Raw genomic sequence first — 57671 nt, 5'->3', positions numbered from 1 at the left:
CAAACCCTGTACTGTCTGGATGAATACACTCAGTGTGAGATTTTTGTAGGTGAAGGTATTTGTCAAACCACCAATCCACTTTGGAGTAGTCTGGCCTTGAATCTTCTTGTCGCCTTCTGGTGTGATCTTGCCATCACCATCGAGGTCGGCCAGTTTCACGTCACCTGCCTGAGCCTGTGGATCCTGCTTCAGATGGTCGCCACGCTCAATTTCGTCTTTCTGCCAGATGCCTTCCATAACATAATCGTAGATCACGCTGATAGGCTCGCCGATGAACCAACGGTTACCCAGGTCATCCTGCTTGTCACCATAGAGGTCCTTGATTTCGTTTTTATTCCATGACCATACAAGTGAGGTGCCCCATGTAAAGTCCTTGGTTACAATATTCTTAGAGTTGATGGTAACCTCAAGACCCTTGTTGGCAGTCTTACCCATGTTCATATATACATTAGAGTAACCAGAAACCTTTGGCAGGTTGCGCTGCAAAAGCAGGTCAGAGGTAGAAGATGTGTAGAAGTCGATGTTACCATTGATGCGGTTGTTCAGGAATCCGAAGTCAAGACCGATGTTGAAGGTCTTGGTAGTCTCCCAACCCAGACCGCTGTTACCCATGCGGCTGCTTGGATACAGAGCTGTAGCCGACTGGCCGTCCATGGTCAGAGCATTGTTCGACATCTTGGCAAGTGTCTCGTACACGCCGATAGCCTCATTACCAGCCTTACCGTAAGAGAGGCGCAACTTCAGGTTGTTCAGCCAGTTCTGTGTTTTCTCCATGAATTTCTCGTTGGCAATGTTCCAACCAAGAGCTACTGATGGGAATACACCATACTTATTGTCGTTACCGAATACAGAAGAACCGTCGCGACGTACTGTGAAGGTGAAAAGGTAGCGGCTGTCATAAGAGTAGTTCAGACGTCCCATCTGAGAAACAGTCTTATACAGGTCGGTATATGACTTTGCTGTCTGTGTGCCACCACCACCAAGGTTGTGCCAAGAGAGCTCGTCGTTGATGAACTTAGCACCAGTTGCTGTGTTGTCGTGATACTTTTTGCGAGAAGATGCATATAGCAAAGTAATGTCGAAGTGATGCTTCTGGATATCCTTAGCGTATGTAAGAATGTTCTCTACAGTGCGGCTCTGAGTTTCTGCATTGAAGATATAGCCGTAACCATTCTGGTCGTTCTGCTCAGCACCATTGTAATAGTTCTCACGGCGTGGAACAAATGAATAACCGAAGTTGAATTTGTAACGCAAACCTGCCAGAGGAGCCCAAATCTTACCAAAGTCCATTTCGGCATAAGAGTTCAGGTTGATATTCCACTGGCGGCGCTCATGATCCTGGTTTACATCACGCATTGGGTTGAAGAACAGACTCTCGGTGTACATTGGATAGATGCAGTAGCTGCCATCCTCGTTGTAAACCTGTCCGTAAGGTGACATAGCCTCGGCCATCAGGAAGTTTACACGACCTCCGTCGCGGTTGTGTGATACGATATAGCTGTTAGTACCAATCTTCAAGTAGTCTGTTACATCAGCATCAATATTCATACGCATAGAATAGCGCTTGTAGTTGAAGCCTTTCAGCACACCCTTCTGGTTCATATAGTCGCCTGAGATGAAGTACTTGATTTTTTCAGCACCTCCATTCACGGTTACGTTATGATCCTGAATGATACCTGTTTGCGAAACCATATCGTAAATCCAGTCAGTCTCTTGACCAGCAGCCTGAGCTGCAGCCTCGTTCTGGTTCTTTACGAAGTCATTATACATGGTCTCTCCTGGGTTCTGTGCTACATAGTCTTTATAGCGCTGAGTAATCTGGGCACCGTTACAGAAGTCCATCTTCTTAGCAAAATCCTCAATACCGATGTAGCCATTGTAGCTCACTGTAGGTTTACCATCCTTACCATGCTTAGTAGTAATCAGGATAACACCATTAGCACCATTGGTACCATAGATAGCTGTAGCTGAAGCGTCCTTCAAGATTTCCATTGACTCGATATCAGCTGGGTTGATATCGTTGAGTGAACCGCCACTTTTTGAGATGGGGATACCGTCCACTACAATGTATGGACCAGTACCTGCATTGATTGAGTTACGTCCACGTATAAGTGCAGAAGGTGCATCACCAGGGATAGATGAACCCTGAGAAATGGTTACGCCAGCTGCAGCACCCTGAACGGCTTGCAGAACGTTGGTTACAGGCAGCTTGCTCAGGCGATCTTTATTAATAGAGGTAACAGAACCTGTTACATCTGATTTCTTCTGAACACCATAACCTACTACAACAACTTCGTCGAGTGCAGTAGCATCTTCTTCAATGGAGATGTTTAATGTTTGACCGATGGTAAAGGGGATTTCCTTTGTCAGGTAGCCGATATAGGTCACAACCAGCGTACCAGAGTTTTGTACATTAAGAACAAAGTTTCCATCGTAATCAGTTACTGTTCCTGCTTTAGCATTTTTGACTTTTACGGTGGCACCGATGACGGGTTCACCATACTTGTCAGTCACTTGACCTTTCACAACACCATTTTGCTGGATGTTCTGAACAATTTGTTCTGCCATTGTTGGCATTGGGAACGATACCATTCCGGCTGCCAACGCCATCACAAAGCACAGCTTCTTTGATGGAAGATTTAGTTTAGCATACTTCATTTGTTACTGTTTTAAGTTTATTGTATAATTGTTAATGATAAGTATTTTCTCTTCGAAATCTGGTTGCAAAGATACGTTGATTGATATAAATCAAGGGTAACAATCAGTGAATTTTGGGGAACAAATCGTTATTTCTTCCCCAATTCACCGAGATTCCACGCATCGCGCCACCTGATTACAGGTTTGCCACCCTCAAATTCTATGGGCAACCAAATATAACGGGCGTCGCTTGGGTGCTTAGGGCGCCAGATATCTGCCATAAAAATGAAGTTGTCACCATAAGGCAGGATGAAAGTTGACTGTCCTTCGAACGTGATCTCCGACTTAGGTCCTACACATGGTGTGGGATGCTGGGTCCAAGGTCCCCAGATACTTGGAGCGGAGAACATACGTGCCTCGTTTGGTGCCCAGCCTGTGCATCCTGAGGTAATCATCCAGTATGTGCCGTCTTTTTTGAAGATGGCTGGTGCCTCATTCTGTCCGCCAGGAGCCACACGGGTGTAACGACCAGAGTGATGCAGGTAGTCGTTGGTCAGCTCTGCAATGTGCAGTGTCAGGTTGTCTTCTGACGAGAATATATGATAAGCTTTGCCGTCATCATCTACATAAAGCGTCATGTCGCGTGCCATCTGTCCAGTACCGAAATCGCGTTTCAAGAAGAGACCCTTTTTGATAGCTTCGCGCCATGTAGGTGTCCACCATTCTTTGAAGTTGTCGTTGTTCAGTGTGTCGAGAGTGGCTAATTCTTCTTTTCCGAACTCAACTGGATAAGTGCCTGCATTGGCACGCTGAGAATAGAGAAACTTATAAGGTCCTTCTGGCTTATCGCTTACTGCTACACCATAGCGGGCTGCACTGTAACCTTTGCCTTTCAGCTCCAGATGAAACCACATGCAGAATTTCTTTGTTACCTTATTATATATAACTTTTGGGCGTTCCAGCACGCAGCCGCGTGTGATATCGCTACGTCGGTCATCGCTCACGTAGAGGGCTACACCACGGTTCTGCCAGTTCATCAAGTCTTTCGATGAATAGCATTGTACGCCAATCATAGCCGATGAGGTGGTGTCGCATTTGTTCTCGCCAAACCAGTAGTAGGTGTCGCCATACTTCATGATGCCACCTCCATGGGCATTGATATGGCGCCCGCTCACATCTGGCCAAATCTCACCAGAACGGATCATCTTGACTTTCTTCTGCTGGTTGTTCCAATAGTTCTCAATACGTTTAGCCTCGGCTTTGGTGATATGAATCACGCTTCCGTGTTTGGGCGAAGAGAAATTTGTGGCTTTCATCACACCTTCGTTGAAACGGCCCAATGGCTTGAATGTCTTGAAGTCGCTTGTCTCCACAAAACCGAAGTTATGAGGATTTACACTATAAATGTCGTACATCAGCACCCATTTCTTCTGACCAATGCGTTTCCATACGTTTGGAGCCTCGCAGCCACAATTTTCACTATCTATCTGTTCAGCATGATAGTCGTTGAAATGGTTGATTTTATCGCTAATCATATATTTGATGCCGCCAGGATTCTCCTGTGCCACATAACTCATGAAATAACGTCCGTCAGGCATGCGGCAGATGTCAGCATCAAGCACCTGTATCTTCTCGTCAGGATATTCAAACAATAGCTGAGGCTCTGTTTCCAATGTGGTAAATGCTTCGTCGGCATAGCTGTAATACAACTTGGTTCTGCCACCGGCCTGCTGGCGGATGGTGAAGTAAACCATTGGTTTGCCCACTGCTGGGTCCCAAATAGTTTGTGGAGCCCAAGCGCAACCAATCTTGCCGAATTTTTCTGGGAAGAGCTGGTCAATATGTGCCTCGTGGTGAGTCCAATGAATCAGGTCGTCACTGGCCATCAGTACCAATCCGCGGTTGTTCCCCCAGCCATACTCGTCGGGACGCTCCCATTGTGTGGCACGCAATCCCATTTCTCGACCAAATACATGCAGATCGGTCATGGCGATGTAGAACTTGCCATTAGGTGCACGATAGATGTGTGGGTCGCGGATACCATGTTGGTCTGCGATGGAATCGCCGGAAATGATGGGCTCACCATTGTTAACTGCAGTAAACGTATAGCCGTCATAGCTGATGGCCATGAACAACGAGTGGGTGGGGTCGTTGAAATACGTAAACAGATAGGCACCCATGTCCTTTTCTGTAAGTGTCTTTTTTGTTTTTGCATCGGTCTGGACAGTTAAGGCCAGAAGCATTGATGCGATGAATAGAATCTTCTTCATTTTTCTTGAGTTAGTATTTGGAATTATCAGGTGCAAAGGTACGATTATTGATTTATATCAACGTCCCATCATCATTATTTGTCGGGAACAAAATGTTATTTTTGCGATTTTTTTGGATGATTAATAAAAGTTTCGTATCTTTGCAGGCATAAAATACCTAACTAATGAAACGTGTACTTTTACTACCAATAGTATTCTTAGCATTCTGTCAGATGGTCTGGGGTAGGCATGTGTCACTCAGAATCATGTCGCAGACCCCTGTTCAGGGCATCGAGGAGGCGCGAAAACTGGTGTTCGATCACTATGGTATGATGTGGGTGGGCACCGATCAAGGGCTTCGTTCGTTTGATGGATACAAGTTCCAGACCTATCGTAATAATGCCTATATGCCAGGCATCCTTCCAAATAATTATGTTCGTTCAATAACTGAGGATAAGCATGATGGTCTTTGGATAGGAACCCGCGACGGACTGACTCACTACAACAGGAAATATGGCACGTTTAAGACTTATCACCTGCGTGGCGATAATGCAGGATTGGTCAATACACTTTTCACCGATCAGTCGGGCACTGTATGGGCAGGAACCAATGCAGGCGTGTCGCGTTATGATTCTGAAAAAGACGATTTCATCGATATAAATCTGTCCGTAGGTGTTATCTCGCTTACTGGCGACGCTCAAGGCAATCTTTATATAGGCACGTGGGAAGGCGGATTGCTGCGCCTCAATAAGAAGACGGGTAAGATGGTTAGCTATCCGCCTCTTAGTGCGCGTAATACAGCCCAGGCGATGCTGATGGACAGACGAGGCCGCTTGTGGGTTGGTACTTGGGAGCACGGTATTGTGCGCTTGGATCATCCAGAGAATGTTGCCAATCCCGGCATGCATAAGATGAATGATGGTAGAACCGACTTCCGAACATTCCACTGCTTGGTAGAAGATTCGATTAGTCATTCGGTTTGGGGCTGTTGTATAGAAGGTCTTACACGTGTAGATTTAGATGATGAGACAGATGTAGAGAACTATCCCATACTAACTTTTTGTTACGATATGGTGACCGATGGAATGGGTAATCTTTGGGCTCTGACGCGAAATAATGGTATTGTCCACTTGAGTACAAAACCCTCGCCTTTTCATTTCTATCATCTCGATCCTGCAGGCCTTGAGCTACCAGTAAATCGCATCCAGAAGGTGTTTACGATTGATGGCAACCGTTTCTGGTTAGGCTTGCAACCCTATGGCTTAGCGTTTTACGATAGGCGCACTAATCAGGTTCTCTATAACAATATGATTCCTGGATTTGAGAACGAGACTGGGTTGCAAGGTATTTATGTGCAGATTATCTCAGATATGCTGGGGCGTCCCGACGGATCGCTTTGGCTAGCCAGTTCGCGTGGTGTTCTGATTTGGAAAGAAGGTGAAACCACTCGTTTGCTACTTCGTGGTAGCACGCCCTTTATTAGTGATAGTGACGTGAGTGCCCTTCATGCCTTGTCCAATGGTGCCATACTGGTTGGTTCGCATAATGGTATTGGTATTGCCTTTTCTGAAACAAAAGGTCGGATGCTTAGGATGAGCGAAGACAAGCGTGATTTCAGTAATAGTCATGTTCTGTCCATATTCGAAGATCATCAGCACCGCTTGTGGGTTGCCACAGAGGGGCATGGAATCATCCGTGTTACAGGCAATCCCGACAAGCCTCAGTCGTTTGTTTATCATCAATATGCTCCTGTTTCCAATAACTATCCGCTTGATGAGGCCATTGCTATTTACGAAAATTCTGCCCATCAGTTATGGGCCATTTCTAACAGCGGTGACATCTTTCAGTATGATAGCGAATCGGATGCATTCATTCCTGTGAATCATCATTATTCTTTCGGGGTGGGTAGTATTTACTCTATCCAAGGTGATGGTAATGGAAAGGTGTGGTTATCTACCGACAAAGGTTTGGTGTGCTTTTCGTCATCCAGCCAGCAAGTAACACCTACTTATTATAATATGGAGGATGGTATAGAGGCCATCAGTTTCTCTTCTAATGGCGCCTTCAGATATGGCAAGGAGTTGTTTTATGGTAGTGCCAAGGGCTTTTTCTCATTTGATGCTGCCGAGATAGAACGCTGGCAACAGGGAGCTTCTCCGTCGTTGGTGGTTACCGATCTGCTTTTGGATGATCAGTCTTATCAATGGAGCGACTCTTTGCAGCGTCGTGTCATCTCACGCGAGCAGCCTTTCTATACACGTAAGATTACGATACCAGCAGATACAAGGAAATTCTCTGTAGAGTTTGCGTTGTTGGCCTATCAGAGTCAAGAGCAGTGTCAGTATTCTTATTTCCTTGAAGGATATGATCTGGATTGGCATCATACTGATGCCCAGAATCGTCTGGCCACTTATCAGAATCTTCCTGCAGGCACTTATCAGCTGAACCTCCGTGCCGTTGATAGCTATGGCCGTCTTGTTGAGATGCCATATTCCATCGAGGTGTGTGTGCTGCCACCATGGTATCTTACATGGTGGGCCTATCTTATCTATGTGATACTTATGGCAGCAGCAGCTTATGGTGTGAAAGAGTGGTATAAGGCGCGTGTCAACCGCAAAGCTCGGTTGCAGCAGCGTGTGAATGAACTGCTGCATTATCGTGAGATGATGGTGATGAAGCAGTTTGAGGGAGCCCGCAAAGTTCTTGAGGTAGAGGAGCAACAGCATTCGTCGCCAGATGAGTTGTTCCTGCAGAAAGCTATCGATTGTGTGAAACAGCATCTGGATGATGCTGATTATGATCGCGAGCAGTTTGCCTCCGACATGTGTGTGTCTTCTTCAACTCTGTATAACAAGTTGCGTGCGCTCACAGGCGAGAATGTAACAGCATTTATCAACAGTATCCGTTTGAAGGAGGCATGTAGCATACTTAGGCAGAAACCCAATATTAAAATGACAGAGCTCTCAATGGCAGTGGGATTCAATACGCCTAAGTATTTCACAAAATGCTTTAAGAAAGAGTTCGGCATGTTGCCCAGTGAATACCTGATGCAAGATGCCGAACTGTAGTCACTTAATATTGCCGGATGATCAGTCTTCGGCAGTGATATCCTCGATAGTATCTATAATCTCCTGATACTCTCGCTGTGTTTTGATGTGTATGCGCACCCCCATGATGGATCCGATTATACCGCCGATGCAGCCACCCCAGAAGATGCCTTCGTGCAGTGCGTCGTTGTTGACTACATACATGTTGTACATGAACCAGCTGAACCACAGAATGACTGCCGGGATTCCGAAGAAAAGCCAGTTGGCCTCGAACTTCTTGGCACGGGCCATTTTCCGGCTTGCCTCAACTAGGTTGCTACGCATCAGGTTAGTATCGTTCACGTTGCGGCTGTTGTAGTAGGTAGCTCCACCGCATATTAGCATAAAGATGCTGGTGATAATCCAAAAGGCGAGTGAAAAACCGCACATCTTGTAGAACACCCAGTAGCCATAGGGTACCATTAGCACGCTCAGCGCCATAATCACATAGTATCTGCGGCTGATAGAACTTGCAGTTTTGTTCATCGATTGGCGGATGAAGCGCTCGTTCACAATCGTCTGCTTGTCAAGCTTACTCTTCAGCGTGTTCATCTGCTCACGCATATTCTCTAATTCAAAATTCTCGTTGTTCATAATGGGATCATTTTAATCGTTCGACATTTGTTTTAACTGTTCACGGATTCTAAACAGACGTACACTGACGTTTTTGGTCGTGATGCCTACTATCTGTCCGATCTCCTCATAGCTGAGGTTTTCGAGCCAGAGCAGGACGATGGCGCGGTCGAAAGGCTGGAGCTTGGCAATACGCTTGTGGAGCATGTCCACCTGGCGTGTGTCCTCGTCGCGATCTTCAAACAGGTTGATGTCCATGGTTAGGCGTTCGGTGGCCTGGCGGCGCTTCCTCCTATCGATCGATATACAGGTGTTCAGCGCCACGCGGTAAATCCACGTTTTGATATCACTCCGATGCTCAAAGTTCTCGTATCCTTTCCACAGATTCACTAGTACTTCCTGGAACAGGTCGTTCACCTCGTCGGCATCTTGCGAGAACATGTAGCACACGGTGTAGATGGTGCTTTTGTGTTCTGCTGCGGTTTGCGCAAATTGCTTTTCTAATGCGTTCATTGTTTCGTCTGTTAATTGAATCTTTTTGCCCATTAGACGCAGCAAAGATATGAAAAACTACACGAAAATGGGATTGATTTACTAAAAAAACGCACTTTTTCCCAAAAACACTTGCTGAAATCGCAATTTTTGACTAACTTTGTCCCCTAATCGAGTGAGCAGGTACTAACAAGTAAGTATATAACATTCAATAATTCATTAAAAACTCAACAACTTATGTGGTTATTCAATTCATCAATTGGTAGAAAAGTTGTAATGTCTGTAACGGGCATTGCGCTGATCTTGTTCTTGACATTCCATTGCTGCATGAACCTGGTCGCGCTGTTCTCTGAAGAGGGTTACAACATGATTTGCGAATTCCTGGGTGCCAACTGGTATGCTGTTGTAGCAACACTTGGTTTGGCTGCCTTGGCAGTGATTCACATTGTCTATGCCTTCATTCTGACAGCTCAGAACCGCAAGGCACGTGGCGAAAATCGTTATGAGGTGTCAACAACGACCAACAACAACGGTCTGTTTGATGTAGCCGAGCGATGGGCTTCAAGCAACATGCTTGTGCTGGGTCTTATCATCCTTTTCGGTTTGATTATGCACCTGAAGGATTTCTGGTACAACATGATGTTTGCCGAGATTTTCGGTATTCTTGGAACTCACCATCCTGCCGACGGTTTTGCTTACATCGTTGACACATTTTCAAATCCAGTCATCTCAATCCTGTATCTGGTATGGTTCTGCGCCATTTGGTTCCATATTGCTCATGGATTCTGGTCGGCTATGCACACACTGGGTGCCAGTGGTAAGATTTGGCAGAAGCGCATGCAGTGCATCGGTCTTATCTATGTAAGCTTGCTTATGCTTGGCTTTGCCGTTGTAGTTCTCGCTTTCTGGTTTGGATGTGCTCCTTCACTGGGTTGCTGCTAATTATGAACATTTAAATTGAAAAACATTATGGCTAAAGTATTAGATTCAAAGATTCCTGCAGGTCCAGTACCTGAGAAATGGAAGGAATATAAGGCTCATCAGCGACTGGTTAATCCAAAGAATAAGCTGAAGCTCGATGTGATTGTTGTAGGTACCGGTTTGGCTGGTGCTTCTGCAGCTGCTTCACTCGGTGAGATGGGCTTCAACGTTATCAACCTGTGTATTCAGGACTCTCCTCGTCGTGCTCACTCTATCGCTGCTCAGGGTGGTATCAACGCCGCTAAGTGCTATCAGAACGATGGTGACTCTGTTTATCGTCTGTTCTACGATACCGTAAAGGGTGGTGACTATCGTGCTCGCGAGGCTAACGTATATCGTCTGGCTGAGGTATCAAACAATATTATCGACCAGTGCGTAGCTCAGGGTGTTCCCTTTGCTCGTGAGTATGGTGGTATGCTGGCCAACCGTTCGTTCGGTGGTGCTCAGGTAAGCCGTACATTCTACGCTAAGGGTCAGACCGGTCAGCAGCTGCTGCTGGGTGCTTACTCTTCACTGAGCTGCCAGGTAAATGCTGGTAAGGTAAAGCTTTACACTCGTTATGAGATGGAGGATGTGGTTATCGTTGATGGCCGCGCTCGTGGTATCATTGCCAAGAACCTCGTAACAGGTAAACTGGAGCGTTTCTCTGCCAATGCAGTAGTAATCGCTACTGGTGGTTATGGAAACACTTATTTCCTCTCTACCAACGCTATGGGATGTAACTGTACAGCCGCTGTTCAGTGCTACCGTAAGGGTGCTTTCTTTGCTAACCCTTCTTACGTTCAGATTCACCCCACCTGTATCCCAGTTCATGGCGACAAGCAGTCTAAGCTGACACTGATGTCAGAGTCTCTGCGTAACGATGGTCGTATCTGGGTTCCAAAGAAGATCGAGGATGCCAAGGCTCTTCAGGCTGGTACCAAGCAGGGTTGGGAGATTCCCGAGGAGGATCGCGACTACTATTTGGAGCGTCGCTATCCTGCATTCGGTAACCTCGTACCACGTGACGTTGCCTCTCGTGCCGCTAAGGAGCGTTGCGACAAGGGCTTCGGCGTAAACAACACTGGTCTGGCTGTATTCTTGGATTTCTCTGAGTCTATCAACCGTCTGGGGCTGGATGTTATCATGCAGCGTTATGGTAACCTGTTCGAGATGTACGAGGAGATTACCGACGTATTCCCTGGCGATGTTGCTAACGAGATCAATGGCGTGAAGTACTACAAGCCAATGATGATCTATCCTGCTATCCACTACACTATGGGTGGTATCTGGGTTGACTACGAGCTGCAGACTACTATTCCTGGTCTGTTCGCTATCGGTGAGTGTAACTTCTCTGACCACGGTGCTAACCGTCTGGGTGCTTCTGCTCTGATGCAGGGTCTGGCCGATGGTTACTTCGTTCTGCCTTACACTATCCAGAACTATCTGGCCGACCAGTCTATCTGGGGTAAGGTTTCTACCGATCGTCCTGAGTTCGACGAGGCTGAGAAGGCTGTTGACGCTGAGCTGACACGTCTGCTCAACATCAAGGGTAAGCGCTCTGTTGACTCTATCCACAAGGAGCTGGGTCACATCATGTGGGAGTATGTAGGTATGGGTCGCACCGCTGAGGGCCTGAAGGAAGGTCTGAAGAAGATGCACGAGCTCGAGAAGGAGTTCGACACCAACCTCTTCGTTCCTGGCACTAAGGAGGGGCTCAATGTGGAGCTCGACAAGGCTATCCACCTGCGTGACTTCTTCACCATGGGTCAGCTCGTTGCCTTCGACGCTCTCTCTCGTAATGAGTCTTGCGGTGGTCACTTCCGCGAGGAGTATCAGACCGAGGAAGGCGAGGCAAAGCGCGACGATGAGAACTACTTCTATGTAGGTTGCTGGGAGTACAAGGGTAAGGGCGTAGAGCCTGAGCTCTCAAAGGAGCCACTGGAGTACGAGGCAATCAAGGTACAGACACGTAACTATAAAAATTAATTAGGTATGGCTAAGAATATTTCATTTACTATAAAGTTCTGGCGCCAGAACGGCCCCAAGGACGCAGGTCATTTCGACACCCACGAGATGCACGATATTCCCGATGATACCTCGTTCCTCGAGATGCTCGACATCCTGAACGAGGAGCTCATCAACGAAGGCAAGGAGCCATTCGTATTCGACCACGACTGCCGCGAGGGTATCTGCGGTATGTGCTCACTCTATATCAATGGTACACCTCACGGTCTTACCGAGCGTGGCGCTACCACTTGTCAGCTCTACATGCGTCGCTTTAACGATGGTGACGTGATTACCGTAGAGCCTTGGCGTTCAGCTGCTTTCCCTGTAATCAAGGACTGCATGGTTGACCGTACTGCTTTCGATAAGATTATCCAGGCAGGTGGTTATACCACTATCCGCACAGGTCAGGCTCAGGATGCCAACGCTATCCTCATTCCAAAGGAGGATGCCGACGAGGCTATGGACTGCGCTTCTTGCATCGGCTGTGGCGCTTGCGTAGCAGCTTGTAAGAATGGTTCTGCCATGCTGTTCGTTTCATCTAAGGTAAGCCAGCTGGCTCTGCTCCCACAGGGTAAGGTTGAGGCTGCCCGCCGTGTGAAGAACATGGTTGCCAAGATGGATGAGCTTGGTTTCGGTAACTGTACCAACACCCGCGCTTGCGAGGCTGTATGTCCTAAGAACGAGACTATCGCTAACATCGCTCGCCTGAACCGTGAGCTGATTAAGGCTAAACTCGCCGACTAAGGAATTCACCTTATATATAATAGGAGCGCCGCAGATGCTATGTCTGCGGCGCTCTTTTTTTCTATCAATGTTTAATCAGTCCTTCAGCGAATAGACCAGTGTGGTCACTACGCGTAGTTTCTTGATATAGGGGGTGTTCTGGTCGCGGTCTTCTATTTCAAACTGTCCTTGGCCTGCAGTTTGTATCTGTCCCAGTTCTGATTTGCTGGCTTCAGCAAACTGTTCGGCAGTTTTTTGGGCATTCTTGATAGCCTCGGCCATCATCTCTGGTTTCATCTGTTGGAACGATGCATATTCATAGTCAGCATTACTGTTCTCTATGGCTACACCCTGTTTCAGCAGTTCAGCCTGTTTGAAGATGGCTTTGTTCACCTCTGTCACTTTGTTGGTGGCCACCGTGATGGTGGTGGTGACGATATAGCGGAAGTTCTTCTGGTTGTCGCCCCATTCGCGTGCCTCCAGGTCGCTGATTGATGGTGGGTTCACCGTTATCTCCTTCTCCTCAAGTCCGTTCTGTTTTAAGAACAGCTTAATCTTGTCCGTCTGCTTGTTAATACTCTCGTAGAGCAGGGGCAGGTCGTTGCCAGTCACCTTGGTGCCAATGCTCCATGTCACCTTATCGGCAGGCACTTCGCGCTCAGCCAATCCCTTTACTGTTACTTTGCGGTCTTTGCTTGCAAAATTGTCTATTCCTGCTTTGATAAACCCTCCCATGCAGAGGATTCCCAGTGCTATAAGGGCCGATGCAATAATACGATTCTCTTTCATACGTTTATCTATTTTAATTGTTCAACGTTGCAAAGATGAGAATAAAAATTCAGATAGCAATGGGGAAAATCCCTATTTTTGCGGATTTTTTCCCTAACTTTTAAGTTTTTACTTGCCGTTCTTCTCGGTCATGTACTTCCAGTAGCGGCGGGGCATGTCGTTCAGCTGCTTGCGTGGATTCATGCGCTCCTTGATGCAGATGGCTTTGAAGTAGGTGCGCCAGAGGTCCTGCAGCAGTTGGTCATCGTTGCTGATGACATCGTCGTTAAGCTTGCCGTTGCTTAAATCGAATGGTAGGGCAGTTTCGTTCTCGAAAGTGATACGAATGGCATCGTTACTACCATCGTAGAAGTAGCCATAATGCCGTTTGGCATCATAGATGAGCCAAGGCTGATCATTAAATCGGTCCTGAAAATGGTCGGTGATGATGGGTAGCACATTATGGTCGGGGGCTATCACTGCCAGATAGGTTCCATCTTTGGCTTTCTGGAATCGGATGAATTGCTTCATGCGCAGTTGCTCATGCAGCACCCGGCGGGCGATATTGGTTACCGACAGCACATCTTGGTCGGCAAAGTTTCTCGAGATGTCGCCCTGCCTAAACACTTTACATATATATGAGAACAACGGATTGTTGAGTTCTCTGAGCTCCGACAGCCAGCTGACGGATATCAGTTTCATGGCTTCACGAGACAGTTTTTTCTCCAGCCCAGCCCACACGCGGCGAGCTTTCTCCTCGTCGGTTGATACCTGATAGGTGTGGTCGCAAAAGAGGGGTAGCGCGTCTCCCTCAGCCAGAAGCTCCTCTGGTTGGTCTTTCAGACTGAAGGCGTCAAACACCGCTGTCAGCAGTCCGTCCATGGTTCCATCAAATGTGTAAACTGTCACTCTCCAAAATCCAGTTTCAGTTGTCTTTCGTCTGCTGCCCGTTTCTGTTGGGCCTTTGATATAAGCAATGGGCGCAGGCGCTCAGGATGCAGCTCGTTGATACCCACAATGGGCTGCGAGAACTGAGAGGAGAGCTCGTTGCAGGTGATAAAATACTTGGCCTTCTTCATCACAACACCCATCTTCTTCAGATCGAACGAGGTGAGGCGGTTGAACCGGCGCGAATTGACGATGAGCCAAGCCGACTTTGTGCCCAGTCCCGGCACGCGCAGTAGCTGCTCGTAGTCTGCAGTATTGATATCCACAGGGAAAGCCTCTGGGTGCCTCAAGGCCCAAGCCAACTTGGGGTCAACCTCCAGGTCGAGGTTAGTATGCATATCGTCCACGATTTCTTCTACTTTGAAGTGATAGAATCGCAACAGCCAGTCTGCCTGATATAGTCGGTTCTCACGCACCAATGGAGGCTGTTTCAGGATGGGCAGTCGGGGGTCGTAGGTGTTTACACTTACGTAGCCAGAATAATACACACGGCGCATGGTGGGCTGACCATAGAGCTTAGACGACATCTGCAAAATGTCGCGGTCGGTCTCCTTGGTGGCGCCCACTATCATCTGTGTGGATTGGCCAGCCGGTACAAATCGTGGTGTATGGCGATACTTCTTGCGGTCTTCCTTATTCTCCAGTACACCCAGCTGTATCATCTGCATGGGCTGGAACACGCTTTTATGGTCCTTCTCGGGTGCCAAGAGTTTCAACGACTCTTCTTTGGGAATCTCGATGTTCACACTCATGCGGTCGGCATAGCGGCCTGCCTCGTTCAGTAGCTCCTGCGAACAACCAGGAATACTCTTCAGGTGAATATAGCCATTGAAACGGTGAACCAGTCGCAAATCGCGTGCAATGGCCGTGAGGCGCTCCATCGTATAATCCGGATTGCGCACTACGCCACTGCTGAGAAACAATCCTTCGATATAGTTGCGACGGTAGAACTCCATCACAATCTCCTCGAGCTCAGAAACAGAGAGTGTGGCGCGTTTGATATCGTTAGAGCGGCGGTTGATGCAGTAGGCACAATCGTACATGCAGTAGTTGGTGAGCATCACTTTGAGTAAAGAGATGCATCGACCATCATCGGCAAACGAGTGGCAGATGCCAACACCGCCAACAGTAGAGCCTACCATGCCTTGCTTGCCTTTGCGCACAGTGCCGCTCGACGAGCATGATACATCATACTTAGCCGACTCTGCGAGGATTCGCAGCTTCTCCATGGTCTTCTCTGTCAACATATAGGTTACTCCTTTTTACGCAGTTTCTCAACTATACCCATACCTGATAGAATGAGTATGGTGCCCAGTATAAACCATATTGTGATATGCTCTGAGAGTATCATCCAGGCAAAGAATATGGTGGTGACGGGGTTTAGATAAGCATAGTTGGTGGCTACAATAGAGCCAATGCGCTTGAGAGCCCAGTTCCAGGCCACGAAGCAGAGCATTGAGGCTATGCAGCCCAAGAACAGCAGATTCCATACCAATTCGGGATGGCCTTCCAGCAGATGGATGTTTAACTCGGGGTGTACTATCAGATAGGGAATCATAGATAGCAATCCGTAGAAAAACACTTTTCGGGTGATAAACACAATGTTGTAGCGGTCCTTGACAGAAGTGATAAACAGACTGTAGAATGCCCAGCATAGGCAGGCACAGAAAGCCAGCGAGTCGCCCAAAGGTGAGAGATGCAGCACAAAATGACCGTTCATAATCACAGCGATAGTGCCTGATGCAGCCATTAGCGTACCTACTGTCTGCCATCGGTTCAGTCTTTCCGACTTATAGAATAAGCCGATGAAGGCTGATGTGAAGAGTGGACACATGCTCACGATGATACTGGTGTTGGTGGTTGTGGTGTAGTTCATGGCAGTATTCTCTGTCAGGAAGTATAGCGAGCCACCAAATATGCCTAATGCAACCATTACCAATTCGTCGCGCCAGGAATCAGCCCTCCAGCGTATGCCTTTAGCAATGCAATAGCCCAGTAGCAGCACATAGGCAATGGCAAAGCGCAGCATGAATATCTGGGCTGCAGTAAAACCAGCCAGCAGTAGTAGCTTGGTATAAACAAATGTGGTTCCCCAAATGCAGACTACCAAAAACGCAACGATATGTGGTAATAATCGTTTCATAATGCTATTGAATTCATTATTTTTGCTGCAAAGGTAGTATTTTTATCCGAAAATTAGTAACTTTGCGCCCAAAATAGTATTTTTTTATGAACGAATTGATAACTCAGATAAACGATGCTGTGTGGGGCTATGTGCTGATAGCTGCTCTTGTGGGTTGTGGACTGTGGTTTACGATCAAGACGCGCTTCGTACAGTTTCGTATGGTGGGAGAGATGGTGCGCCTGTTGACTGATTCGGCTGTTGATACCGTGGGCGACCAGGTGAAGAACAAAGATGGCGAACCCAAACGAAAGCATATATCTTCGTTTCAGGCCTTTGCTGTGAGTGTGGCCACTCGCGTTGGCACGGGCAATTTGGCTGGTGTGGCATCAGCTATCGCCGTAGGTGGCCCTGGTGCAGTGTTCTGGATGTGGCTGATAGCCATCATCGGTTCGGCTACAGCGTTTGTAGAATCAACATTGGCCCAGCTGTTCAAACTGAAGCATAAGGACTCTTTTATTGGTGGTCCGGCCTACTATATTCAGCGTGGTTTGCATCAGCGGTGGATGGCAGTTACCTTTGCTATTCTCATTACCTGCCAGTTCGGTCTTTCCAACAATTCTATTCAGTCTAACACCATTTGTGGTGCCCTGCAGGAAGCCTTCGGATGGTCGCCTGTCTGGGTGGGCGTGGCATTGGCAGTCTTGGCGCTTTTCATCGCCTTTGGCGGTATACAGCGTATTGCTCATGTAAGTGCGGTGCTGGTGCCTGTGATGGCTATTGGCTACGTTGGTCTGGCCATTGTGATTATTGCACTTAACATAGAGCATATCCCTCATGTGTTTAAGGTGATTGTTGACGATGCATTCGGCATCCACCAAATAGCGGGTGGTGGCATAGGTGCAACTATCATGAACGGTGTGAAGCGTGGTTTATTCTCGAACGAGGCTGGTGAGGGTAGTGCGCCCAATGTGGCTGCAACGGCTGCTGTGTCGCACCCCGTGAAGCAGGGATTGATTCAGGCCTTAGGCGTTTTCACCGATACCTTGCTAGTTTGTTCTTGCACCGCATTCATCATCCTGATCAGTGGTCTTTACTCTGTTCCCGAGCTCAATGGTATCGCACTCACTCAGTCGGCTCTGCAGAGTGAGGTAGGTTCTGCAGGACCTGTGTTTGTGGCTATTGCCATCTTCCTGTTCGCTTTCTCGAGTATCATCGGTAACTATTACTATGGCGAGGCTAACGTTCGATTCATCACCTCTAATCCCCGTGTAATGACCACCTATCGCATCTGCTCGGCTGGGGTGATGGTGATGTTTGGCGCGCTGGCTAGTTTTGAGTTGGTGTGGAATATTGTGGATTTCTTCATGGCATTCCTGACAGCTTGCAACCTGATAGCCATCGTGTTACTGGGCCGCTACGCGTTCCGCTTGCTCGATGACTATCGCCAGCAGAAACGTGCAGGCATCAAGGAACCCGTGTTCCATCGCAGTCAGTTCCCTGAAATACAGAACGAATTAGAGTGCTGGGAGTGATGGACGAGACTAAACGTGGATTTGTGCAGCTGCACCTGAGTGTGCTGTTGGCTGGTTTTACAGGCTTGTTCGGACGTCTGATAACCCTGAATGAGGTGGACATCGTGTGGTATCGCATGCTGTTTACAAGTGCTATACTGCTGGTTTTTACCGGTCTGCCTCGTGTAGGATGGCGCAAGTTCTTGCAACTGTGCGGTTGTGGTGCACTCTTGGGACTGCACTGGATACTGTTCTATAGCAGCATTAAAGCCTCAAACGTGTCTATCGGTGTGATTTGTTTTTCGCTGGTTGGTTTCTTTACGGCCATCTTCGAACCGCTTATCTACCACCGCCGCCTGTCGTGGACAGAGCTGCTATTCTCGCTCATTACCGTGCTGGGAGTGCTGTGTATCTTCTCGCTTGATGCCCGCTATCGCTATGGTATCGGTATTGGCGTGGTGTCATCGGCCGTGTGTGCACTCTATGCTATCTGCAACAAGAAAGCCAGTGTGGATGTGCGTAGTCGTACTGTATTGATGTATCAGATGTCTGGTGGCATCGTTCTGGTGTCGATGATAATTCCTGTGTATCTGACATTCTTCCCCAGTCAGCAGCCTGTAGTGGTTATTCCTGAAGGCACAAATCTGTGGTTGATGCTCTGTCATGCCCTGTTTTGTACGGTAGGCATGTATCTCCTGCAGATTCAGGCGCTCAAACGCTTATCGGCTTTTACCGTCAATCTGACGTACAACCTTGAGCCTTGCTATACCATTATGCTGGCCTTTCTGATTTTCGGCGAGGCTCGTGAGATTAATTTTTCTTTTTATATTGGCATTGCCCTCATTCTGCTCAGTGTGCTCCTGCAAACTCACCGGGCGTTAAGGGCTAAAAAGTGATAACAAAGCAATGGAAACAAATACTAATTACGCATTATTTTTTGATATCGACGGCACATTGGTGAGTTTTGAAACGCACCAGATTCCAGCATCTACTATTCTGGCTCTCACACAGGCCAAGGCCAACGGGCATAAGGTATTTATTGCTACAGGGCGTCCACCTATTATTATTACTAACCTTAGTGCTATCGATCATCTGATAGATGGTTATGTGACTACAAATGGCGCTTACTGCTTTGTGGGCGACGAGGTGGTGGCTTGTAAATGTATCCCCGCTAACGAGGCCCGCTTTTTGGTTGATGATGCCATTGAGAAGCAGTATGGTATCATTGTGGTAGGCGAACGGGATGTGGCTGTGCTCGACCCTCATGGACAGGTGGATGAGATATTCCGTCAGCATCTAGCTGTAGAGAATCTGGATAAAGCCAAACCTATAGAGCATGTTCTGCAGCAGCGAATCATGCAGATAACACCATTTTTCAGTAAAGACTACGAAGCGCAGATGATGCAGCAGTTGCCTGGCTGTACCTCCGGGCGATGGCATCCGGCCTTTACCGATGTGACTGCACTGGGTGCCGATAAGGGTGAGGGTGTGTTGGCTATGGCGCAGCATCTGGGGCTGAATGCGAAACACACCATGGCTTTTGGTGATGGTGGAAATGATACCACGATGATACGTATAGCAGGAATAGGTGTGGCTATGGGCAACGCGATAGAAGAGCTGAAGCAAGAGGCCGACTACATTACTACCAGTGTTGATGACGAAGGTGTTCGCAAAGCATTGCAGCACTTCGGACTCATCTGAAAAAATCAGTTCAGCGGTAGCAACATCACAAAGCGTGCACCATCTTTGTAAGAGGTGTCGAGTATCACGTCGCCACCCAATCGGCGTGCCAATGAGCGTGCCACTGTGAGACCGATGCCTGTGCCGTCGTAGTGTTCATCCAACTGTACAAACTCGTCAAAGATACGGTCTGCTGCTTCCGCAGGGATGCCAATGCCTGTATCCTCTACAGTAAACAGCATGTTGCCTTCGTTGAGACTTATGCTGAGCGTTACGTGCTGCTGTTGGCTGACTACGTCAGTATCTGTTTCAGCTGGGCGGGTAAACTTACATGCATTGTCGAGTAGCATCGTGAGTGCCCGGGTGGCTGCCTTATCGTCGGTGGAAAGTATGGTTTGACTCTCTTTGTCGTCAGCCTGCATGTCGAACACCAGATGTGGTGCCTGGCAAACACAACTGGCATCAATGGCTTGCGCTGCAATCTGAACGGCAGGAATTTTATCCTGGCGTTCTATGACTGTCTGGCTGTTGGCATCGCTCAATTCCAGCATCTTATTTACCAGTCCGGTGATACGATTGGTGTTATCCACTATCTTCTGATTGATGTCTCTGCGTGTGGCTTCATTGATAGCCATGTCGGGTGTGGTGATAATTTGTGTAAAGCCGCTCAGGATATTCAGTGGTGTACGTATCTCATGCGAAATCTGTCGGATGAAATTGGTTTTCATCTTTGATGATTCCTCTGCCTTTGCGTTGGCTATCACCAGTTTATTATAGCTCACCTCCAGCAAGGCATGGGCGCGGCGTAGACGGCGGTAGAACTCAAACAATATGCCTAAGAAGATGACGAGTAGTAATACGATGATAGCGGTGCCTATCATTCGTTGTCTGTTCATCGAGGCTTGTTGCGCTGCTATCTGCTGCTCTTTCTGTTCTGTCTCATAGATAACAGCCAGTTCTTCTGCATCGTTGCGATGCTGGTATTCTTTTACCGAGTCGAGTAGATTGATAATTTCTTCGGCTTTGGCCAGTGCCTCTTCTTTGCGACCTGTCTTCAGCATTGCCTTAAAAATGGTTGCCGGACTGTCTATGAGATAGTCGAGGGTAGGGGGTACACCGGCCGCAACTTCGGCTGAGTCTATGCGTAGTGTGATATTGAGTAGTTTATCCCATTGCTCGGTTGTTTGCAGGAAATAGGCCTGAGAATACACGCCGCGTAGGGTCTTGGCATAGTCGGTTGCCAGATAATTCTGGTAGGCAGCTTCGGCTTCTTCCGGATGGCCGGTTTTTATCCACATGATGGCTTTATTGCAAGTAAGCATGGCTAGATAGGTGGCATAGTCTTTCATAGACACATTGTTGGCGCCATATTGCTGTAGGGCGCGCTCCATCATGTTGATCCATGGTTCTATGTGGTCAAACATGTTGAGATTCATGTAGTAGTTGGCAATATTCAAGGCTATCAGGAAGCTGCTTTGCTGGCAACTTGCATTATAGGGGAAGCTATGTGCTAGCTCTTCAGCACCTTTTCGAGCCTGCTCAAAAGTTTTCGTTGCTTCGTCGATATGGCTAAGTCTTAATTGGCATAAACCTATATTCAAGAGAAAATTATTGGTGTTGTCGCGTCCGATAATGGTGGTGTCTTTGCTAGCCACTTCATAGCCTCTTTTGGCAGATTCAAGTGCCATGTCGATGTTATTGTTATTCAAGTAGGCTGTGCTCATGGCCTTGAAAGCGTAATAGTATTGCGCCTTGTCTATTCGCATCAATTTATCGGTATCAGTAGCCTTCTTATAAAACATGAGGGCCGAACGAGCCTGCTCCATGTCGTCGTAATGGCGTGCACGGAGATAGTCGGCCTGGCAGGTAGCTACTGCGCCGGCATCTTCTAAACTGTCAAGAACTTGGAACCAGCGTTCGCCCTCGTAGTTAGCTAATATATTGGTTACTTTACTTGTTGCCTGTTCTTGTGGTTCCGATGCCTGTGCCGAGGTTTGTGGTTGTCGCTTTTGGCACGAAGTACTGGTTAATACGAGCAGTGTCAGGAAAACGGCTGCAAAGTGTCGGCGGCGGTATAAGCTGCGCCAGATGGGCATGAGTATAAGCATAATGGATATAAATAGAAGTGGCAATACGAAATAGAATAACGTGTAGTAATTGCTTAGAATCACCTCGTCGGGGCAAACCAGAGCTATGCTCCATCCTGTTTGGCGGAAGGGCATATAGAATACATGGCTCTGAATGCTGTCGAGCATGAGCGACTTATAGCCTGTTTCGCCATTAGTCATAGCCCGTCCCAGAGAGGTGAGTGCTGTGTCGGGATGTTCGAGTGTAGAAGTGAAGATGGTTTCGTATAGCAGTCGGGTGCTGTCGGGGTGAACGATATATGTGCCGCCTAATCCCAGTAGCATGCAGTAAGATTTCGGCATGGGATGATAGTTGGAAATCTGGTCGGTAAACCATTGTAACGGCATATCAACAGAGAGTACGCCAACGGTGTGGTCGGGGCTGCCCTGTATGGGTTGGCAGTATGAAGTCATGATATCACTCACTATGATTCCACCTGTATTCTGCTCTACAAAGGGCTCAACCCAGTATGAATGGTATAACAGGCGTGGTATCAGATACCAGTCCATACAGTAATACTGATAGCGGTCGCTACCTTCTTGTTCGGTGGCTATACTGTCGCCGTTATCATACGAGTAGGCTGAGAAATATTGGCCCTGGTTTTTAAAAAAATGAGGGTCGAATGCTATGCTGCAGCCTTTTATATCGGGGTTTTCTTTAACAAATTGGCGGCTATAGGCAAACATTTTTTCTGGCTGATCGATGTGTTGTTCGATTTGTGGAATTAAACTGTCTGCTGCAACTTCTATCTTATGCATGCGCCGATCTGTATCCTCCATCACTTGTCTTAGCGACTCTACGGCTTCATTCATGGCCTGCTGTTGGATAGTCTGACGACTATAGCGTAACAAGAGGCACAATAATATCAGAAGAATTGTGCCTAAGCCTGCAGTTATCCATGGATGTTTCCGTATCATAGTCCTATCAGTTCTTTATAAGTTACTTCGCGTTTCAGCATTCCTGCTTCAAGCATGAGTTTGTTGGCCTTCTGCACCATGTCGGCTCGCACACGGAATTCGCGGCGTTTTGAATCCTGGTCTATCTGCAAGCGCAATACCTCTTCAAGCATCATCTTCTGCATGATCCGGTTGGTGTGTACACCGTTGTTCCTGACATACTTCATGACGATTTCCAGTGCCTTGTCGGGGTGAGCTGCTACCCATTCCCAACCACGGCGGCTGGCTGCGGCAAACTTAGAGACCGTATTGCGATGCTTTAAAAAATATTGGCGTTTTACATAGATACCATTCTCCTGTATGTTGTAATTATGCTCGCTAAAACGGTACATCCCCTGTTCAGGCAAGTTGAAACCAGCCTGCTTCAGTTGGCACAATTCATTGTAGCTTACTACCATGGTTGCATCTACAGCACCCGATAAAAACAGATTGATATGGCTGGTGAAGCGCACCCATTCATAGTCCATCCCTTCATGTTTGCTCATAATCAGCGCTAGGTAGTTAGGGTCTGAATTAAAGATGGCCACACGCTGACCTTTCATCTTCAAGGGGTCAGCTCCCCAGCGCGATACAAGGATATTGCTGCTATTCATGGAGTCCTGGAAAATGTTGACTATGGCAAAACCTTGTGATATGAAGTCTATGGCCGACATCATCGAAAACATAGCAGCATCGCACTCGTCGCTTTTGATGCGGTTTAATGCCGAACTGGTTAGTGACGGATGCTGTATCACCACATCCAAGTCCATCTCGTCATAAAATCCTAGCTCTTTAGCTACATAGTAGCCAGCAAACTCTGCCTGAGCAGTCCAAGCGGTAGTAAACACAAATCTTTCACCCTTTGCTGTTGTTGGGAAAAAGAGTATAACAGCAAAGACGATGAAAACATGTTTAAGGCTGTGTATCATTATATTTCTTATTTTCGGCTGCAAAGATACAATCTTTTTCTCTATTTTTTTTGCTCTTTTTGTTACTATTTTTGTATTTTATCAAGAAAATACTTATCTTTGCAAAAATGTAATTAAAACCTGTATGTATGATAAATCAGATTCTTAAACCAAAAAGATTGAATAATGCCTCTTGACAGCAGATAGATAATCTGAGCAAGCCATAAGGCATGGTTGCCGAGGTAAGAGGAAAGTGCTATATAGACAATAAAAAAGAGTAGGGAGGAGATAAATGACGACACCAGCATTCCGCGCGTGGCGGTGATGCCAATGAAAACGCCATCCCAGATGAATGCCAATGCACCTGATATGGGCAGTAGCCAAACCCAGGAAATGAAAGTATGGGCTGTTGATATCACCTCGGGCTCGTTGGTGAGTATTTCTACAATCGGCAAACTGGCCACTATATATACTGCGCTGAATATCATAGTTACAGCGGTGGCCCATCGGAACAAGCGGCGTAGCGTTTCTGAGAAGCCTTCGCGGTTACGGGCGCCATACATTCTTCCGCAAAGAGCCTCACCGGCATAAGCAAAACCATCCATGAAATAAGAGAAAAACAGGTATAACTGCATCATGACAGCGTTGGTAGATAATATAATCGCGCCGTTGCGGGCGCCTGCTGCGGTGAAGAATAGATTGACTGCTACGAGGCAGAGCGTGCGAAGAAAGATGTCGCGATTGATCTGAAAGAACTTCAGCATTTGGCTCTTCTGAAAGATGGGGCCACGTAAGTATTGGGCTTTTAGCATACGGCGGTAATAGCGTAGCAGTAGCACTATCGCTAAGATAAAACCGCTATATTGTGCGATGAGTGTACCTAATGCCACCCCCTCCATCTTCATGCCAAAAACATAAACCAACGAGAGACTTGACAGGATATTAACTACATTCTGCATGATGGATATAAGCATTGGAATGCGTGTGTTCTGCATGCCAATATACCAACCCATCAGACTGTAAAGTCCAAGCATGGCGGGTGCTCCCCAGATGACAATGTTGAAGTAGGTACTTGCAAAAGGTATGACGTCGGCAGTGGGGCTGATAAGCCAGAACATAAGCCATTTAAGGGGTGCCTGGCATATAATCAATCCAAAGGCAATACCAAATGAAATGCTGATGGAGCGCACCAACAAGTGTGTTATCTCGGCAAAGTCTCTTCTTCCTAAAGCTTGCGAGGTGGTGCCACTCGTCCCCATACGTAAAAAACCGAACAGCCAGTAAACAAGATTGAATATCATTGAGCCCACGGCAACGGCACCAATATAGGCTGCGCTACCCATGTGACCTACGATGGCCACATCAATCATGCCAAGCAGTGGTACGGTGATATTCGAGACGATGCTCGGCAGGGCTATTTGAAGTATCTGTCGGTCTCTATGATTCATTTTCGGGGGCAAAGGTACAATTTTTTGTGCTCTAAGTATCTAATTTCCACATATTTTTATTAATTTTGCACCCAAAAATCGGAAGATATGAATATTGAAGCATTAATCAGCAAGGCTGCAGGCGAAGCCGTAAAGGCTCTCTATGGTATGGATGCCACAGAGAAGATGCTGCAGTTACAGAAGACAAGAAGTGAGTTCGAGGGTAACCTTACCTTGGTAGTTTTCCCCTTTGTAAAGGCTGCCAAGAAGAGTCCGGAGCAGACAGCACAGGAGATTGGTGAGTATCTGGTTGCCAACTGTGCTGCTGTAGAGAAGTTTAATGTCGTAAAGGGTTTCCTGAACCTGAGTATTGGCGATGGCGCTTGGCTGCAGTTGCTCGAGGCTATCGACAAGGATGAACGCTTTGGTATGAAGCCGGTTACCGATGAAAGTCCTCTTGTGATGATTGAATATTCATCTCCAAACACCAACAAACCTCTGCATTTAGGTCATGTGCGCAACAACCTGCTGGGTTGGAGCTTGGCACAGATTATGGAGGCCAATGGCAACAAGGTGGTGAAGACCAACATCGTGAACGACCGTGGTATTCATATCTGTAAGTCGATGCTGGCTTGGTTGAAGTATGGCAACGGAGAGACACCTGAGACAAGTGGCAAGAAGGGTGACCACCTGATTGGTGATTACTATGTAGCCTTCGATAAGCACTATCGTGAGGAGGTAAAGGAGCTGGTAGCTCAGGGTATGGACGAAGAGAAAGCCAAGCAGGAGGCTCCATTGATTAAGGAAGCTCACGAGATGCTGGTGAAATGGGAACAGAATGATCCCGAGGTTCGTGCTCTCTGGGAGAAAATGAACAACTGGGTTTATGCCGGTTTCGATGAGACATACAAGAAGATGGGCGTGTCGTTCGACAAGATCTATTATGAGAGCCAGACTTACCTAAAAGGTAAGGCAAAGGTTGAAGAAGGATTGGCCAAGGGCTTGTTCGAGCGCCATGAGGATAATTCTGTTTGGGCCGATCTTACTAATGAAGGCCTGGACCAGAAGCTGCTGCTGCGTAGCGATGGAACAAGTGTTTATATGACTCAGGACATCGGTACTGCCGAGATGCGCTTTAAGGATTATCCCATCGATAAGATGATCTATGTGGTAGGTAACGAACAGAACTATCACTTCCAGGTGCTCTCTATCCTTCTGGATCGCTTAGGATTCAAGTGGGGTAAGGAACTCACCCATTTCTCTTACGGTATGGTAGAACTGCCAAATGGTAAGATGAAGAGCCGTGAAGGAACAGTGGTTGATGCCGACGACTTGATGGCACTGATGGTAGAAGATGCTTATAAGACATCAATGGAGCTGGGCAAATTCGATGATATGACTGAGGAAGAGCGCCGTGAGATTGCCCGCGTGGTTGGTATGGGCGCACTGAAATACTTTATCCTGAAGGTTGATGCTCGCAAGAACATGCTCTTCAACCCCGAGGAGAGTATCGATTTCAACGGGAATACAGGTCCTTTCATCCAGTACACTTATGCCCGCATCCGTTCTATCCTGCGTAAAGCAGCTGGTATATCTACCACTATTAGTACTACAAGTCTCGCAGACAAAGAAGTTGAACTGATCCAGAAGATGAATGAGTTTGGTGCAGCCGTAGAGCAGGCTGGCAAGGATTACTCGCCATCGGGTATTGCCAACTACTGCTATGAGCTCACAAAAGTGTTCAATCAGTTCTATCATGACTATAGCATTCTGAATGAAGCCGATGAGCAGAAGAAAGCTGTGCGTTTGATGCTGGCTCAGAATGTGGCTAAGATTATTAAGAATGGTATGGCTCTGCTGGGAATTGAAGTCCCAGAGCGTATGTAATGCAGAACCCTCCTGATTATAGACACGACACCGTACTGCCCTTGCCCATGGAGGTAAGGGCAGACGCGTGGGCTGTTGATGCAGCCTGCTCTGGTAATCCCGGACCTATGGAGTATCAGGCTATTGACCTGCAGACGGGGGCTCAGGTATTTCACTTTGGTCCTGTACATGGCACTAACAATATAGGTGAATTCTTGGCCATTGTGCATGCTTTGGCGCTTTGTTGGCAGAAAGGATTGCACAACAAAACGATTTACTCCGATAGCTATAATGCCATTCTGTGGGTATCAAAGCGTAAATGTAAGACCAATCTGGAGCGAACTCCTAAAACGGAGCAGCTATATCAAATTATCGCCAGGGCAGAGAGGTGGCTGCAGACCCATGATTATAGGAATCCCATTATCAAATGGGAGACTCAGAAATGGGGAGAAGTTCCTGCCGATTTCGGAAGAAAATAGATTATCCTTCTCTTCTGAAGATAAGAATAATATTATTACCGTATTTTTCACTGCTAACCACCTTTGCGTTGGCAGGTACTTTTGGTGCCTGTGTGCCGCCATCAGTGGTCATCACGGTGTTTATCTCTAAACGGATTTCGTCCCATAATTCTTGGTTCAAGAAAGAGCGTAGCGTTTCTGCGCCGCCCTCTACAATCAGTGATTGTATATTTTGGGCATGCAGACTCTCCAGATTGAGTGGATGAGCATGATCTATCACCATTCGTTTTGGGTCGTGGCCATACCATTCGCGAACATTTAATTGAGGATGCTCCCGTTCGTCAGTAATTCGGCCTACTAATATAGCGTCTTCTTCGGAGCGAAGCTTGTGGGAGAGCATCTTGGTGAAGTCGTTAGAGATTTGAACAGCCTGGAAATGATCATCGATAAATCCATTAGCTGTTTGAGCCCATTTTAAGATGATGTATGGACGATGTTCCTGATGAAATGTGAAGAATCTGCGGTTCAAGGCTTTGCATTCTTCTTCGAGTACTCCAACCTTAACCTCTATGCCGGCATCGCGTAATTTCTGAATACCGCGACCTTGAACTTCGGCGAATTCATCGATACAACCTACAACAACACGGCGCACCCCCTTCTTGATAATCAGATCGGCACAAGGAGGCGTCTTGCCATAGTGTGAACAGGGCTCTAACGAGACATAGATGGTTGACTGAGGTAGCAGAACTTCATCCTCGGCTCGTACCGAGGCAAAGGCGTTTACCTCAGCATGGGCCAAACCGCAACGTACATGATACCCCTCGCCGATAATCTGGTCTTGATACACTATCACTGCGCCTACCATAGGGTTGGGTTTGGCGTTTTGCTGTCCGTTCTTGGCCAACTGGATGCAGCGTTGCATGAATTTTTCGTCGATACTCATATAATTATTAATTCTTATCTTGTCTATTCTCAATTATTTTACTTACTTTTGCAGCATGAATTACGAACAACTCTGTCAAAGACTGAGCAGGATTTATGATGCTGGCGAGGCGAAAGCCATTGTCCGCTTGGTGCTCGATGTGCGTTTTGGCTTATCGACTGCCGATATTTATTGTGGCAAAGTTACACAATTATCATCAAATGACCAAGCAGAACTCGAAAAAATCATGCAAAGACTTGAAGAAGCCGAACCAGTACAGTATGTTTTGGGGGTGGCAGAATTCTGTGGGCGCCAGTTCCATGTGGCTCCTGGCGTTCTTATCCCTCGACCGGAAACGGCAGAATTATGCCGTTTCATCGTGGAAGATGGTGGGCATGATATATTGGATGTTGGTACTGGTAGTGGCTGCATAGCTATTACTTTGTCGCTTGATATTGCAGATGCCAAGGTGACCGCATGGGATGTTTCTGATGAAGCGCTTGCTATAGCACGTAGCAATGCTAAGGCATTAGGAGCAGAGGTGGAGTTTGTGCATCAGGATGCTTTAGACATGCCCTCTTCTCCCGAGATGTGGGATGTGATTGTTAGTAATCCGCCTTATATTTGTAGGAAAGAAGCCGGTGAAATGGAGAATAATGTGCTGAAATATGAGCCGGATATAGCATTGTTTGTATCAGATGACGATCCGCTGCTGTTCTACCGGCACATTATGAATTATGCAGCTAAGGCCTTGAGACCAAAAGGAAAGCTTTACTTTGAGATTAATCCCATTTATGCTGATTCTATCGTGGAGCAATTATTGACGCTCGGCTTTATTGATGTGACGAAAGTGAATGATCAGTTTGATAAAATTCGTTTTATAAAAGCAATCAAACCATGACAAAGGAAAAGACAGAGCAGGAAGCTTATCTGCAGTTGGCTGCTTTATGTGCGCAGGCAGAACATTGTGAACAGGAGATGCGCGACAAGATGAAACGATGGGGAATGACTCCTCAGACGCAGGACAATGTTGTTAGTCGGCTCGTCAAGGAGCGCTATATTGATAACGAACGATTTGCCCGGGCTTTTGTTAAAGATAAAGTGCGTTACAATAAATGGGGCAGGCGCAAGGTTCAACAGGCTCTTTGGATGAAGCGCATTGACGACGATATCCAGCAACGTGTGCTCGATGAAATCGACGATAAAGAGTATCTGGATGTGCTTGTACCATTGTTGAAGCAGAAGCGTAAGAGTGTGAAAGCCAATAGTGATTATGAATTAAACCAGAAATTGGTGCGCTTTGCTTTAAGCCGTGGCTTCGACTATGGGGTTATTCGCCAATGTCTGGACGTTGAAGAGGATATGGATTTCGACGATGAAACCGATTAGTTTCTGGCGCAGACTGCTTGATTTGATATCGCCTCGTGTGTGTGTGATGTGCGGCAAGCGCTTGGCCCCAACAGAAGAGGTGATTTGCAATAAGTGTTATTTCCATCTGCCTCGAACAGAGTTTTGGCTCCATCCCTACGACAATGTGATGGCCAAGGCCTTTTGGCACCTGATTCCTATTGAGCGAGCTGCAGCTTTCTTTTATTATGAGTCTCATGCGGAAACAGCAAATATTATCTATCAGCTTAAATATAAGGATCATCCTGAGGTAGGCTCTGCGATGGGACGTATGATGGCTATGGAGATTAAAAGTGCAGGTTTCTTCGATGAAATCGATGGAATAGTGCCTGTCCCGTTGACTAAGAAGCGTTATCGCCAGCGTGGCTATAACCAGAGTGAGGAAATAGCCAAGGGTGTCAGTGAGGAGACAGGTATCCCTATCTACTCAGATGCGGTGAAACGAGTGCTTTTTGCTGCTAGTCAGACAAAAAAAGGACGATGGGCGCGAACCGAAAATGTAGAGAAAGCTTTTCAGTTTAATCGCTTGCCGGCAGATGTAAAACATGTGCTGCTTATTGATGATGTGGTTACCACAGGTTCTACTGTCATGGCATGTGCCAAGCATTTGGCTCAAGAAGCCAACGTTAAGATAAGCGTTTTGTCACTTGGCTTTACAAAAAGATAGGTAATTGTTTGGTTATTCGCTCGCTTATTCGTATCTTTGCACCCAAAATACAGAATAACGTTATGGAAATCAAGAATCAATTTGCTCAGAAACTGATGGAGATTGAGGCCATCAAGTTACAACCAAATGACCCATTTACTTGGGCTTCTGGCTGGAAGTCGCCTATTTACACAGATAATCGTAAGACATTATCGTTCCCCCGTTTACGTTCTTTCGTAAAATTGGAATTATGTCATGCCATTCAGGAGAACTTTCCTGAGGCTGAGGCTGTAGCGGGTGTAGCTACTGGTGCAATTGCACAGGGTGCTTTGGTTGCTGACGAATTAGGTTTGCCTTACAGCTATGTTCGTCCTAAGCCAAAAGATCATGGCATGGGTAACCAGGTTGAAGGTGAGATTAAGAAAGGTGCCAAAGTTGTTGTGGTGGAAGATCTGATTTCTACTGGTGGTAGCAGCTTGAAAGCTGTTCAGGCACTTCGTGACTATGGTGTTGAAGTGATTGGTATGGTTGCTTCATTCACTTACGGATTCCCTGTTGCCGAAAAGGCTTTTGCTGATGCTGGTGTAAAACTGATTACGCTGAGTAACTACGAGGCTGTCATCGAAGAGGCCGCCAAGACAGGCTACATTAAGGAAGAGGATAAGGCTGTTCTGGCAGAATGGCGTAAGAGTCCTGATACCTGGAAGCAGGATTAAATCTCACAATTTAAAACTCAATATTAAAATGGGATTATTCGGAGGAGAAAGTAAGTTTGAAAGTAGTGTGAAGCATGTTCCCTACTCTCAGCAGGCTGTTTACAATAATATCAGCGATTTGACAAATCTGGAGAAAGTTCGTGATCGTGTGCCTCAGGATAAGGTTCAGGATTTCAGTTTCGATCAGGATACCGTGAGCATTAATGTGGCTCCCGTAGGCGAACTGAAACTTCGTATTTGCGATCGTGAAGAGCCAAAGTGTGTGAAGTTCGAGACGGTGCAGAGTCCTGTTCCTTTTAATGTCTGGGTGCAGGTACTGCCTGTGGATGAGAACTCTTCAAAAATGAAGGTGACTGTAAAGGCAGAGCTTAATCCTTTTATCAAAGGAATGGTAGAAAAGCCTCTCCAGGAAGGTGTGGAGAAGATTGCAGAAGCCTTGTCGCTTGTGCGCTATGAGTAATTGATAATCGATAAATGAGATGAAACTCTGGGAGAAGAATTTTGAGATCAACAAGGAGATTGAGCGTTTTACCGTAGGTCGTGATCGCGAAATGGATCTCTATCTGGCCAAGTATGATGTACTTGGTTCAATGGCCCATATCACCATGTTGGAAAGTATTGGTTTGCTTGAGAAGGATGAGTTAACCCTGCTTTTGGCTGAGTTGAAGAATATCTATCAGCTTTGCGAACGAGGTGAGTTCGTCATTGAGGATGATGTGGAAGATGTGCATTCGCAGGTCGAGATGCTGCTGACACGCAAGCTGGGAGATATCGGTAAGAAGATTCATTCTGGTCGTTCGCGTAACGATCAGGTGCTGGTGGATTTGAAACTGTTTACCCGCCACGAGTTGATGGAGATAGCCGAAGAGGTGAAGATTCTTTTTGATGAGTTGATTCAGAAGAGTAATCAGTATAAGGATGTACTGATGCCAGGATATACCCATTTGCAGATTGCTATGCCCTCCAGCTTCGGACTCTGGTTTGGCGCTTATGCCGAGAGTCTTGCTGATGACATGCTGTTCCTGCAGGCTGCTTACAAGATGACCAATCGCAATCCATTAGGAAGTGCAGCTGGTTATGGTAGCTCATTCCCCCTGAATCGTACCATGACTACCAATCTGTTAGGGTTTGATTCTATGGATTATAATGTGGTTTATGCTCAGATGGGTCGTGGCAAGATGGAGCGTAATGTAGGTTTTGCTATCGCGACTATCGCTGGTACCATTGCTAAGATGGCTTTCGATGCCTGCTTGTTTAACTCGCAGAATTTCTCGTTTGTAAAACTGCCGAAGGAGTGTACAACAGGCTCGAGTATCATGCCTCACAAGAAAAACCCGGATGTGTTCGAACTTATCCGTGCCAAGTCTAATAAACTGCAGTCGCTACCTCAGCAGATTACTCTGATGATGAATAATCTGCCTGTTGGATATTTCCGCGACCTGCAAATTATCAAGGAGGTGTTCTTGCCTGCTTTTGGCGAATTGAAGGATTGTCTGCAGATGTGTGCCTACATTATTAATAAGATAGAAGTAAATGAGCACATCCTCGACAATCCTATGTATGATCCGATGTTCTCAGTCGAGGAGGTGAATCGCTTAGCTGCTGATGGTATGCCGTTCCGCGATGCCTATAAAAAGGTGGGTCTTGATATCGAAGCCGGCACTTTCAAGGCCAGTCATGATATTCATCACACCCACGAGGGTAGTATAGGCAATCTGTGCAACGACAAGATTGAAGCTTTGATGCAACTGACGCTTGATGGATTCCATTTTGAGCGCATGACCGAGGCTGAAAAGAAACTGTTGGCATGAAACGTTGGCTCTCCTTCCTGCTCTGTTGCCTGTTGATGGCTTGTGTAGGTGACGAGAATATATATCGTGAATATGAATGCCGTTTTGTGTTTGATTCCACGCTGCATCCCTTACCTTGTCAGTTAACGGCTATGCTCACAAACCCCGGGCAGTTTATAAAGATAGAAACGAGCATGGAGCAAGGGGTGCGACATTTGAAAACTACACGAAACTTTGATGGTGCAGTAGAAGACATACGTTTGAATACAGACCGTGAGTCACGCCTGACTTATGCACTTGGAGCAAACAACTGTATTATTGTGGGTTTAAGCAGTTACGACAATATCCTTGTGGCCTACGAAGGACAGTGCTCTAATTGTCTGAAGGATTCAGGAGGTCGTCGTTACCCCCTTGTTTGGCAGAATAATGGCGTATATCTACATTGTGATAAATGCAAGCGTAGTTATAACGTAAATAATGGTGTTTTGGCTGAAGGCACCCCTGGAATCGGACTTTATAGGTATAAAGTTGGCTTTGATGGTAGTATTCTGAGGGTTTGGAATTAAAAAAAGATAAAAAGTTTGGTCATTCCAATAATTAGACTTACCTTTGCACCGCTAAATGGAGCCACGATGGTGGAATGGTAGACACGAGGGACTTAAAATCCCTTGACCATAAAAGGTTGTGCGGGTTCGAGTCCCGCTCGTGGCACACAAAAATACTGAAACTTTATTTTATGCAAAAAAAAGAAATTCTACTACTGTCAGCAGCTACGCTGATGATGTTTACATCGTGTTCTAAACTCGGCGAGTTATCAGCAGATAATTTCACCGTAACCCCAAATCCGCTTGAGACTCAGAAGGGCGTTGTTCCAGCTACTATCAATGGCCACTTTCCTGAGAAGTATATGAAGAAAAAGGCTGTAGTTACAGTCGTGCCCGAGTTGCGCTATTCTAACGGCGTAGTTGAAAAGGGTACCACCGCTACTTTCCAGGGTGAGAGTGTTCGTGGTAACGACCAGACTATCAACTATCGCATGGGTGGTAACTACACCATGAAGACTAGCTTTGCTTATGCTGGTGATAACAAGGCTGAGATGTTCCTTACATTCGATGCCCGTATTGGTAATAAGAAGATGGAGGTTCCTGCTGTTAAGGTAGCAAATGGTATTATTGCTACTTCAGAGCTGTATAAGCGTACCATTCTTACTGCTCAGGCTGCAGTTGCTCCTGATGCTTATCAGCGTATCACTAAGAAGAAGCTTGATGCAAACATCAAGTTCCTGATTCAGCAGGCTAAACTCCGTAAGAGTGAGTTGAAGAATAATTCTGTTCAGGAGTTCGTTCGTATGCTTAAGCAGATCAACAATGATCGTGAGAAGTTGAATCTCGACAATATTGAGGTTTCTGCCTATGCTTCACCTGATGGTGGTTTCAGCATCAACGATAAGTTGGCTGGTGAGCGTCAGAAGGTTTCTGAGAAGTATGTAAACCAGGAGCTGAAGAAGATTAAGCTCGATGCACCTGTTGACGCTAAGTACACAGCTCAGGACTGGGAGGGCTTCCAGGAGTTGGTAAAGGCAAGCAATATTCAGGACAAGGAGGTTATCCTGCGCGTTCTTTCTATGTATAAGGATCCTCAGGAGCGTGAGCAGCAGATTAAGAATATCTCTACCGCTTTCCGTGAGTTGGCTGATGGTGTTCTGCCCGAGTTGCGCCGTGCTCGTCTCACTATTAATTACGAGACAATCGGTCGTAGCGACGAACAGATCCTGGAGCAGTTGGCTGCCGATCCTACCAAGCTGAGTATCGAGGAAATTCTGTATGGTGCAACCCTGAAGTCAACACCCGACGAGGCAAAGCAGGTTTATCTGACTGCCGCTCAGGTTTATCCTAACGACTACCGTGCTTATAACAACCTGGCTACTGTAGAGTACAAGCAGGGTAACTATGAGGCTGCCAAGCAGTATCTGGAGAAGGCTAAGAATGTGCCTGAGGCTAATGCCAACCTTGGTCTGCTGGCTCTGAAAGATGGTGACGTAGCTACTGCTGAGCGTTATATCGCCAGCGCTACTGATGCTAACGGACTGGCAGAGATTATGGGTAACCTGAATCTGGCAAAGGGTAACTATGCTCAGGCTGAGGAGAACTTTGCTGAGGTTTACTCTAACAGTGCAGTGTTGGCTCAGATCTTGAATCATGACTATGTATCAGCTGCTGTTACACTGAAGTATATTCAGAACCCTGATGCTACTTCTGAGTATCTGAAGGCTTTGATGAGTGCTCGTATGGGTAACAACAGCGATGCTGCTGAGGCTTTGAAGGAGGCCATTAAAAAGGATCCTGCTTTTGCTAAGTATGCAGCTAACGATATCGAACTTGAGAAGATAGAGAAATAAGAAGATGAAGAAGTCGGGGTTCCTTACTTGTTTGGTAGCACTTTTTCTGCTCTCTTGTGGCAATGGCCAGAAGAAATTCAAGATAGAGGGTAGTTTCAAGGGCTTTAATCAAGGGGAACTCTATGTCTATGGCTTGAATGGTGCTCATAAACTCGATACCATCGGTGTAAACCGGGCTGAGTTTACTTATCAGGCACCCATCACCGAGCCTGTTACTCTTGTGTTGGTGTTCCCAAACTTCTCTGAGATTCCTGTATTTGCAGAGCCAGGCGTTACCCTTACTTTAGAGGGCGATGCTTCGCATCTGAAGGAAGCAGAGGTAAAGGGCACTGATACAAATAAGGAGATGACAGCTTTCCGTTTGAAAACCAATAATATGACGCCTCCTGAGGTTATCAAGGAAGCTGCCGCGTTTATCAACGAAAAGCCATCATCTCCTATTTCTATTTATCTGTTGAATAGATATTTTATACAAACTCCCAATCCCGATTACGCTAAGATTCAGCAGTTGATTCGTACTGTTCAGGCCGCACAGCCTGAAAACACGTCTTTATCTGCCATCAGTCGTCAACTTGATGCGCTCAAAGCTATTAAAGTTGGTAATCGTTTGCCGTCGTTCAGCAGTAGAGGACTGAATGGTGAGAGCGTTTCATCTGCAGATTTGAATGCCAAGGTGAATGTGATTACTTTGTGGGCTTCGTGGAATTATGAAAGTATAAGCATCCAGAATCAGTTGGCACGCCTCAGTAAGCAGCACCCAGGCGTATTCAAGATGCTGAGTATCAGTGTTGATGGTAGCGTGAAGGATTGCCGACAGATTGTTGAGCGCGACTCCATTAAATGGCCAGTTATTTGCGATGGTCGCATGTGGGAAACGCCTGTTTTACAACAGATTGGACTAACTTATTTGCCTGATAATATTGTTATCGATGCCCAAGGTAAGATTGTGGGTCACTCATTAAATTATCAAGATTTGGACAAAAAGATACAAGAATTAATCAACTAGAATCATCATGCTTGTAAAAACCTATTGCGCAGCCGTTACAGCACTTGAAGCTACTACCATAACCATTGAGGTTAATCTCACTAGAGGTACAATGTTCCATTTGTCGGGCTTAGCCGATACTGCAGTCAAAGAGAGTTATGACCGTATTCGCGCTGCTATCGAGAATAATGGTTTTAAAGCCCCAACAGCCGACCTGACAATTAATATGAGTCCTGCCGACATCCGTAAGGAGGGTAGCAGCTATGACTTACCTTTGGCTATTGGTATTTTGGCGGCTTATAGTAAGGTCAGCGAAACACTCCTTTCGCAGTATATGATGGTTGGCGAATTAGGCCTGGATGGCAAGATAAAGCCTGTCAGCGGTGTATTGTCAATTGCTATCCGTGCACGAAAGGAGAAGTTTAAGGGCTTGATAGTACCCAAGGAGAATGTGCGTGAAGCCGCTGTTGTGAATCAGCTGGATGTCTTGGGAATGGATAATCTGGCAGATGTGATTGGCTTCCTGAACGGCTGTAATACTTGTGAACCTACGGTTGTTGACACTCGTAAGGAGTTTTATGATCATCAGTATGCGTTTGATCTCGACTTTGCTGATGTGCGCGGGCAGGAAAGTGTGAAACGTGCCTTAGAGGTAGCTGCCGCTGGTGGTCATAACGTGATTCTGATAGGTCCTCCAGGTAGTGGTAAGTCGATGATGGCTAAACGTTTACCAAGCATTTTGCCACCATTGTCGTTAGCAGAGAGTTTGGAAACCACCCAGATACATTCGGTGGCAGGCATCCTTCCCAGTGGCACATCGCTGATATCTCAGCGTCCTTTCCGTAGTCCGCATCACACCATTTCTCAGGTGGCTATGACAGGTGGCACGCAGAAAGCGCAGCCCGGTGAGGTGAGTTTAGCGCATAATGGCGTACTGTTCTGGAATGGAATATATTAACAATAATTACATAAAGAATTTACTATCGTTTTTTTCTTTTTTGTATCTTTGCATCCGTAATCTAACTTGATAGAAGATGGCAAAGAAACAACGTGCAGCCTTGCTGGCAAGAGTATCAACCCCCCAACAGATTAAGTTGGGTTTGGAGAGTCAAGTGGCAGTGTTAAAAAAGCAAGCCATAGAGGACGGTTATGAAGTGCCCAATGAATTGATTTTCCAAGAACAAATCTCAGGTCTTGATGCCAACAAGCCAATTCGTAAAAGTCTGCAAGACCTTATGGATGCAGTTGAGGCACATAAAGTAGATGTGTGTTATATTTTTGAATGGACAAGAATTTCAAGAAATCCATATAATCTTATAGACCGAGTTAGATGGTTTAATGACCATAAAATCCCCATATTTATAAAGGACATTGATTCTTGGACTTTAGATAGAGTAACCAAAGAGGAAATTACCAAAACAAAGGATTACTTATTTGGTGCGGCAACGTATGGTGAAAAAGAAGCGGAAAAGATGAGAATACGTACCATGAGAGGGCGGAACGAAGCTGCCCAAAAAGGTTTGTACGTTGGTCATTTGTCAGATGGTTACTATGTAGTTGAAACTGAAAAGGGAAAGGAAATCAAGGTAGATAATTCAAGAAGGGGAGTTATTGAAAGAATTTTCAACTTGTATGAGCATGGATATTCCACTGATAAGATTGCTGAAATACTCAATTTGGAAGGTGTGCCGACAGCAAGTAAATACAGACTACATTCACCTTTGTTTAAAGGTTATCAAGAAACCTACCGTAAAAAATCAACAGATGTACCAATCAGTAGAGATAAAACAAAATGGCAAGGTGCTGTTATTGCTGCATACTTAAATAATAGATGGTATATAGGTGAACGGCAATATAATAAACAATCTTATAGTATTGACCCTATTGTAAAAAAAGAGCAATGGGGTTTAGTTAGTTCCATGTTAGAAGATAACAAAGCTAATTTCCGTTCTAAAAGGGAAAGTTCAAAGCACACTTATCTTTTATCAAGACTGATATATTGTGGTAAATGTGGAAAAAAGATGTATGGTCATTATACTGGGTTAAACAACCACTATTACTGTAGTTCCTATGATGAAGGTGGAAAGTGTGGACTCCGAGGTGTTAATAAAGAAAACATAGAAGCGATTGTTGCGTTGGCAACAAAAGCTAGAGGGATTTTAGATTTGTATGATGGTTCTCAAAGTGCTGTTGGAGATTTCTTCGATTTGAATCCGAAAGTAGAAAAAAAGTTAAGAGAGGAAATAAGGATAAACAATTTGCATATTGTAGAAATTGAGAAGGAATTGGAAAAAAATGCTATAGATTATAAGACGGCAATAAGAGAGAGTATTTCTAGTGCAGATAATAAAGAAAGAAAATCTGTATATGACCAAATTATTGAGGAACTTGAAGAAGAGAAAATAAAACATATTAAACTAAAAGAAGAATTAACTCAGAAGAATATTCTTAATAACAAAAGGCTTAATGCAAAATCCAATATTGGTGCTGTTATTAAAAAAGTTGTTGAAGAGAAGAATCTTATAACATTAAGAGAGTTGTTTTTGGCAGTGATTGATAATATCTATGTTTATAACTTAACACCCAGCATAGATGTTATTAGAATACGATTCTCCGACGGTGTCACAAGGGATTGGATTTATGCTTATAGGCTTCTAAAGCAAAGTACAATCTCCTTACATGATGCTTTCAATGTTTACGATTTAATCTATTATGACGAAGAAAAGAATATATTAAAATGCAAAAGGGGGAAAGCCGTTATTTATCATGGCGCTAATTATTTCCCTTATGAGGATTTTATGAAGAAGCAGCCAAGTGTAATTGAACAAATGGGAAAAGGAGGTGTGGATTATTTTGTTATAAGTGATGAAATCGTATCCGCAAAAGAATTCGTTAAATATTGTGCGAATCAACCATCTGTTGCCCACTCATTTGAGAGACTTGAAGGTTTGTCTTCAGAGGCTATAGAGCAAAATACCAAGTATAAGAAGTGGAGAAAGAAGTATAATACTGGATTACCAACTTGTGTTCCTTATGTGGTGAAAGATACTACTTATGAGGAAGTCTCCAAGAGGAGAAAATATTTGTATAATAGAAAGAACAAAATCAAGAAACATAAGAAACTAACTGATGATGAAAAGAAACAAAAGATGGATGAAATAGACAAAGAATTAGCTTTATTGTCTGCCAAGGTTAAATATATGAATAGAGATGAGGCTTTGAGAGAGTACGAGAAGCAGCAGAAGAACAAGTGAAGATGTGACTTTTGAGCCTGTGGATTAAGGTCTTTCAATATATCCCTAACAGATTTTGTGAATTGTCAATTCACCCAATTCATTGGGAACAGTAGAAAAAATTTCCGGAGTCAAATATTGGAAATATTGAGGGGTGGTGTATCATTTTTATATATTAGAAAAGGACTGATGAATAGTCATCAGTCCTTTCATATTATTTTCTGAATACAAAGAAATACGAATGATATTTTCGTGCGCATTTCTGTTTCATTCCAGCACTAAGCATTCGCACATTGGAAGTCAGAATGAATTTATCAATGACACTAAAGCCTTGCTCAACAGCCCATTGATGAACCAAATGGCTAAACCATATTTGACGACCTGCAGTATATATATCTTGCGTTTTCATTATCATTATGCCCTTCTTCTCCAACTTATCATAAGACAGCCTCAACATATTCTTATTAGCCTCTGTAGCCTCTTCCATATCATTGAATGAGTTGAAGCGTTGGTGCATCTTGCAGTTTTCAGTCCATTCCTTTTTGGTAACCAGAAAAGGTAAATCTACAATACAAGAATGTAGTGTGCCATCTTCTATCAGTTTATCTGCCCTCTTCAAATTGATAACACCTTCACATTGTTTTGGGTATTTGTCAAAGCGCCAAATAGGAATGGGAACTTTATTATCAGCATACATTGCTCCAATCGAAAATGTGAAGTCTGCCTCAATATAACCTTCCTTAATATACAACTTAATGATATTATTCAATATCTCTTGTTGGTCATCTGAAACGCTCTTTATTATGAATTGGGAATTTGATGTATCAAGAGTTGATTTTTTATCTTGAGACTTTTCCATTTCAAATTTATCCATCTCCCAATACTTTCTAACCGTATTGATTGCGTAACCAGTTTCTTGGGCAACTTTTCTTATTGACCATGAAGGATGCTGCTTTTGGGCATTCTTGATAGCCTTATACCTAAGAAACATTGAATCATATTTTCTATCCACATGATTCATTCTAAGCCATAAATAAAGTGTTGGAACACTCACGCCGCATTTATCTGCATTCTCTTCAACGCTGAGGCGTGCATCGTAAATCATCTTAATTTTCTTTGATAAATTAAACTTAGTAATCTCGTTATTATTAATCATAACATTAGAAACTTAAAATTAAAATAAAAAATAATATGTATTAATGATGCATCAATTGACCAGTACTTGGTACAGATGAATCTTTTTGAGAGACACACTATCTATATTGATGAAGTTATCATCAATGATAGCATGAAAAAAGAAGTATGCTAACAATCTTCTAAAGTAGAAGAAATAATGGCTACGCAGCCAGACGTCAAGGGATGAACCTTATGTGACGAAAAAAGACCGTTTATAGAGGGTCTGCCATGATTTTCAATGGTAGTGCAAAGGTACATTATTTATTTGACATACGCAAGAAATAATCCATATTTAACTTTTTCAAAAAACTTGATAAATTTTAGTTAATTTGAAATTTGCAATCGCCTCTATTTATCAGTATTCTCTATTAAATAGAAGTGTTAAAACTCACACAAAATGCAAGTATGTCATAAATAATATTTAACAAATTTCAACTTTTGTACTTGGCAATTCCATTCTCTTTCCTCCATCTTTTCAGTGTGCTAATGGAAATGTCCAAACCATTCTCCTTCATAATCTCTATATTCTTCTTATCCGTTTTGCTACAATCGTATAATTCGCCAATTTGGTTGTGTCTTATCATCTTGGCAGCAATATTCTTCACCTCATTCTTGGAAAGGCCATACTTAATACAGAAGTTGGGATTAACCATAAACTTCTTATGTGTCCCCCTCAGACGTTCATATTTTGCCATGTCTTTATTCATTACGTCTGTAGCAATATTATATATTACCTTTTTATCTATGACATTATCAGCATCATAGTTTGACATATAGTAGACAAGTTCATATAGGAGGTTATATAAGAGATTGTCAAAGGTGATATTAGGGTTTATAAGCCGTCTTATGATTCCATTGATGAATAGTTTCCTTCTACGACCTTCACCATCCTTAATCTTTATTGGCTTACCATCCAACCTTTTTCGCCACCATCTACGAATCTCAGTATGACCAATTGGATATATTATATATGGTGTGTCATCGTCTGGTATTTCAAGTGGAGTGTGTTCAATATTTGGGAATACGTCTATGTATTTCGCTAATATATCTTCCATCTTCATGTTTCTATAGTCATTCTCAAAAGTATCATTCAGATGTATATTGTAGTTGTTGTTGTATGTATGATTCTCATTGACACTTTTATCCTCTATAGGTCTATGATATTGTTTATAATAATCTTTGTAATCCTCTTTATCATAAATGATATTAGTAATATACGGTTCGATATTACCACATCCATTTCCATTATAATAACGTTCTGCCTCTCTGCATCTATAGTCTATATCCTTTATGGCTAATCCATTTGAGGTCATAATTGCATATACAAAACTATAATATTCATCTACACCTTCTATTTTCTCTGAGAAGCAATATACCAATCTGTAACTATATTCACCATTCTCTCCATTGGAACATGACGTATAGGCAAAGGTTGGTTTGTATTCCATATTGTCAATCATGGAGTTCATTTCAACTTTATTATGGTCAACGTCAATTGATATGAAGTAAGAATAACGAAAGTCCTTTGCGTGTTTATGGTACATATCAATAGAAGGCTGTTCAAATATTGGTGCATAGCAATGTCCCTTGCTAACAGCGTTAACCAATCCTTCAACATTTGTTATAGACTGATGAAACGTAAGTTTTGGTACCTCTGTATCTCTATTTGGCTTATGGTCAAATGTTTGGTCTGAAATGCAGACATCAAATTTGTAATCAGTAGTTGTTTTCATATATCAATATCTTTATTACAAGTCCAATATCTTTTATTATTCATAAAAAGGGGATTGCTAGTCTAAGATATTGAAGACGTGACTAACTTGACGGTAGCGAACCGCATCCCCTTGTTTTATAAAATATAATCATTGAGTTATATTTTCAAAGAGTATCAAATATTTATATATGAATTTAATCCATACCAATTCATAAGATAAATATAACGAAGCAACATAAAAGTAAAATGGATAACACAAATGTTAATCAAACAAGCAATCGCCCAGATAGACATGGGGTCAATAATCCTATGTGGGGCAGACACCATTCAAGTGTTACACGTCAGAAACAATCCGATGCTGCCATACGCAGAAACCAGCAATACAAGAAAGCGTTGGATGCTCAGCATCATTTGACGATGGACGAATTTCTAAATAATAATCCAACGGTCGAAGAATACATCAAGACCTTGGTAAAGGAACAAATTGATAAATTTATATGGACGGAATGCAAACAGAACAAGCCAAAGCAATTGCCCCTAAATATTTGGCTTTAGCGGAAAGGTACAAAGCACAACCTTGGAAAAGCGTAAAGAGAACCAAGATGATGATGGATTTCGTTTCATGGTTCAGAAATCATCATGACGAATTAACAGATAACGAAAAGGATTTTTTACAAGAAAACATTACCCAGGTTGATTGTGATGATATTCCCAAATATACCTATTGATTCGTATTGCGAAAAAGGGAATGGCAGATACCATTCCCCAATTGCTTATACAGCTGCTAATGCAGCCTCTTTATGATTAACGTATTCCCATATTTCATTTTGTTCCTTATGACTTGCCTTCTTAAATGAAGGTCATATTGCAAATATACAAAAAAATGTTAAATTAAAGAAGTTTTTGGGCAACTTTTTTCACTCCTCCCCCCAAAAATATAAATCTAAACCCTCCTACACCTTATTAAAAATATGGAATTTGGGGACATGACCGGCACCGTACGTATGGACTTTCAAAAGGCAGTAAACACACGCTTATTTCCTTAAAATCCCCATAAATAAAGGGTTTTGAGAGATTTTATATAGTCAGAAATCGCCAAAAACATCTGTTTGGCGTGCGTTTCGCCGAAAAAAATCCAAAATTTTTCCCAGAATCATCAATAGTCAGATGTAACCATCTTCTTTCATTTTAGCCCTCACTGCATCATTAATGTATGCATTTCTATTGATAGATTTAGGAAAGGCATCATACAATTCCTTTTCAAAATAGAACAAAACCTTTTGTGACTCAACCCTTTTGTGGCGACCAGCACCTTCACGCCTTCCACCTCTACCAGATTTTTTTATTTCTTCCATAATTCCTAATTTTTGTGCAAAGATAAAAAGTTTGATTTAATATTATAACAAATCAAAGTTAAACTTAGTTAAGAAACGAAACGTTTTTGATATATTATTATATTATTTCAAAATTATTTCGTATCTTTGCAATGTGAATAAGAAACAAAAGAAGTAACAATTAAATTATAACAGTTATGGCAACAATAAACAAAATCGAAAAGGCTCTTGCAATCCTCAGTCAGCACGATTGGTATTGGATGATGTGTGATAGTAACAACGCATATTTCAATGCAAGAGGCAATATGAGAGCATTTGTAGAGTTGGTTGCCAGCATCAATAATTCTGCTGTCATAAAGGCAATGAGAGACCTTTGGAGTGCTAAGTATCAGTATGTACACAACAGATGCGATATAGAGACATTCAAGGCAAAGGAGGCTGAGTTAATGACAATCATCACGATGGCAGCATAAGAAATGAGAAGTTTAACAATTTAATCATATAGGAGATTTAGTTATGAAGGAGTTAGTAGTAAAGCAGAGCGAGATTGTACGTTACGCAAGTAAGAACGTTATAATGAATGGTAGTGATTCAATCACGGCTACAGCAAAGGCTATGGAACTTGCAACATTGAAAGCAAGAATGATGCGAGGTGAGTGTGTCAAATTTGCATATATGAAATTGAATGGTGAAGTACGAATCGCAGTAGGCACATTGCAGAAAGATAGTGTTGAGGCAAGCATCAATGGCAATGGTCTGCCAAAACGCTTCTACGGGATGTTTGTATATCAAGACCTCCTATGCAATTTGGAATGGCGAGGCTTCAAGGAAGAGCGTTTCATTGGTTGTATCGAAAACTAAAGTAATGGGGAGTAATCCCCATTATTTCTTCTCAATTAAGATTTATTAACATAGATTACGTTAGTCAAATGGTCGTATCACAGATGTAAATTAGGGTATGGAAACAAGAAAATTCGTAAGTTGGAGGAGGTGCAGCACCCAGAAGCAAGGTAAAAGTGGATTAGGGTTGGAAGCACAAATGAGTATCATCAATTATTTCGTTGCTGAGGCTAAAGGAGAGTTGATAGCAGATTTCCATGAGGTATATACTGGAAAGAATCTGCATGGATGTGTGGAATTACAAAAGGCAATGGAGTGCGCAAAAAAGAATGGTGCAACATTGGTGGTGGCAAAGACAGACCGCTTCCGCAACCTTGAGCAAGCCTTAGAGGTGTACCGACTCATGGATGGCAGCATCTATTTCTGTGACGTACCAATGGCAGAGGATGCTGCAACGTATAAGTTCATGCTTTCCCTCAGTTGGTCATTGGCAGAGCGTGAGGCAGCAATAACAAGCCTTAGAACCAAGCAGGCGTTAGCAGCCAAAAGAGATAGGGGTGAAACTATCGGCAATCCCAATGCTACCATATCAGAAACCATGAGAGCCAATAGCATTGCATCCAGACGTAAGGATGCACAGTTGAATGAGAATAACCGCAAGGCATATAAGTTAGCTAGTCTGTTGGTCGCTCAAGGCAAGACAATAACAGAGGTTTGCAGAGAATTGAATGAGAACGGATACAAAACACCCAATGGCAAACAGTGGCAGACAGTACAAGTTCAAAGATTAATAGCACTCTACATATAAAGAACACATTAAAAACGTAATCTTAATAAAAAAATCTCTCAAACCATTCAATATTAAAGAATAATTTAGTATCTTTGCAGCATGGAAACAAAAGATAATTACATAGAACAAGATATGTTTGATGGATTCTTTGACAATGTAGATGATAGCAAATCTTCTACATTTCAAGATAACATGAAACTCCCTATTCATCGTTGGTATCGATACACGGCAGGTTTTTCTGCATCGTGGGTAGGAAAACTTATTGAAGAAGAAAAGGCAAATGGAAGAAAGAACATTATAGACCCTTTTGTCGGCTCCGGAACTGTTGTTGTCGAAAGTGGATTCCACAATGTTAATGCCTATGGTATTGAATCCCATCCATACGTATATAAGATTGCTCAAGCCAAGCTGCAATGGAGAGAATTAGACAAAGAAAAACTAATCTCAGAGTGTCTTGCAGTTTTGGAACGTGCAAAACAAAAACAGGTTGGTAATGTGGAGTACCCACCACTTGTTACCAAGTGCTATCCAATAGATACATTGCAGAAACTAGAATCTCTCAAGTTAGCATGCCTTGAGATAGATAATGAAAAGATACAAAATTTCGTATGGTTCATAATAACCTCTATTTTGCGTTCAGTATCACCTGTTGGTACAGCCCAATGGCAATATGTGCTGCCAAATAAAACTAAATCAAAGGTTCTTGACCCATATGATGCTTATTTGCAAAAAGTAAGGGACATAGAACATGATATAGATAGTTCCGAAAAAAAGGTTGGTAAGGAATCTGAATTAGCCATATTCCAGGAGGATGCAAGGAATATAAGTTCAATTCCAAAGGGATGGGGTGATTTGGTTATCACTTCACCTCCATATGCTAACAATTACGATTATGCAGATGCTCTAAGATTGGAAATGTGTTTTTGGAATGATATTAAAGGATGGAAGGATTTGCAAAGTAAAGTGCGTGTAAATTTGATAAGGGCATGCACTCAGCATGTAGGGGGACAGAAAGCAGAAATTAGGAATATATTGGATTCAGAGATATTGTCACCTATCGCAGATGAACTAAAGGAAAAATACGAATTGCTTGATAAAGAAAAGGAAAATCATGGAGGCAAAAAGAACTATCACCTTATGATTACAGCATATTTCTACGATATGGCTAATGTTTTTCATTCTTTGTATGAAGTTACGAGTGATAAATGCAAGATGTGCTTCGTTATTGGTGATTCTGCACCCTATGGTATATATATTCCAGTTGACGAATGGTTAGGAAAGTTGGCTGTTTCTGCAGGATTCAAAGATTATACCTTTGAGAAATTGAGAGACAGAAATGTTAAGTGGAAAAACAGGAAGCACCGTGTTCCTCTTAAAGAAGGTAGATTATGGATTAACAAGTAATATTATGGCAAAATCTCCATCGCACATTCTTGGTGAACTCATAGGCAATTTCTTTGAGAATGCAATGAAAAAGCCTATAGAGAAATTTTCAGTTGAGAACGATTTGTATTTCGACACGATTGGCTATAGAAAGGCCAGAAAAGGGATTAAAGTCACATGGGAAGATGCCGATGGCAATCACCATGACCTTGATTACGTTCTTGAAAGAGGTGGAACAGAAGCAAACATAGGATTACCAGTTGCCTTCATAGAATTGGCATGGAGAAGATATACCAAACATTCCAAGAACAAAGCACAAGAGATATCTGGTGCAATAAATCCAATAGTTGAACGATTCAAAAAAACACAGCCATTCAAAGGAGCAATTCTGAGTGGAGAATTTACAAGTAACTCACTTGAACAATTGAGAAGTCAAGGTTTCTCAGTACTCTATATATCATTCAATGACTTGGTATCATCTTTCAGAGCAAAAGGGTTGGATATTTTCTTTGATGAAGATACGAGCAGCGAAGAACTAAGTAGAATCGTTGATAATTGGAAAGCAACTCCTGATAGCGTTCTTGCAGAAATACGAGATAATCTTCTTAGGAGATGTGCTACCAAAATTAATACGTTTATCGAGGAACTTTCAGTAAGTGTAAATAGGAGGATAGAAAGCATACATATATTGCCATTGCATGGGTCAAGTATTTTGCTGTCATCTGTTGATTCAGCAATCAAATATATCAATGATTATGAATCAATACCCCAAGAAGCAGAATTACAATATATAGAAATCATTGTCCGATATACAAACGGCTCACACATTGACTGTCATTTCAAGAATAAACAACAAACAATAGACTTCTTGAGTAAAATTGATTAATGTGCATTTTGAACGTTTATATATACTATTATTTGTATTAATGGAAGCAACAACAATGAGTTATATACATGATGTAGCGTGGGTAGTATTGATATTCACCCTTGGTATGCTAGCAGGATATATACTAAAGTTGGTAATGTGTAATTATGAAAGGATGAAGAATCAAGGAAGGTGAATATATTGCACAGTTACAGTGTTTTGAGCAGAAGAATCTTTGTATGTGAAATATAATTCAAGGATTTTTCTGTTTTTTGTTGCAACTTTAAGAAAGATTGTCTATATTTGCGGTCTAAAACAATCTATTTAGCCCATGAAACAACTTGGTACGTTATTAATGTTGCTCTTTTCACTGACAGTATCAGCACAGAGTGACTTTGACATTGCACAGGAATTTATGTCAAAGAAAGGAGTTTCCTTGTCAAAGGAAAACAAGGCTAGTACAAGAGGTGAGAATAAACCATACAGCATCTTCAATGCAGAGGATGGAAAGGGTTTCGCTATAGTTTCTAATGGTATTGTAATTGGTTATTCAACAGAGAATACTTGTGACGAATACCCATTTCCATCTGCAGCAAGCACTAGAGGTTTTCAGCTTACTCCTAAAACGCCAATTGAGTATATGGTGAAATGTGAGTGGGGTCAAGGAGAACCATATAATTGGCAAACCCCATTGTTCTTAGATGAACAAACTGGAGCCTATAGGCATGCATTAACTGGATGTAGCCCAACCGCTCTTGCCCAAGTAATGTATTATTATAAAATGGAAAAATGTAAGGCGATAAATGAATTTGTTTATAATGGAGTTAAGAAGTTAGATGCTCTACCTGAAACCAGCTTTGAATGGAACGCTATACTTCCAAAATACATATCAGGTGAATATACGGAAGAGCAAGGACAAGCTGTAGCAAAATTAATGAAATATTGCGGTTATTCAATACGTGCTGGTTATGGGCTTCACAGTACTGCCGCATTTGTGGATTTGTACCTTATAAAAAAATGCTTTGATATATCAGATGAGAGTTATCAATCATATACAGAAGTTGGCAATTCTCTTGTTTTTACCCAATTCTCAGATAAAGAGTTAGAAGCATTTATGGATAATGCACTGGAGAAAGGCAGACCTCTAATATTGATTTCTAATAATAAAGAAGGAAATAGTCTACATACTCATATCGTAGATGGTCGTGATGATACAGGACGATATCATGTTAATTGTGGCTGGGATGGTTCAAGCAATGGCTATTATATCATGTCGCAAGAATTACTTATGGCAGGAGAAATGATAAATGATGTTTTGAATAGATTAAATTCACCGTTCTTCACTGTCATCATCATGCCAGATGGATGGACGGACATTAATCCTATCGAGGAAGAAGGAGCAAAACATCAAGTTTATAATCTCCAAGGCAGAAAGGTTGGTAATAGCCTTGAAGGATTACCAAAGGGAGTATATATACAGAATAAGAAAAAGCAAGTAGTTAAATAATTCGTACTTCAGAAAACAAACTAAATAATCTGAGAATGTTTGTGCTATGATAAGATAATAAGCTTATGAAGAGATTCTATTTTTCAATTATGATGTTGTCAGTGATTGTTGCAGCATTGAATTTTTCATCATGCAGCAAAAGTGATGATGGTGAAAATGGTGGTGGTGAGAAAAGTCTAGTAGTTGATAAAGTTGCATATTACGCAGACGCAAGCCTTACTGAGAATACCAGTAGGGGATTGCACCTTTCCATTAGTTGTATGGAGAATCCAAATTCTATACCAGTTAAGGAATTGGATTTTTACATCATAGGAATTAAAAAGGTTACTGATTTAGGGGAAGGAGATACTTTCTACGGTGACGACATAGCCAAAATCAACATTGAGAATTTTGGGACAATTGGGCTTTATGAGAAGCAATATGAGATTACTAGTGGAAGTATTTCAATTCAATCAATAGATAGATATAAGGTTAAGGTGAGGTTTAACGATTTGATGTTTTCTTTGGAAAGTTCCACTAATATTTATGGTGAAGATTATGACCCTCAGAATCCAACAACACACAAAGTAAGTGGAACTGCATCATTCCATAACAGCTTTTTTGAGGGAGGTGATTGGTCTCCTTTCTACTAAACCAGATTACTTATTCGTAAAATTAAAATGAGGACGGTTGCAGCCGTCCTCATGCTATTAAAAGGAGATAAGGATGTCGCAGTTCTCTAGGGAATCATTTGTGTCAAATGTCCGTCTTCTTATTCTCCCATGCCTTACGATATGGGGCATCCTCTTATGGTAAAGGAGAACAAGGATGTTGCTAGCTAGGAATGCATCTGATGCATGGGGTACACCCTCAATCCCCCATAAGTGGTGCAAAGGTAGACATAATAGATGAATTAGCCAAGGATTTGATGTTTAAAACGCTAATTTTCATGTTTATTGTTGGAACTTTGAAAAGGATTGTCTAAATTTGCAGCAGATAAATAATTAAAAAATAAACATTGCTTATGGGATTATTTACAAAAAACAAACCTATTGACTGCTATAAGAAGGTCAACAAACTGATTAGTAAGATGTATTACATCAAAAAAACACTTATTCTTAAAGCAGACTATATAAATGATAGTGATAGACAATCCATTTCTAATCAGCTTGATGATGCAATAGAATATTTTAACAGCATCGTTAGGATGGATTTTAGTAGTACATATCTTCTTATGAAATCGGATATTATGTTTGGTACGCTTGTCTATGATTATGAAAACAAAAGACTATCACTTAATGATTTTATGCAAAAGGCATCAAAAGAAATAGATGCAATTAAGCGAATAGTAAAGGGTGCTCCAGTTGTTATGTCTGAAATAAATCAAAACTCGATTTCTAAAGATTTCTTTTATGACGAACACAAATTAGGTGTTTATCATTCAGCACACATAAATGACCCACGCTTTGAATTACCGCCAATGTTCGTAGTATAGCAACTTATAAAACCTATCACTTCGTGCATAAATGAAACCCTATATTCAATTTTGAATCTAAAAGAATATAAGAATCACTGGAAAACCCTCTGTTTATGGGGGGGCTTTTTTGTTGAGGCTCTAATCATATTCAATTGATTATATTAAGAAATGAAACAACTATAAAATTAGAAGCCAATACTATAGTAATTTAAGGTATTGTTTGGGCAGTTCGAAACATTTTTGTATTTTTGCAGCCAGAAACTTTCAACAGAATATGAAAAAGGTATTCTTCATTATAATTATGTGTATGATGGTTGGTATTATTCTGCCATCATGTGAAAAGTCCACGCTAATGGACGATTGTCCTATTATGGAGGATTTCTATACCGAATCAATAAAACTGCCTACAGTTACCACGGACAGCGTTAAGAAGTTCTCATGCAAGGTTGATGGATATGTGGCAAAGTTTCCTCAAGCTAAGCAACATAAACGTTATGCACAGATAGTTGAGAATATTAAGGCAGCATCGTTTCGTATTGCAATATCAGTAGATACTGCATGGAATGGTGAGTTTACGATTAATTTCTAGGAAATTTATGGTTATGAAGAGTAGTATAGATATACCAAATAGTAGTATTAGGGGTAGTAATAATCTCTTTTTGACTATTATTGGGGGTGTTACTAATAAGAAATTTGTAGCCAAAAAGGTAGTAAAAAGTGATTATAAACACCTAAGAAACAGAAGGTTGACAAACTATGGTTGTTTCGTGTCGTTCTGTGATGAATTACCAGAATTTAGTCGTGCCACACTCGAGGTATTGCGCCAACCGTTAGAAGACCGTAAGATTACAATCAGTCGTGCCAAATACACCATCGAGTATCCTTGTTCGTTCATGTTTGTGGCCTCAATGAATCCTTGTCCTTGTGGCTATTATGGCGACCCCACACATCACTGTGTGTGCACGCCTGGTCAGATACAGCGTTATATGAATAAGATTTCTGGTCCGCTACTCGATCGTATGGATTTGCATATCGAGGTGCCTGTGGTACCTTTCAATCAGTTGTCGCAGATGCAGCAGGGAGAGTCGAGCGCAGTGATTAGAACACGTGTGATAGCTGCCCGCAAGCGTCAGGAGGAGCGTTATAAAGACTTTAAAGGTATCCACTGCAATGCTCAGATGACGGAGCGCATGATCCATCAGTTTGCTGAACCAGATGAGCAGAGTCTGAACATGCTGCGTATGGCCATGGAGAAATTGCATCTGAGTGCCCGTGCTTATAACCGTATTCTAAAAGTTGCACGCACCATTGCCGATATAGAGGGGACAGAGCAGATTCAGTTGCAGCATATTGCCGAAGCAATAGGCTATCGCAGCTTGGATCGTGGCGATTGGAGTGATAGATGATATGAAGTTTTTTATGATATAGCGCTTATGGACACTAAAAATTGCGAGACATTATTGTTAGAACATGGCATCAAGCCTACGGCCAATCGCATCATGGTGGTGAAGGCATTAGAGTCATCCATGCTTCCTCTGTCAATGGCAGAATTGGAAAGAAAGATCGATTCTATCGACAAATCTAATATATTCCGTACACTCACCTTGTTTCGTGAGCATCATTTAGTGCATGCCATAGAGGGGGCTGTCGACGGTACACGTTTTGAATTATGCCATAGTCATGATGAGCATTATGACGATGATTTACATCCGCATTTCTATTGCGAGTCATGCCAGCAAACCTACTGTATGGATGGCGTTGAAATGCCTGAAATCGTACTGCCTGAAGGCTTTGAGGCTCATTCGAGTAATTATATTATAAAAGGAACTTGTCCACATTGTAAAGATGAAGATAGACGTTAGCAACCTTCGTGTGATAGCCTTCGATGCTGATGACACCCTGTGGGATTGTCAGAGTCATTTTGAGGAAGTAGAGCAGCATCTCTACCGCCTCATTGCGCCTTACTGTGATGATCCTGCTCGCGAGTTGTTCATAACAGAGTCGGGCAACATGGCCGACTTGGGTTATGGTTGCAAGGCTTTCACCATCTCAATCATAGAAACAGCACTCCGCGTGGGTGGTAGTCATCTGACGGATGTTGAACTGAGTGAATTGCTAGTGCATAGCAAGTCGTTACTCCATCTTCCTGCCACACCTCTCCCAGAGGTTGAGGATACCTTGCAGCGCCTGCAGGCCTATCCTTATCGTCTGGTGGTATTCACTAAGGGTGAATTGCAGGACCAGGAGAACAAGCTCAATCGTAGCCGTTTAGGCCGTTATTTCTCGCATGTAGAGATTACCTCTAATAAGACAGAGACCGAATTCTCACAGCTTTGTGAGCATCTGGATGTTCTGCCTTCACAGCTGCTGATGGTAGGCAACTCTCTGAAGAGTGATATCGCTCCAGCCCTGAACATCGGTGCCTGGGCCATCCATATTCCCTTTCATGTTACCTGGCAGCTAGAGCATGCTGAGGATATAGAGCATGAGCGTTTGATAAAAATAACCCATTTCAACGAAATATTGAAGCATTTATGAATTATATTTTCGAAACCCGTATGGAAGTTCGCGACTATGAGTGCGACATCGAAGGCATCGTAAATAATGCCAATTATCTGCATTATGCTGAACATACCCGTCACCTGTTCCTACGTAGCTTAGGTGCGAGCTTTGCTGCATTGCACGAGCAGGGTATTGATGCTGTTGTGGCTCGTATGAATCTGCAGTTTAAAACTCCTCTGCGCTGCGACGATGAGTTCATCTCTCGTCTGGCACTTACCAAGGAGGGCATAAAGTATGTGTTCCATCAGGCCATCTTCCGTGTCAGCGACGAAAAATTATGTTTCAAGGGTGATTTCGAACTGGTGTGCATCGTGAATGGGCGGCTGGCCCCAAGTCCTGAATACGACGAGGCTTTCAAAGACTTTATCTGAATATGAGGAAACTGTTTGTTGTGTTGTGTGCCTGCTGGTGTTGCTTGTCTCTATCAGCACAGCAGTATCAGCTTGTTTTTTTCGATGAATTCGACGGAAACGGTCGCCCTGATAGTACTATCTGGGGCTATGAGTATGGTTTTGTGCGCAATCATGAAGCACAATGGTACCAGGCTGATAATGCTTACCTCCACGAAGGAATGCTTGTTATCGAGGCTCGCAAGGAAAACAGTCGTGAGAATATTCCCTATACTTCTGCCAGTCTGAACACCAGAGGTAAGTATAGTTTCCTGTATGGTAGATTGGAGGTTTGTGCACGCATTCCAACAGCTGGAGGGGCCTGGCCTGCTATCTGGACATTGGGTAACGATATGCCTTGGCCCTCATGTGGTGAGATTGATTTGATGGAGTACTATCGTATCAATGGTGTGCCCCATATTTTGGCTAATGCTTGTTGGGGGAACGATCAGCCTTACAGGGCTGTTTGGAATAGTAAGAAGATTGATTTTACTCATTTCATCGAGAAAGATGCGGCATGGACACAGCACTTTCATGTATGGCGTATGGATTGGGACGAAACAGCAATCCGACTGTTTCTAGATGATGAGCTACTGAACGAGATTCCGCTATGTAACACCAAGAATGGCTCTATCGGACAGTATACGAATCCATTTACCCGCCCGCAGTATATCCTGCTTAACCTGGCGCTTGGTGGTGATAACGGCGGTACTATTGATGATGCAGCCTTACCGATGCGTTATGAAATAGATTACGTTCGCGTGTACCAGAAAAAGTAACCCTATATAGGTTTGCCTATGAATATAGAGGATAAGATTACTGAACAACCTTCGCACTACGACCATCTGGAAGATATGGAGGTGGGCGAGCTGCTTCGAGCAATGAATCAAGAGGATATGTTGGTAGCCGAGGCTGTAGAGCGTGCGCTACCGCAGGTAGAAGCATTAGTAAAAGCCATTGAACCACGCATGAAGCGAGGTGGACGTGTGTTTTATGTAGGCGCAGGTACCAGCGGTCGTTTAGGAGTGCTGGATGCCAGCGAACTGCCGCCAACCTTTGGCGTGCAGCCCGATTGGGTGATAGGTGTTATTGCTGGAGGCGATGTGGCCTTGAAACGGGCTGTTGAGCATGCTGAGGACGATGCCGAGCAGGGTTGGAAGGACTTAGAGCACTATCTTCCTACAGCCGACGACTGTGTGATTGGTATTGCAGCATCGGGCACCACACCCTACGTGATTGGCGCTATAGAGCATGCACGCAAGCTGGGGTTGCTAACGGGGTGTATGACCAGTAATCCTCATACACCGCTTGCTGCTGCCGCGGAATACTCCATTGAAACGATAGTTGGTCCTGAGTTTGTAACGGGCTCCAGCCGTATGAAGAGCGGTACGGCACAGAAAATGGTACTGAACATGATTTCGACGGCGCTGATGATTCGTATGGGGCGAGTGAAAGGTAATCGCATGGTGAAGATGCAACTCACCAACGAGAAACTCATAGATCGTGGCACACGCATGATTCAAGAGTCGTTAGGAATCTCATACGACGAAGCCCGTCAGCGTTTGCTCGAAGCTGGTAGCGTAGATAAGGTAGTGGAGTCGGCTACAGTTTGACTGAAGGATACACTCAGACTATCTTGATAGTCTTCATCAAAATCGTAAGGCACCGTGCCGTAGCATGCTGTAAATACGAATGCTACAGAGCTAAATCCCAGCAAAGTGAGCATTTTGGTGATGATTTTGGTTTTTATATATTTCATATTACTCTTGTTGTTGTAATCGTTTTAAGTGACAAAACAGCAGACGTCCTTTAGCATCGCGTAGGTGCATGCCGTTGCCCTGACAATAACGGAAGTATTTGCAATTGGCACATTCATCCTTACGCATCCAATCGCGTTGGCGATAGGGCGCGTATTTGTTTTCCCACACTTCCATAAAATCGTCCTCATAGATGTTGCCCTGCTTGTAGTCGGCACGTATGCTGGCGCAAGCAGCTATCGAGCCATCGGCCATTACAGAACCTACGGTAATGCCAGCCTGACAAGCAAAGAATCGGCTGCGGGCCTCACCCTCATAATTACCAAGGAATCCCTCGCAACCATAATCAGCCATTATCTTGCCTTCTTTGCGGGTTTCGCGAATAAAGTCGAACACCCCACGGAACTCCTCGCCTGATAGCTTCATCATCGGGTCGAGGGCAGCTCGCCCTACAGGGAATACCGTAAAAAGTCGCCAACGCTTTACGCCCTTTGAGATTAGAAACTCTTTGATAGCGTTGAGTTTGGTGTAATTGCGATGGTTGACGCAGGTCACGATGTCGAACACGAACCCCTCAGTAGCTACCAGCATGTCGATAGCCTGGCTTACCATCTTGAAACTGTTATCGTTGCCTCGCATCCAGTTGTGGTCGTCCTCTAGTCCATCCAAACTGATGGCCATAGAGTGGATGCCAGCCTTGAGCAGACCTTGCCATCGCTGGGGAGTAAGGTGCAGCGCATTTGTGACCATGCCCCATGGGAATCCTTTTTCGTAGATAGCGCGGCCACACTCCTCAATATCGTGCCGCATCAGCGGTTCGCCGCCCGATATAACTACAAAGACCTTGTGTGGATCTGCTTTTTTGGCGATTCCATCGAGCACACGCAGGAAATCCTCTTTAGGCATATCTTGGCTTTCCGACTTCATCTTACAGTCGCTACCGCAATGCCGACACCTCAAGTCACAGCGCAACGTGCACTCCCAGAAGAGTTGTTTCAAAGGATGCTCCTTGCGGACCATCTTCTCCTGCTGCCGCCAGAGTTCGAGTGCTAACTTTTTGCGGAGACTAAGTGGGGTAGGCTTCATTTCTTCTGGAGTTTAAATTTGGCGTAGGCCTCGAATTTGCCTTCGTACCAGCTCTTGCCGTCTTCGATTTTCTTGCAGGTCAGATTGGCTATATCCAGCGTGTCGTTTTTAAATTCGCCACCATTGGTTTCGCCGTCTATGTCTTCGGCTATGATCAAACCTTCTCCATATAATGTGAATTCACCTAATTCGAAGGCGCCAGAGTCGTCGGTACGCGTGAGTTGATTGCCCTGACTTGAATGAAGTGGCGCTGGGGCAGTAATCTGGATGCCAGGGATAGGCGTGCCAGCCTCGTCGGTTACGGTACCCTTTATGATATAATTCACATACGGAGTACCATATTCCACAGTTCCGTTTTCTTCCGTTGAACACGATTCGAAACCTAACATCGATAGTAATACCGTCAGAACAGTCTGATACCAGTGGTTGATTCTTACTTTCATTTTGCTTTTTCGTTTAAAGTGTTTACAAAAATATGCTTTTTTCTTAAATAACTTGAACAAACAGAAAATCTTGCATGAAAAGATATTGATTTAACGAATTTTTGTATAATTTTGCAGTCGATATTTAAAATTAGGTGTGTACTAAGCAATGACTTACATAGGAGAGTTGATTTCGATTGGCGTAGCTTTTTCATGGACCGCTACGGCGCTTTTAAGTGAATTTGGTAGTAAACGACTGGGCAACCTGACGCTGAATGTGCTGCGTATGGGTATGGCTTTGGTGTTTTCGTTGGTGCTATTTTTTGTGGTGACAGGTAGTATGATGCCCCCAGGTGCTTCGGCCGAGGCGGCGGGATGGATGTTACTGTCGGGTGTGGTTGGCTATGTGATAGGCGACTTCTGTCTGTTTCAGTGTTATATTATCATTGGTTCGCGCTATGGTCAATTGTTTATGACGCTGGCACCACTTTCTGCAGCCCTGATGGCTTGGATAACGCTCGGTCAGCAAATGAATGCGATGAGCATTCTGGCTATGCTGATTACATTGGTTGGTATCAGTATCTCAGTATTGGGGCGCGGTGAGCATCATAAAGTAGGATTGAAACTGCCCCTTAACGGTGTGTTGTTTGCTATAGGTGCGGCAATGTGCCAGGGTATTGGTTTGGTGCTCAGTAAGATTGGTATGGACCACTATGAGGCTTCGCTGGCAGGTATGCCCGAATGGCTGGTGCCCTTTAGCGCCAATTTCTATCGCTGTGTAGCGGGTATCATCGGTTTCTCCTTGTTATT

At 43.9% G+C, this 57671-nt stretch carries 53 protein-coding genes, 1 tRNA gene and 2 pseudogenes (2 of these 56 only partly in view); 39 read left to right on the top strand and 17 right to left on the bottom strand.

All coding sequences use genetic code 11. The annotated features are described in order from the left end of the window. On the bottom strand, nt 1–2658 hold the 5' portion of the coding sequence (locus tag T360_RS0107320; RefSeq protein ID WP_028912201.1) for a TonB-dependent receptor. Its footprint begins 393 nt before the window's first position; 2658 of the gene's 3051 nt are visible here — the first part of the coding sequence; its start codon is at nt 2656–2658; the stop codon falls past the left edge of the window. A 128-nt stretch (nt 2659–2786) separates the two neighbouring features. Beyond that, the gene (locus T360_RS16515; protein ID WP_369793499.1) at nt 2787–3953 is read right to left on the bottom strand and encodes a glycoside hydrolase family 43 protein; all 1167 of its coding nucleotides are present in this window, start codon (nt 3951–3953) and stop codon (nt 2787–2789) included. Nucleotides 3954–5071: 1118 nt separating this feature from the next. On the opposite strand from T360_RS16515, the gene T360_RS0107310 reads away from it, so the two are divergent. Beyond that, on the top strand, nt 5072–7954 hold the full coding sequence (locus T360_RS0107310; protein WP_081772730.1) for a two-component regulator propeller domain-containing protein: 2883 nt from the start codon (nt 5072–5074) through the stop codon (nt 7952–7954). A gap of 21 nt (nt 7955–7975) precedes the next feature. On the opposite strand, the gene T360_RS0107305 is transcribed toward T360_RS0107310, so the two are convergent. Beyond that, nucleotides 7976–8566, bottom strand: coding sequence for a hypothetical protein (locus T360_RS0107305; RefSeq protein WP_036929091.1), 591 nt, complete (start codon nt 8564–8566; stop codon nt 7976–7978). A gap of 12 nt (nt 8567–8578) precedes the next feature. After that, on the bottom strand, nt 8579–9058 hold the full coding sequence (locus T360_RS0107300; protein ID WP_028912197.1) for an RNA polymerase sigma factor: 480 nt from the start codon (nt 9056–9058) through the stop codon (nt 8579–8581). Between the two features lie 216 nt (nt 9059–9274). Here T360_RS0107300 and T360_RS0107295 point away from each other — a divergent pair, with 216 nt between their 5' ends. From T360_RS0107295 to T360_RS0107285, 3 genes are read left to right on the top strand one after another with little or no spacing between them, the layout of a single operon-like run. Then, the gene (locus T360_RS0107295) at nt 9275–9979 is read left to right on the top strand and encodes a fumarate reductase (RefSeq protein ID WP_028912196.1); all 705 of its coding nucleotides are present in this window, start codon (nt 9275–9277) and stop codon (nt 9977–9979) included. Between the two features lie 27 nt (nt 9980–10006). Next, entirely contained in the window at nt 10007–11986 is a 1980-nt protein-coding gene (locus tag T360_RS0107290; protein ID WP_028912195.1) for a fumarate reductase/succinate dehydrogenase flavoprotein subunit, read from the top strand. Nucleotides 11987–11992: 6 nt separating this feature from the next. Next, nucleotides 11993–12751, top strand: coding sequence for a succinate dehydrogenase/fumarate reductase iron-sulfur subunit (locus tag T360_RS0107285; protein ID WP_028912194.1), 759 nt, complete (start codon nt 11993–11995; stop codon nt 12749–12751). A 75-nt stretch (nt 12752–12826) separates the two neighbouring features. Here T360_RS0107285 and T360_RS0107280 read toward each other — a convergent pair whose 3' ends face one another. The 4 genes from T360_RS0107280 to T360_RS0107265 form a co-directional block, all read right to left on the bottom strand. Continuing rightward, on the bottom strand, nt 12827–13519 hold the full coding sequence (locus T360_RS0107280; protein WP_028912193.1) for an SIMPL domain-containing protein: 693 nt from the start codon (nt 13517–13519) through the stop codon (nt 12827–12829). A 108-nt stretch (nt 13520–13627) separates the two neighbouring features. Next, nucleotides 13628–14407 (bottom strand): TIGR03915 family putative DNA repair protein, encoded by a 780-nt coding sequence (locus T360_RS0107275; protein ID WP_028912192.1) that lies wholly within the window; start codon nt 14405–14407, stop codon nt 13628–13630. Next, complete coding sequence (locus T360_RS0107270) at nt 14404–15693, bottom strand: putative DNA modification/repair radical SAM protein (protein WP_155949420.1); 1290 nt, start codon at nt 15691–15693, stop codon at nt 14404–14406. Before T360_RS0107270 ends, T360_RS0107275 begins: the two co-directional genes overlap by 4 nt. Before the next feature lie 5 nt (nt 15694–15698). After that, on the bottom strand, nt 15699–16589 hold the full coding sequence (locus T360_RS0107265) for a DMT family transporter (RefSeq protein ID WP_028912190.1): 891 nt from the start codon (nt 16587–16589) through the stop codon (nt 15699–15701). An 86-nt stretch (nt 16590–16675) separates the two neighbouring features. Here T360_RS0107265 and T360_RS0107260 point away from each other — a divergent pair, with 86 nt between their 5' ends. From T360_RS0107260 to T360_RS0107250, 3 genes are read left to right on the top strand one after another with little or no spacing between them, the layout of a single operon-like run. Beyond that, on the top strand, nt 16676–18103 hold the full coding sequence (locus T360_RS0107260) for a sodium:alanine symporter family protein (RefSeq protein WP_028912189.1): 1428 nt from the start codon (nt 16676–16678) through the stop codon (nt 18101–18103). Beyond that, nucleotides 18103–18978, top strand: a complete 876-nt coding sequence (locus tag T360_RS0107255; RefSeq protein WP_028912188.1) for a DMT family transporter — start codon at nt 18103–18105, stop codon at nt 18976–18978. The genes T360_RS0107260 and T360_RS0107255 overlap by 1 nt, the downstream gene beginning before the upstream one ends. 10 nt (nt 18979–18988) lie before the next feature. Continuing rightward, nucleotides 18989–19783: a Cof-type HAD-IIB family hydrolase gene (locus T360_RS0107250; RefSeq protein ID WP_028912187.1), complete on the top strand. Its 795-nt coding sequence runs from the start codon at nt 18989–18991 to the stop codon at nt 19781–19783. Between the two features lie 5 nt (nt 19784–19788). Here the strand turns inward: T360_RS0107250 and T360_RS0107245 are convergent, their stop codons facing one another. The 3 genes from T360_RS0107245 to T360_RS0107235 form a co-directional block, all read right to left on the bottom strand. Further along, nucleotides 19789–22806, bottom strand: coding sequence for an ATP-binding protein (locus T360_RS0107245; protein WP_081772729.1), 3018 nt, complete (start codon nt 22804–22806; stop codon nt 19789–19791). Then, nucleotides 22803–23753 carry an ABC transporter substrate-binding protein gene (locus T360_RS0107240; RefSeq protein ID WP_028912185.1) on the bottom strand — a complete coding sequence of 317 codons (951 nt, stop codon included), beginning with the start codon at nt 23751–23753 and terminating at the stop codon, nt 22803–22805. Before T360_RS0107240 ends, T360_RS0107245 begins: the two co-directional genes overlap by 4 nt. 113 nt (nt 23754–23866) lie before the next feature. Next, on the bottom strand, nt 23867–25180 hold the full coding sequence (locus tag T360_RS0107235; RefSeq protein WP_028912184.1) for an MATE family efflux transporter: 1314 nt from the start codon (nt 25178–25180) through the stop codon (nt 23867–23869). Nucleotides 25181–25267: 87 nt separating this feature from the next. Between T360_RS0107235 and argS the strand changes: the two genes are divergently transcribed. Both argS and T360_RS0107225 read left to right on the top strand, forming a co-directional pair. Then, the gene (gene argS, locus T360_RS0107230; protein ID WP_028912183.1) at nt 25268–27046 is read left to right on the top strand and encodes an arginine--tRNA ligase; all 1779 of its coding nucleotides are present in this window, start codon (nt 25268–25270) and stop codon (nt 27044–27046) included. Continuing rightward, nucleotides 27046–27504: an RNase H family protein gene (locus tag T360_RS0107225; RefSeq protein WP_028912182.1), complete on the top strand. Its 459-nt coding sequence runs from the start codon at nt 27046–27048 to the stop codon at nt 27502–27504. The genes argS and T360_RS0107225 overlap by 1 nt, the downstream gene beginning before the upstream one ends. Before the next feature lies 1 nt (nt 27505). On the opposite strand, the gene ribD is transcribed toward T360_RS0107225, so the two are convergent. After that, nucleotides 27506–28426 carry a bifunctional diaminohydroxyphosphoribosylaminopyrimidine deaminase/5-amino-6-(5-phosphoribosylamino)uracil reductase RibD gene (gene ribD, locus T360_RS0107220; RefSeq protein ID WP_051523455.1) on the bottom strand — a complete coding sequence of 307 codons (921 nt, stop codon included), beginning with the start codon at nt 28424–28426 and terminating at the stop codon, nt 27506–27508. A 55-nt stretch (nt 28427–28481) separates the two neighbouring features. Between ribD and prmC the strand changes: the two genes are divergently transcribed. From prmC to T360_RS0107160, 12 genes and pseudogenes are all read left to right on the top strand, one after another. Next, entirely contained in the window at nt 28482–29306 is an 825-nt protein-coding gene (gene prmC / locus T360_RS0107215; RefSeq protein ID WP_028912180.1) for a peptide chain release factor N(5)-glutamine methyltransferase, read from the top strand. Next, nucleotides 29303–29794: a regulatory protein RecX gene (locus T360_RS0107210; protein WP_028912179.1), complete on the top strand. Its 492-nt coding sequence runs from the start codon at nt 29303–29305 to the stop codon at nt 29792–29794. Before prmC ends, T360_RS0107210 begins: the two co-directional genes overlap by 4 nt. After that, complete coding sequence (locus T360_RS0107205) at nt 29781–30479, top strand: ComF family protein (RefSeq protein WP_028912178.1); 699 nt, start codon at nt 29781–29783, stop codon at nt 30477–30479. Before T360_RS0107210 ends, T360_RS0107205 begins: the two co-directional genes overlap by 14 nt. 62 nt (nt 30480–30541) lie before the next feature. After that, nucleotides 30542–31174 (top strand): orotate phosphoribosyltransferase, encoded by a 633-nt coding sequence (gene pyrE / locus T360_RS0107200; RefSeq protein WP_028912177.1) that lies wholly within the window; start codon nt 30542–30544, stop codon nt 31172–31174. A 28-nt stretch (nt 31175–31202) separates the two neighbouring features. Continuing rightward, nucleotides 31203–31634 carry a polyketide cyclase gene (locus T360_RS0107195; RefSeq protein ID WP_036929086.1) on the top strand — a complete coding sequence of 144 codons (432 nt, stop codon included), beginning with the start codon at nt 31203–31205 and terminating at the stop codon, nt 31632–31634. Between the two features lie 19 nt (nt 31635–31653). After that, nucleotides 31654–32985, top strand: a complete 1332-nt coding sequence (gene argH / locus T360_RS0107190; protein ID WP_028912175.1) for an argininosuccinate lyase — start codon at nt 31654–31656, stop codon at nt 32983–32985. Then, complete coding sequence (locus tag T360_RS15740; RefSeq protein WP_028912174.1) at nt 32982–33530, top strand: hypothetical protein; 549 nt, start codon at nt 32982–32984, stop codon at nt 33528–33530. The genes argH and T360_RS15740 overlap by 4 nt, the downstream gene beginning before the upstream one ends. A gap of 60 nt (nt 33531–33590) precedes the next feature. Beyond that, nucleotides 33591–33675 (top strand) — tRNA-Leu (locus T360_RS0107180). A gap of 25 nt (nt 33676–33700) precedes the next feature. Then, nucleotides 33701–35362: a lipopolysaccharide assembly protein LapB gene (locus T360_RS0107175; protein WP_028912173.1), complete on the top strand. Its 1662-nt coding sequence runs from the start codon at nt 33701–33703 to the stop codon at nt 35360–35362. A gap of 4 nt (nt 35363–35366) precedes the next feature. Next, nucleotides 35367–36368 carry a TlpA disulfide reductase family protein gene (locus tag T360_RS0107170; protein ID WP_028912172.1) on the top strand — a complete coding sequence of 334 codons (1002 nt, stop codon included), beginning with the start codon at nt 35367–35369 and terminating at the stop codon, nt 36366–36368. A gap of 7 nt (nt 36369–36375) precedes the next feature. Continuing rightward, a pseudogene (locus tag T360_RS14860) lies at nt 36376–37287 on the top strand (YifB family Mg chelatase-like AAA ATPase); the annotation flags it as partial. Between the two features lie 94 nt (nt 37288–37381). Further along, nucleotides 37382–39601: a recombinase family protein gene (locus T360_RS0107160; RefSeq protein WP_028912171.1), complete on the top strand. Its 2220-nt coding sequence runs from the start codon at nt 37382–37384 to the stop codon at nt 39599–39601. Between the two features lie 193 nt (nt 39602–39794). On the opposite strand, the gene T360_RS0107155 is transcribed toward T360_RS0107160, so the two are convergent. Together T360_RS0107155 and T360_RS0107150 are read right to left on the bottom strand one after the other, a co-directional pair. Then, nucleotides 39795–40736 (bottom strand): hypothetical protein, encoded by a 942-nt coding sequence (locus tag T360_RS0107155; protein ID WP_028912170.1) that lies wholly within the window; start codon nt 40734–40736, stop codon nt 39795–39797. Between the two features lie 451 nt (nt 40737–41187). Next, the gene (locus T360_RS0107150) at nt 41188–42489 is read right to left on the bottom strand and encodes a hypothetical protein (RefSeq protein WP_028912169.1); all 1302 of its coding nucleotides are present in this window, start codon (nt 42487–42489) and stop codon (nt 41188–41190) included. A 227-nt stretch (nt 42490–42716) separates the two neighbouring features. Between T360_RS0107150 and T360_RS16715 the strand changes: the two genes are divergently transcribed. Both T360_RS16715 and T360_RS0107145 read left to right on the top strand, forming a co-directional pair. Then, nucleotides 42717–43025, top strand: a complete 309-nt coding sequence (locus tag T360_RS16715; RefSeq protein WP_369793498.1) for an NUMOD3 domain-containing DNA-binding protein — start codon at nt 42717–42719, stop codon at nt 43023–43025. Continuing rightward, entirely contained in the window at nt 42968–43198 is a 231-nt protein-coding gene (locus T360_RS0107145) for a hypothetical protein (RefSeq protein ID WP_028912168.1), read from the top strand. The genes T360_RS16715 and T360_RS0107145 overlap by 58 nt, the downstream gene beginning before the upstream one ends. A gap of 435 nt (nt 43199–43633) precedes the next feature. Here T360_RS0107145 and T360_RS0107140 read toward each other — a convergent pair whose 3' ends face one another. Continuing rightward, entirely contained in the window at nt 43634–43825 is a 192-nt protein-coding gene (locus T360_RS0107140; protein ID WP_028912167.1) for a hypothetical protein, read from the bottom strand. A gap of 176 nt (nt 43826–44001) precedes the next feature. Here T360_RS0107140 and T360_RS16345 point away from each other — a divergent pair, with 176 nt between their 5' ends. The 15 genes and pseudogenes from T360_RS16345 (at nt 44002) to murQ (ending at nt 55209) form a co-directional block, all read left to right on the top strand. Continuing rightward, the gene (locus T360_RS16345; RefSeq protein ID WP_028912166.1) at nt 44002–44277 is read left to right on the top strand and encodes a hypothetical protein; all 276 of its coding nucleotides are present in this window, start codon (nt 44002–44004) and stop codon (nt 44275–44277) included. A gap of 43 nt (nt 44278–44320) precedes the next feature. Then, a complete protein-coding gene (locus tag T360_RS14850) occupies nt 44321–44665 on the top strand; it encodes an SH3 beta-barrel fold-containing protein (RefSeq protein WP_051523454.1) in 345 nt (114 codons plus the stop codon). Between the two features lie 97 nt (nt 44666–44762). After that, nucleotides 44763–45452: a recombinase family protein gene (locus T360_RS0107125; protein ID WP_028912165.1), complete on the top strand. Its 690-nt coding sequence runs from the start codon at nt 44763–44765 to the stop codon at nt 45450–45452. An 81-nt stretch (nt 45453–45533) separates the two neighbouring features. After that, on the top strand, nt 45534–46838 hold the full coding sequence (locus T360_RS14845; RefSeq protein WP_051523453.1) for a hypothetical protein: 1305 nt from the start codon (nt 45534–45536) through the stop codon (nt 46836–46838). Continuing rightward, on the top strand, nt 46771–47703 hold the full coding sequence (locus T360_RS0107115; protein WP_155949416.1) for a DNA methylase: 933 nt from the start codon (nt 46771–46773) through the stop codon (nt 47701–47703). Before T360_RS14845 ends, T360_RS0107115 begins: the two co-directional genes overlap by 68 nt. Before the next feature lie 310 nt (nt 47704–48013). Next, nucleotides 48014–49189: a C10 family peptidase gene (locus tag T360_RS0107105; protein WP_028912163.1), complete on the top strand. Its 1176-nt coding sequence runs from the start codon at nt 48014–48016 to the stop codon at nt 49187–49189. A gap of 65 nt (nt 49190–49254) precedes the next feature. Continuing rightward, entirely contained in the window at nt 49255–49821 is a 567-nt protein-coding gene (locus T360_RS0107100; protein ID WP_155949414.1) for a hypothetical protein, read from the top strand. A 371-nt stretch (nt 49822–50192) separates the two neighbouring features. After that, complete coding sequence (locus tag T360_RS0107090; RefSeq protein WP_028912161.1) at nt 50193–50663, top strand: hypothetical protein; 471 nt, start codon at nt 50193–50195, stop codon at nt 50661–50663. Between the two features lie 256 nt (nt 50664–50919). After that, entirely contained in the window at nt 50920–51234 is a 315-nt protein-coding gene (locus T360_RS0107085; protein WP_028912160.1) for a hypothetical protein, read from the top strand. 178 nt (nt 51235–51412) lie between these two features. After that, a pseudogene (locus T360_RS14840) lies at nt 51413–52051 on the top strand (ATP-binding protein); the annotation flags it as partial. 27 nt (nt 52052–52078) lie between these two features. Next, entirely contained in the window at nt 52079–52507 is a 429-nt protein-coding gene (locus T360_RS0107075; protein ID WP_028912159.1) for a Fur family transcriptional regulator, read from the top strand. After that, nucleotides 52491–53183, top strand: coding sequence for an HAD family hydrolase (locus tag T360_RS0107070; protein WP_028912158.1), 693 nt, complete (start codon nt 52491–52493; stop codon nt 53181–53183). The genes T360_RS0107075 and T360_RS0107070 overlap by 17 nt, the downstream gene beginning before the upstream one ends. Next, on the top strand, nt 53180–53578 hold the full coding sequence (locus T360_RS0107065; RefSeq protein ID WP_028912157.1) for a thioesterase family protein: 399 nt from the start codon (nt 53180–53182) through the stop codon (nt 53576–53578). Before T360_RS0107070 ends, T360_RS0107065 begins: the two co-directional genes overlap by 4 nt. Before the next feature lie 2 nt (nt 53579–53580). Continuing rightward, nucleotides 53581–54375, top strand: coding sequence for a family 16 glycosylhydrolase (locus T360_RS0107060; protein ID WP_028912156.1), 795 nt, complete (start codon nt 53581–53583; stop codon nt 54373–54375). Nucleotides 54376–54393: 18 nt separating this feature from the next. Further along, nucleotides 54394–55209 carry an N-acetylmuramic acid 6-phosphate etherase gene (gene murQ / locus T360_RS0107055; protein ID WP_028912155.1) on the top strand — a complete coding sequence of 272 codons (816 nt, stop codon included), beginning with the start codon at nt 54394–54396 and terminating at the stop codon, nt 55207–55209. 147 nt (nt 55210–55356) lie between these two features. On the opposite strand, the gene T360_RS0107050 is transcribed toward murQ, so the two are convergent. Together T360_RS0107050 and T360_RS0107045 are read right to left on the bottom strand one after the other, a co-directional pair. Continuing rightward, entirely contained in the window at nt 55357–56439 is a 1083-nt protein-coding gene (locus T360_RS0107050) for a TIGR04133 family radical SAM/SPASM protein (protein WP_028912154.1), read from the bottom strand. Then, nucleotides 56436–56882 carry a radical SAM-associated putative lipoprotein gene (locus T360_RS0107045; protein WP_028912153.1) on the bottom strand — a complete coding sequence of 149 codons (447 nt, stop codon included), beginning with the start codon at nt 56880–56882 and terminating at the stop codon, nt 56436–56438. Before T360_RS0107045 ends, T360_RS0107050 begins: the two co-directional genes overlap by 4 nt. 148 nt (nt 56883–57030) lie before the next feature. Between T360_RS0107045 and T360_RS0107040 the strand changes: the two genes are divergently transcribed. Beyond that, nucleotides 57031–57671, top strand: partial view of a DMT family transporter gene (locus T360_RS0107040; protein WP_028912152.1) — the 5' portion only. It continues 283 nt past the right edge of the window; the window shows 641 of its 924 coding nt (coding positions 1–641); the start codon lies at nt 57031–57033; the stop codon falls past the right edge of the window.

It is taken from the genome of Prevotella sp. MA2016 (assembly GCF_000619825.1).
In the GTDB taxonomy this organism is placed as follows: Bacteria; Bacteroidota; Bacteroidia; order Bacteroidales; family Bacteroidaceae; genus Prevotella.
This window is presented reverse-complemented; position numbering and strand designations above follow the sequence as displayed.

What these genes read in the sequence shown, in the direction of transcription:
- T360_RS16515 (WP_369793499.1), bottom strand. Translation starts at nt 3,953, where the DNA reads ATGAAAGCCACAAATTTCTCTTCGCCCAAACACGGAAGCGTGATTCAT.
- T360_RS0107310 (WP_081772730.1), top strand. Translation starts at nt 5,072, where the DNA reads ATGAAACGTGTACTTTTACTACCAATAGTATTCTTAGCATTCTGTCAG.
- T360_RS0107305 (WP_036929091.1), bottom strand. Translation starts at nt 8,566, where the DNA reads ATGAACAACGAGAATTTTGAATTAGAGAATATGCGTGAGCAGATGAAC.
- T360_RS0107300 (WP_028912197.1), bottom strand. Translation starts at nt 9,058, where the DNA reads ATGAACGCATTAGAAAAGCAATTTGCGCAAACCGCAGCAGAACACAAA.
- T360_RS0107295 (WP_028912196.1), top strand. Translation starts at nt 9,275, where the DNA reads ATGTGGTTATTCAATTCATCAATTGGTAGAAAAGTTGTAATGTCTGTA.
- T360_RS0107290 (WP_028912195.1), top strand. Translation starts at nt 10,007, where the DNA reads ATGGCTAAAGTATTAGATTCAAAGATTCCTGCAGGTCCAGTACCTGAG.
- T360_RS0107285 (WP_028912194.1), top strand. Translation starts at nt 11,993, where the DNA reads ATGGCTAAGAATATTTCATTTACTATAAAGTTCTGGCGCCAGAACGGC.
- T360_RS0107280 (WP_028912193.1), bottom strand. Translation starts at nt 13,519, where the DNA reads ATGAAAGAGAATCGTATTATTGCATCGGCCCTTATAGCACTGGGAATC.
- T360_RS0107270 (WP_155949420.1), bottom strand. Translation starts at nt 15,693, where the DNA reads ATGTTGACAGAGAAGACCATGGAGAAGCTGCGAATCCTCGCAGAGTCG.
- T360_RS0107265 (WP_028912190.1), bottom strand. Translation starts at nt 16,589, where the DNA reads ATGAAACGATTATTACCACATATCGTTGCGTTTTTGGTAGTCTGCATT.
- T360_RS0107260 (WP_028912189.1), top strand. Translation starts at nt 16,676, where the DNA reads ATGAACGAATTGATAACTCAGATAAACGATGCTGTGTGGGGCTATGTG.
- T360_RS0107255 (WP_028912188.1), top strand. Translation starts at nt 18,103, where the DNA reads ATGGACGAGACTAAACGTGGATTTGTGCAGCTGCACCTGAGTGTGCTG.
- T360_RS0107250 (WP_028912187.1), top strand. Translation starts at nt 18,989, where the DNA reads ATGGAAACAAATACTAATTACGCATTATTTTTTGATATCGACGGCACA.
- T360_RS0107245 (WP_081772729.1), bottom strand. Translation starts at nt 22,806, where the DNA reads ATGATACGGAAACATCCATGGATAACTGCAGGCTTAGGCACAATTCTT.
- T360_RS0107240 (WP_028912185.1), bottom strand. Translation starts at nt 23,753, where the DNA reads ATGATACACAGCCTTAAACATGTTTTCATCGTCTTTGCTGTTATACTC.
- T360_RS0107235 (WP_028912184.1), bottom strand. Translation starts at nt 25,180, where the DNA reads ATGAATCATAGAGACCGACAGATACTTCAAATAGCCCTGCCGAGCATC.
- argS (WP_028912183.1), top strand. Translation starts at nt 25,268, where the DNA reads ATGAATATTGAAGCATTAATCAGCAAGGCTGCAGGCGAAGCCGTAAAG.
- T360_RS0107225 (WP_028912182.1), top strand. Translation starts at nt 27,046, where the DNA reads ATGCAGAACCCTCCTGATTATAGACACGACACCGTACTGCCCTTGCCC.
- ribD (WP_051523455.1), bottom strand. Translation starts at nt 28,426, where the DNA reads ATGAGTATCGACGAAAAATTCATGCAACGCTGCATCCAGTTGGCCAAG.
- prmC (WP_028912180.1), top strand. Translation starts at nt 28,482, where the DNA reads ATGAATTACGAACAACTCTGTCAAAGACTGAGCAGGATTTATGATGCT.
- T360_RS0107210 (WP_028912179.1), top strand. Translation starts at nt 29,303, where the DNA reads ATGACAAAGGAAAAGACAGAGCAGGAAGCTTATCTGCAGTTGGCTGCT.
- T360_RS0107205 (WP_028912178.1), top strand. Translation starts at nt 29,781, where the DNA reads ATGAAACCGATTAGTTTCTGGCGCAGACTGCTTGATTTGATATCGCCT.
- pyrE (WP_028912177.1), top strand. Translation starts at nt 30,542, where the DNA reads ATGGAAATCAAGAATCAATTTGCTCAGAAACTGATGGAGATTGAGGCC.
- T360_RS0107195 (WP_036929086.1), top strand. Translation starts at nt 31,203, where the DNA reads ATGGGATTATTCGGAGGAGAAAGTAAGTTTGAAAGTAGTGTGAAGCAT.
- argH (WP_028912175.1), top strand. Translation starts at nt 31,654, where the DNA reads ATGAAACTCTGGGAGAAGAATTTTGAGATCAACAAGGAGATTGAGCGT.
- T360_RS15740 (WP_028912174.1), top strand. Translation starts at nt 32,982, where the DNA reads ATGAAACGTTGGCTCTCCTTCCTGCTCTGTTGCCTGTTGATGGCTTGT.
- T360_RS0107175 (WP_028912173.1), top strand. Translation starts at nt 33,701, where the DNA reads ATGCAAAAAAAAGAAATTCTACTACTGTCAGCAGCTACGCTGATGATG.
- T360_RS0107170 (WP_028912172.1), top strand. Translation starts at nt 35,367, where the DNA reads ATGAAGAAGTCGGGGTTCCTTACTTGTTTGGTAGCACTTTTTCTGCTC.
- T360_RS0107160 (WP_028912171.1), top strand. Translation starts at nt 37,382, where the DNA reads ATGGCAAAGAAACAACGTGCAGCCTTGCTGGCAAGAGTATCAACCCCC.
- T360_RS0107155 (WP_028912170.1), bottom strand. Translation starts at nt 40,736, where the DNA reads ATGATTAATAATAACGAGATTACTAAGTTTAATTTATCAAAGAAAATT.
- T360_RS0107150 (WP_028912169.1), bottom strand. Translation starts at nt 42,489, where the DNA reads ATGAAAACAACTACTGATTACAAATTTGATGTCTGCATTTCAGACCAA.
- T360_RS16715 (WP_369793498.1), top strand. Translation starts at nt 42,717, where the DNA reads ATGGATAACACAAATGTTAATCAAACAAGCAATCGCCCAGATAGACAT.
- T360_RS0107145 (WP_028912168.1), top strand. Translation starts at nt 42,968, where the DNA reads ATGGACGGAATGCAAACAGAACAAGCCAAAGCAATTGCCCCTAAATAT.
- T360_RS0107140 (WP_028912167.1), bottom strand. Translation starts at nt 43,825, where the DNA reads ATGGAAGAAATAAAAAAATCTGGTAGAGGTGGAAGGCGTGAAGGTGCT.
- T360_RS16345 (WP_028912166.1), top strand. Translation starts at nt 44,002, where the DNA reads ATGGCAACAATAAACAAAATCGAAAAGGCTCTTGCAATCCTCAGTCAG.
- T360_RS14850 (WP_051523454.1), top strand. Translation starts at nt 44,321, where the DNA reads ATGAAGGAGTTAGTAGTAAAGCAGAGCGAGATTGTACGTTACGCAAGT.
- T360_RS0107125 (WP_028912165.1), top strand. Translation starts at nt 44,763, where the DNA reads ATGGAAACAAGAAAATTCGTAAGTTGGAGGAGGTGCAGCACCCAGAAG.
- T360_RS14845 (WP_051523453.1), top strand. Translation starts at nt 45,534, where the DNA reads ATGGAAACAAAAGATAATTACATAGAACAAGATATGTTTGATGGATTC.
- T360_RS0107115 (WP_155949416.1), top strand. Translation starts at nt 46,771, where the DNA reads ATGTTAAGTGGAAAAACAGGAAGCACCGTGTTCCTCTTAAAGAAGGTA.
- T360_RS0107105 (WP_028912163.1), top strand. Translation starts at nt 48,014, where the DNA reads ATGAAACAACTTGGTACGTTATTAATGTTGCTCTTTTCACTGACAGTA.
- T360_RS0107100 (WP_155949414.1), top strand. Translation starts at nt 49,255, where the DNA reads ATGAAGAGATTCTATTTTTCAATTATGATGTTGTCAGTGATTGTTGCA.
- T360_RS0107090 (WP_028912161.1), top strand. Translation starts at nt 50,193, where the DNA reads ATGGGATTATTTACAAAAAACAAACCTATTGACTGCTATAAGAAGGTC.
- T360_RS0107085 (WP_028912160.1), top strand. Translation starts at nt 50,920, where the DNA reads ATGAAAAAGGTATTCTTCATTATAATTATGTGTATGATGGTTGGTATT.
- T360_RS0107075 (WP_028912159.1), top strand. Translation starts at nt 52,079, where the DNA reads ATGGACACTAAAAATTGCGAGACATTATTGTTAGAACATGGCATCAAG.
- T360_RS0107070 (WP_028912158.1), top strand. Translation starts at nt 52,491, where the DNA reads ATGAAGATAGACGTTAGCAACCTTCGTGTGATAGCCTTCGATGCTGAT.
- T360_RS0107065 (WP_028912157.1), top strand. Translation starts at nt 53,180, where the DNA reads ATGAATTATATTTTCGAAACCCGTATGGAAGTTCGCGACTATGAGTGC.
- T360_RS0107060 (WP_028912156.1), top strand. Translation starts at nt 53,581, where the DNA reads ATGAGGAAACTGTTTGTTGTGTTGTGTGCCTGCTGGTGTTGCTTGTCT.
- murQ (WP_028912155.1), top strand. Translation starts at nt 54,394, where the DNA reads ATGAATATAGAGGATAAGATTACTGAACAACCTTCGCACTACGACCAT.
- T360_RS0107050 (WP_028912154.1), bottom strand. Translation starts at nt 56,439, where the DNA reads ATGAAGCCTACCCCACTTAGTCTCCGCAAAAAGTTAGCACTCGAACTC.
- T360_RS0107045 (WP_028912153.1), bottom strand. Translation starts at nt 56,882, where the DNA reads ATGAAAGTAAGAATCAACCACTGGTATCAGACTGTTCTGACGGTATTA.